Source organism: Pontibacter beigongshangensis (assembly GCF_014332515.1).
In the GTDB taxonomy this organism is placed as follows: Bacteria; Bacteroidota; Bacteroidia; order Cytophagales; family Hymenobacteraceae; genus Pontibacter; species Pontibacter beigongshangensis.
This window is the reverse complement of record NZ_VFSD01000003.1, coordinates 57,672-115,342: the sequence shown is the minus strand read 5'-3', so window position 1 is coordinate 115,342 and position 57,671 is coordinate 57,672. Positions and strand designations below refer to the sequence as shown.

The window sequence follows — 57,671 nt, the reverse complement described above, 5'->3', positions numbered from 1 at the left end:
ATTTGCTCCTCGGCAGTCAATTGTTTTTCAGCCATCGCTGTATCTTTTAAGTTTTTGCTTATTTTAAATAAACTCGGGAGGCGCTCGACCTCCGGAATCTTTACCTACTCAGGAAATTTTAAACCAGGTTCTGGTCGTTGGTGAATACCACTTCCGGGATCAGGAAGCCCACACCTCTCCACCAGTCAGAGAACATCTTCACCAGGCGGTCAACGCTCTCGATCTGCACCGTGTTGGCGTTCTGCGTCTTCTTGCCCAGGTGGATGGCGTTGCCTTTCGGCGTGCACCAGATCTTGTTCTCACCGGCCATGGAAGGCAGGCCGATGATGGAGATGTTGGAGAAGTCCACGTTTCCGTTCGAGCCTTTGTAGTCGGTGTCCTTACCGTACACAGCGCGGTAGCCTTTCTGGAAGCGGCGCTCCAGGGCAGGTGACATGGCCAGCTGCATCGGGATGTGCTGGTAGCGGTCGTTGATCCTGTCCACAAAAGACTCCACCTGGTCCACCCAAATTTTGTTGTCGGCATCAGGAGCTCCAGTAACGATCGGCGTGATGCGGCCAGCGGCCACCTGGTCGTTGATGGCTTTTTTCAGGCCGTTCATGGTCGTGCCGGCAGCGCCTGGCGTGCCGTTGGTCGGAGCCACGAAAATGCCTTTATAAACTTCATTCAGCTCATAATCCTCCTTGGCCTGCGGGATCAGCTGCGTCTCCACGTACCATTTGATGAATGGCCACTGCTTACGGTCGATGCCGTCGCCAGCCAAAAAGCCGAGCCAAGAAGCCTCCAGGTCATCTGGGTGCTGCTGGTCGTCGATCTTCATTTTGAACTGCTGGATGGCGATCGGAATGAGCGACAACGGATCAATAGGCGTCCAGGTCTTCTGGAAGGGCTGCAGCACGCGGCCCATGCGCACCTGGGAGGCCTGGTAAATGGTGTCATCCGTGATGATCGGCGTCAACACCGAGTCAGTCGTCGAAGGGGCGTTCAGCATCTTGACGATGCGGGACAGGTTCTGGCCACTGTTGAGGTAGTAGGCACCGAACTCGGCAATGATGTCTGCGATTAGCATATAAAGTAGAAAATAAATTAGTTGAACAGTGGGTTTCCGGCCAGCGCCTTGTTGTGCGGCAGCTCGTCGATGGCCTTCTGATTGGCATCCGGCTCAGCGTCTTTGTGGTCAGCGCCTTCCTTCTTCACAGAGGTAGGTTTCTCACCTGCCTGATTTCCGAAAGCCTCTGCCTCAGCACGAGCAGCATCACGCTCCTGCGTCAGGGTGGCGTTGGCATCCGTTAAAGTGGTCAATTGCGCCGTCAGCGTTTGCGCTGCAGCAGCTGATGCCTCATAGGCATCGTACTGGGCCTCTGTGATCAGCGCAACACCTGTAATCCCAGCAGCCTCCAACTCATCGTTGGCAGCTGTCAGCATCTCGGAGGTGATCTCATCGGCTTTCTTTCCGGCCAGGGCAGCCACGGCCTTGTATTTGTTTTTTCCGAACATTTGGTTTTGTGTATAAGAGTTGTCTGTTTCTTCATTTTCCTCCTGGGCACTGGCCAGCTCCAGGGCACGCCTCACGGCATAATCAAAGTCGCCCATCTCGTCGGCCAGGCCGTAGTCGATGTTCTTCTGGCCAAAGTAGACCTTGCCGGTAAGCACGTCCTCCTTCTTCAGGTCCAGCTTGTCGCCACGGAATTCCTGCACACTCTCCAGGAAGGCTTCATTCAGTGGATCCAGTTGCTCCGTCTGAAGCGGCTTGTAATTGCCCTTCAGCGCCTGGTAATGCGCCTCATTTTTGTCCTTGGATCTAGTGGCGCGAATGATGTGCTCTTTGATCCCATGCTTGGAGTAGTATTCAGAAAAGTCAGGCAGGGTGGCCATGGTGCCGATCGAGCCGATACTGGCTGTCTTACCGGAGGCCACAATCAGGTTGGCACCGCATGCGGCCCATACACCAGCGGAGCACATCATGTCGGCGTGCGCCACCAGTGGCTTGGAGGTGTTTTTGATGATGTTGTGGAAGGCCTCCGTTCCGGAGACAGTGCCACCCGGTGTGTTCATGCGGAGCACGATCGCCGAGATGTTCTCATGCGCATCGGCCGCCTTGATGCGGTTGCCCAAGGTTCTGGTACCAGGCGTACCGCAGTAGTCGCCGGTCATCATCGGGCCGTCCACGGTGATCACCGCCACAGAGCCTTCCGGAGCCTCGTCGTAGGAGCTGAAAGAGGAAAAAGCCGAAGCCCCTGCCACAGCGCCCATGGCGAAGGGAAGGGTTTCGGCTTTTTCTTTTGGCTCCTCTGCCGTCAGTTCAGTTGTCTCTCTCGAGAGGAGGGAGACAACGATGGGCATATAGGATTCGGCTGCGGCCGGATCGATCATCCAGGGCTCGCGGAGTATGGCGGAAAGTAGGTGGTTTACGTGCATCGATAGTCAAGACTTCGATGCAAAACTGAGAAATGGGGTGCTTGAAAAAAAAGACAGAAAATTTCAGCCCTTGGCAGTCGAGAACTCCTTTTCGAACTCCAGCTCCGGAGCAAACAGCAAGTCACAGGGCATGACCAGGTGCGGTTTCTCCTTGCCCAGGGCCAGGCCCACGTACTCCGAGCAGATCAGCCCGCTCCAGAGCCTGGTGCCGGACACGCCGTTCCAGGAGTTGCCCCGGAGCAGCCACTTCTTCCGGATGATGTGCAGCAGGATCTGCACCAGGTCCAGGAAGCCGTAGCCGCAGGCCACCACCGGCAGTTGCACCGGCACCTTAGGCTTCATTACCACCACCTCACGGCGGGTATGGGTAAGCCACTTTTCGTAAGGTGTCACCGCAAGTCCTTTGCCCACCATCTCGTAAACCTGCCCTTCATGCAGGATGGCGGCATGGTTAACGTGGGAGCAGGTGAAGACCCGGATCAGGAAGCTCAGCCAGGTGATCGGGTTCCAGGTCAGGTGGTTACTCACCAGCAGGACTCTCGTCTGCTGGCTCAGTTGGATGGATAACGGCTCCATTGTTGTCTCTTTGGAAGTGATAAGTATGGGTTGGGAAAGCGGCCGTGTCATATGCGCTGTCCGGTATCCTTTCCCCTGTCACGGAATTGTACAGCGGCTGCTCATCAAAGCCCAGGATGGCCCTGATCTCGCCGTTGCTCATGCTCTTGGCGATGCCTCCCCCGTAGATGGCCACAAAGCCGCGGGTGTCGTACTGGTTGGTGGTCATATCCAGACGGCTCGGCGGTATAGGAGTGTGCCTGCCGCTTTTCGTTATCCAAACCTCCTGCCATTGCGTTACGATAACTTTTAACTTGCCTTGGATCCATTGAATGCTCATGCTCGCTGGCTCATGCTGGCGGTAAAGGCCATCTTCATTAGGGTTTACCTCGCGGTGAAATAGCCAAAAATCCCCGGCCTCGTCTGTTCCCCGGTGTTCAATCCAATCTACGCCGCCCCGGCGGTATGGTGTTTGCTCAATCATTTGAATATGCTTATTTGAGGTTAACTGTTTTTACAAAAAGCTAATAACGTTATGGGCTGATGCTGAACTGTCGGCACTTACTTCTATGTAATTTCCTGGTGCTATCGTAAAAGAAACGTCAGCCCTTCCGGTAGAATCAAGTACAAGCAAGCCCGAAGTTATGGCGTTGTTTGACTGGTCGCGTACCGTGTAAGTAAAAGTTCTGCTGCCTAGAATGGCAATAGCGCGGGTAATCGTATAGCCGAATTCCACCAAGCGCCCTGCCACTGTCTTATAGGCTGGCAATAGTACGCTTGTTGCACCCCTGAACCAGACGCTAGACGTTGCCGGGTCTAGGTCGGCGGCGGTGTAGTTTATCATTGTAAGCGGTACGCCTAAGCTAGATTCATCTGTAACGCTGCCGGAAAAAAGGTAAATAGGCTGCATATCGTCGGGTATAATATCGTATTCCAGCCCTGTAATTTCGTCAGGCTCCAAAAAACGCCCCTTTACAATTCCGTACCTGGCTATCAGGCCGGGGTATACCTGGCCGTTTCTGTAACAAACATGCGTCGGAAGGGTCGAATCGAAATTAGCAGAAGGGAAATCGCCGTTAGTCGGATTCAGCGCCGCTTGTGTGCCGTCTACAAACAGGCGGTAATTACTTGCTAACCTGTTTCCAGCCTCGCCGCCGCCCTTCCTGCCGAAAACCATCGTATGCATTTCGCCGCTTGGCGCTCCTACTGGGCTATGCAGGCCGTACGTAACGCCGCCGAGCCTCACGTTAAAACTATGCGAAACGTTTCCGCTTGCTAAATCCCAAATGGTAGTACTTGTGTTACTGGTGAACCTGGCATTAACGAAAGCCGGATTCGTGCTGGCCGGGTTTATAATGGAAACACCCCGAAAAAATATTGTAAAATCATCGCTGCCAAAGTTCATAATCGGATTAGTCCCGAAATTTAAATAGCGTAAGCCCCCCGTAAATCGTAGCATATCCGGCAAAGTTGCTGAGCCTTGCGGCGTAGCATAAAGGAATTCATCCTTAAAATAGCTCATATTGTCTTATATTTTACAAGTAGCTCGCCTGTTCCCTGGCCTGCTGAAAGCGCAATTACAATATCTAAAGTATAATTGCTTTTGTCTGCTGCGCTAAGGTTTCGTATGTCGTGGTTTATGGTTCCTACAGCCGGATTATCAGCAGCACCCAAAACCGCCCTTTGCGTGTATAGCGTACTGCCTACTATTAGCTGATATTGAACAGAGGCTATATTATGAAGGGCTACGGCTGTAATGGCTATCGCCTCATCACAAATGATTTTGCGGCTTTTGGCTGTGTTGGTAAAGGCAATACGCCACCTGTGCGACCTCGCTAAATCACTTACAGCCTTTTGGCTCATAACGTCGGCGGTGCTTTCGCCCAAAGCCTGTTTTACTGCTGTTTTATCGAGCTTATTTTCTTCATTGGCTTTTACTTTGCCTGTCAGGAAGTCAAGCCACCCTTTAGTAGTTATAGTAGTGGCTGCTGTAGCCAGGCCCAAGTACTCCCATAAATTTGCAGTTAAAACAGCAGAGCCCGCCGCCTTTATTTTGGCCGTCAGGTTGTTGAGCCAACCGACGATGTACATGCCATTGTCTTTGCTAGGCAGGCCAAGGAAGGCGAAGTCGGTCGGGTAAACATAGGCGGGCTGCTTGTTGTACTCGAGCGATTTTATTCTCCCTTCTATCGAGCTTAAATCCACCACCGCTCCTTTGTTGGTCAGCAGGAATTCAGCCGCCCAGAGCTCAGTACTTAGCAGCGTGGGCCGGTCTGGGTTCTGGCCAGCGCTGCCAAACTTCATGACAAAGGTGCCGTCCTGCCTGGCGGCCACGATCAGGAACTGCTGATCTGTGCCGGAGGGCAGGTTTACCGTATAGCTCAAACCGCCTGCGTACTTAACCTCTGTGGTGTTCCAGATGGCGGTAGCGGTGGTGTTATTGTAGACCTCGGCCGTCGTCATGCCCTCCTGGTGCAATAGCAGGATATTGGGCTTAGCGCCGTCTTTCCAGTCCACTCCGGCCGGGCTCTCCGGCACGACCACTGACGTAGTGTTGCCAAACGAAACCTTCAGCCAGCTATCGGCGCTGGAAAGGTTCGCCCGGTCATTTAGAAAGTAAAAACCTTTTTTATCCGGATCCGGGTCATCGCATAGAACAAACCAAACACCAGGTAATTTATCATCCTCCGTAAAAGAGGTTAAAAGCTTGTCGTACGTGGAAACGTAGTGGCGAACGTCAAAAGTAGATGCTACTTTTGGGTTAGCATTGGTGCTTAACTGAATGTCGCCTAGTAACTCTGCCATTAGAATTTAAGTCTTATTTTCTGTTCACCTCTTGCCACACCATTATAGGTGAAGCGCTTCAGCCCGAATTCCACACTATTGAGTGTGCGGGTATTGTTGCTGACAGTGAAGTCCGATTTCTTGCCGGTGATGTCATATTGGTTCGTGAAGGCGTTGAAGTACTCCACGTCCACCAGTGGTCTGGCATCAAGCCAGGCATCCGGGATCTCGAAGAACTGCTTGTTGCCGCCGCTCTCTGCCACCAGCGTGATGAGCACATTATTGCCAGAAAGCATCGACACAAGCGCCTGCTTGGTTCCGACCGTAATACTGGAGGTGCTGGCGTAGATCGGGAAAACGCCCTCATACCGAACTGTTGCAGCCTCGATGGTGCCTGCCGGAAGGGGCAGATCGAAGTCAGCCCTAGTGGAGTCCACTGGTTGAATACCCGCCAGGTGCTCCACGTAGCCGGTGAAATTATTGTAGCCTTGCACCACGATGCGGTTGCTGAAGGTGTAGGCATAGCTGGCTATATCCAGCGCAGGGCTGCTGCTGCCGGTCCCGTTGTAAAACACATCCCGGATAAAGAACTTGGAGGCTCTTCCGGCCCTGGCACCCTGGCTGATACCTGTGTTCCAGACATCTGACCACATCGATCCCATGATACTACCCTTGCTGAAGCCCAGCGTGACAGTCGTGTTCACGCTGGCCCCGATCTCCTGCAGCGCCCCGTTGTTCTGGGTGATGGATACGGAGGGGGCATTGAGGGTCGGGTAAAGCACGCGGTTGAGCATGTTCTTTACCACCGTGGCAATTTTATGGGTGGCGAGAATTTGGTTTCCAGGCACATAGGTGCCCTGGCTCTCAGTGACCGGGAAGTCAACGCCCATCGTAATGACTGTGTCGGCCAGATCCTCGGCGAACTCGCGGAAGTCATCCTCCCCGATCTCGAACGCATCGTTGTCGGCGAAGCGGCCGGTGAGGGAGACCCACTTGTCTTTCCAAGCCTGAAGTGATAATAAGCCCATAACTAAATAATTTGATAGGTGAGTTTAAATCCGGAGCGGATCACCAGTGTCTTGCCTGAGGGGATCAGTGCGATCAGGTTGCCGTGCGTGTCCTTCAGCTGCACCGGCTCCCCGTTGCCTCCCGGCTGTGGCTGGTTACTGGTGCCTTCCTCGCTCACCTCGAAGGTGCCGGTGTAGAAGAGAGCCGGGTTGCGGCTCTTGCCATTGAAGGAGAACCTGTAGCCTTTCCTGTCGCCCGGCGTGGTGCCGGAGCTGTAGCGGTAATCGAACACCAGGTAGTGTTCCCGGTCACCGGCCAGCTTATGGTAGCCGTCGAAGTCGAGGTAGAGCAGCACGAGCTTGCGGCCCTTGAGCGCCAGAAGCGCCGTGGCCAGTTCCGGCGTGTCTCCCGCCACAAAGCCCGAGAGCTCATGGGTATAGGAGGTGCCATGCTTATCGTCGTCGTCGGGCTGGTTGAACTCGGGAGTGAAGCGGGTGGCCTCGAAAAAATAGAACAGAGCCGTTAACTCATCGGTGACGGAGACGCCGTCTGACTGGAGCAGCCGGGGGAGGTTTTCGGCCGCCGTGAAATAGAACCGGCGGATGCCCGCCGTGCCGCCCGCCACGCTGGATATATTTCTCATTTAAGCGGCTGCGGCGGAGGCAGAATTAAGAGTGACAACTACGGCGGAAATTTTTGGGCTTTTCCCCTTTTTTTTCTGTTTGTACCACTTGTTGCCGTTTTTCTTCCGCTCCGAGCGGTAATAGTGCTGCTTGAGGGTTTGCGGGTTGATATCGCCGTCGTCAAAATAATACTTGCCCATGAAGCCGTCGATCATCTTGTCGAGCGTTAGCTTCACCTCACATAACTGCAGGGTCCTCACGTACAGCAGGAACTCCTCCTTGATGTTGGCGTCCACGAAGTCGTTGAAATCGAAGATGGTGCGGGAGGTGATGTGGCAGCAGCCCCTTTCTTTGAAGAGGTCCAGGCTCATCTTTACCTCCAGGGACTGCGTGCATTTCTTATGAAAATCGTCAAAGCTCTTATCCTCCAGCTGGTTACGCAGCATGTGGATGAGCATCTTGCCTTCGTTGTGTTTTCTACTAAGCTTGAATTCTCCGTCGTGCTTGCAGTTGATGAACTTGAGCACGCGCGGCAACACAGGGATTTGTACAGTTATGATCATGCAGGTTGGTGTCCCATTTTGGAACTGTACTAATTTACAATAATTGCACAGCCAAAAAAATGACAACTACGGCGGAATAAGTCTATTTTTCACCCAATAAGTTCCCTGCAAAAATTGTGTCAGACTGGGATAATAAATCCCTCGTCGATCAGGTCCTGGATAAATTCCTCCGCCGAGCTGGTCCTGATCACGGATCCGCGCTGCACCATGCAGCGTATAGCGGTCTCATCCATAAACTCTTGCAGGCTGTCGGTCTCCTCGAAGCTCTCCTCACGCATAGTTTCCGCCAGCTCCTGGAAGGAGGCGGCCTTTGCCTGGCCACCCCCTAAAAATTTATATGTCTTCATGTGTTATGCAGCCAGGGCTGCTATTCTGTTTCTGTAAAAGTTTACGATCTCCGGCTGGTTGAAGGCTGCCGCAGACTCCAGCGTTTTCTGCGAAGAAACGTTATTTTTTGAGTACTCCACCAGGTTGCTCAGGAAAGTTATCCAGCTAGTCACTTTGTCGGCCTCGATGGTGCCGCTGTGCTGGCGGAACTCCACCGTGCCGTGGCGGAAGAAGCTCTCGGCGTTGAGCTTGTAGTAGCGGTCGCGCCTGGTTACTTTCTGCGCTATCTGCTCCACCGTGCTGCAGCTGTCGATGGCGGCGTAGGCTTCGCTCTCGGTGCTGAACCTGTTGGTCATGCTCCTGCAGTAGATATTATGGTTATTCCTGCGGCTTACCGGCATGAAGCTGTCGATCAGCCCCTCGTAGTTGATGTAGTTTTTATAGAGGTTCTTCCATTGGGTAAGGCTGAAGTTTCTGGCCCCGAAATGCACGTGCATGCCGCAGCTTTTGTTGATCAGGGCGTTGCAGCGCTTGAGGGCCGCGCAGGCTTTCTTTACCTGCTCCAGGCCCGCCTCGCCCTCCAGTACCGGGCTTACCAGCTCAAAGCCGTTAGCTCCTGTTATGGAGGCATCGGTTACGATTTTCCAGTGGCCCCTGGTGATGTGGTTATATCCTTCGATGGCAACCTCGATGCCCTGGCGCTCCAGCTCTGCCTTCAGGCGGTGCATGTCTACGCCGTAGGCCTCGAACTCTACACCGAAGGTTCTGGTGAAAAGACCTGGCGTGAATACCGAGGCTTGGGTGGCCAGGCCCCGGCGTTGCATGGCGGCGTATACGTTCTGAACAAAGCCGTATCCTACCCCCATCATCTCGGCTACCTGCTTCCTGGTGAAGCCCAGCTGCAGGAGCTGCTGCATTTTGTAAGTCTTGGTCGTGCCGTTCAGGTTTAGTATCTCTTGTGCTGTCATGGTCGTTTAGCGTTGTATTGTTACATCTAAGGACGACCATTAAACACTCACTATCAAGCTGTTAAAGCACTCTTTTTCAAGTGTTTTGAAAGTTCTTCAATTGCACCAATGGCTTCTCGGGAGGGTCAAGTTTTTACTGAATTTAGAAAAAGAACACGATGGCCAATCCCTCCAGAAATGAATCTGCAGGGCGAGTTAGAGCCTATCGGTAGGAAATTAGAAAAGGCTAACTTCTTCCGCTCCAGACTTTATAAGCTCCAGAGCGTGACGGTTAGTGGTTACCACAAATTTGCCTCCCTGCTTTACGATTGCCAGGCTGCTCGGCTTATGGGCGTTATAGATAAAGTTTCTGGCTGATTCGATGTTGCTGTAGCGGAAGGTTGTCATAGTCGTTTTAGCTTTGTTTTGTTAAGTCTAAGAACGACCAATTACCTATCACTATCAAGTTACAAATAGGCTCTTTCCTACATACTTGAAAACTTCTTCAGTACCACCAATGGCTTCTCAAAAGAGTCAAGTTTCCGGCAGAAGGGAAGGGAAATAAAACGGTGGTTTATTGGACTATTAACGGCTTTAGCTAAGGCACGCCCTGGTGTGGCTTAAGTCTTGATATGTGAAGCTTTTTTTGTTATTCCTTTACTTGTTTGAGTGCCAGATTAAGACATTATATAAAAGTACCAATCGAAGTTGGGAAAGAATATCTCTAAAACACCGATTGCTATTAGAATCATTGTAAATAGAATCATGAAGCCAATTGTTGCGTTGAGATTTTTATCTTCTTTTAAAACTTGTTCAAAGCGTCTTGATTTGTCACTCACAGCATATCTAATAAAAGCTCCTGGATAGCTGAAGAATTTAACAAAGAACACTATCAGCAGTAACTTGATAACAATCCACATTTTTAAGACTTCTTAGATACTTTGATAATTTAATGAACAGATAAGCGGAACTGGATTACCAAATTAAAAATATCGTCAATAAAACGAACGTTTTCTTGACCTTCAGGTAACGGTTTTGCTAAAGCACGCCTTGGTGTGATTTAGCTTGGGTTAGCAGCAGATTTTCTTTCCTTAATTTTATTGAGCGTGAACTCTATGCTGCTTCTCAAACCGTGGTCTCTTGTAATTTTGTATTCACGTTCGAGAATAGGTACTGATTCATATGTTCCCACGGATTTAAGTGGAGTACAAATCATTTTTTTTGTATGGCTATCTTTTGTCTCTCTGAAAAGCTCAAGCAGTAAAGGCTCAACTTCGGGATTATGTGTTTCTTGAAGAGCAAGGATTGCTTGGGTCTTTATTTTATAACTTCTTGACTTGGTAAGTAATTGAATGGGTTTGATGTTTAGTACGGCATCCTTTTTCATTTCCTTTACTCCCATTAGAATCAACAGCTTACTTTCCTTATCCTTTTCCGACTGTAGCTTTTCCATCAAAAAGCTAAAAAGCTCGTTGTCTTCTCTGTTCTTAGCTAAATGAGCAAGTGCAAAGTAGACATGACTTCTTATGGGTGAATCGGCATATGTTTCGAGGAGAGCAAGTAGTTCTGCCTTATCCGCATCACTCTCTAACTTTTCAGCTCTGCGGTAAGCATACCATGAAACATCATCAGTACCGCTAATCACTTCCCTTCTTTGTTTTTCAAGTAGCGGAGAGTATATGTCTTCAGAAGCCATAGACTCAATTAAGAACTCCATGCCGTTAGAACTTAATTCCTGCTCTAACTTTAGACGAGCTTCTTGCAGCTTCTTTTCTTTACTCTTGAAGAAATCAATCATACTTATAATTTCCTGCTAACTACTTGCTAAACGGAGTATTCGGTTTATCTGTCCTATGTACTAACCAAAACATACGCTTTATTGTCGATTTTGACAGATAACCGTAACTGGATTAACGAATACACTATATATCGTTTTGCCAATGCATAAAACCCTCGTTTTCTGGGCGTGAAAAAGCCACTCGAAAATGTACTGCCTCAGCAGTATTTATATGGCTAATAAGCCGTCAATAAATTAAGGTAAAATTTGTATCTTTAGCTAACGAGTTTATAGACTTTTTACTGATGCTGATAGGATACTCCAGAGTCTCGACCGCTGATCAGAATTCGGACCTTCAAAATGACGCCCTGAAAGCCGCAGGTTGTGAACGGATCTTCTCCGATAAAATAAGTGGTACCAAAGCTGATCGCCCTGGTCTGGCCAAAGCAAAAGATATGCTTCGTAAGGGAGACACCTTGGTGATCTGGAGGCTTGACCGCCTGGGCCGCTCTCTCAAGGACCTGATCGACTGGATGAATTACCTGGAGCAAGAGGGAATAGCCCTAAAGAGTTTGCAGGAAAGTATTGATACAACGACCTCAACTGGAAAGTTGGTGTTTCATATCTTCGGAGCCATGGCGGAGTTTGAGCGTAACCTTAACCAGGAACGCACGCACGCTGGACTTACTGCAGCAAGAGCCAGAGGCCGAGTTGGAGGAAGACCTGAAAAGCTTGATAAGAAAAAGCAGGAGACAGCTATCAAGCTTTATCATGGTAAGCAGCATTCTTTAAAAGAAATTTGCGAGCTGCTGGGTATTTCAAAACAGACACTCTATAATTATGTGAGAGAAAAAGAAAAAGCGGTGTAGACCTATACCGCTTTTTCTGCTCCCAGTATCCCTTCAATTTCTTCATTGCTCCATGAGCCTAATGAGTCCCAGGCGTCTAATTTTATATTAATCTTAAGCTTATAAGAATAAAAGGGCTATGGAATACCAAGACCTCTACACAGGCTTTTTTCTACATATCTACCCCTCGTATCAGGAGATGAAGGCGGACCTGCCGAACCGGCACACGGTGGTGTTTTGCAAGACACCTGGTAGCCTCATGGAAATTCAGGCTCGGGCCTGGGCTAAAATGGACCGGAATAAAAAGTTTATTGACTACCGCTTTTCTATTGAAGAATATGAACTGGACATGAAGAATCCGTTTCGTAACCCGAGGCAGGGAACATTGAATGCAACTAAAAGTCTGGCCTCAGCGGCAGCTGTACTGATCAAAGCAACAGGCAAGGAGTGTAAATTCCTTGTGATTTGTAAAGGTTAATGATACCCTTAACTACCGCAACTAACACAGCCTTCTTCCATGGTACATACAGGAGCCTCGGCTTCTGCTTTTATTTTACTTGTTGCTGGCTCAGTGGCCAGTGTTTCATTACAGGTCAAGCATTCCAGTTCAACCTCTTTACCGAACTGGTTAACTGCCAGGCGGTGCCCTATGTGTTTGTTTAGATTCATGGTCTTAATTATTCATTGGTATTAATATTAAAATCATATATTAGGTCGAACAACCAATTCTCAATATTGATGGATAATTCATTCCACATCTACACTCAAATTAACTCGGAAATTCCTAACCTGTATCACTATAGTTCTCAAGCAGGTCTATTAGGGATTACAAATCATAAAAAACTTTGGTTTACAAACATTCACTACATGAATGATACAACTGAATATATCCATGCTCTAAAGGTGATTAAAGAAACCATATTTAAGCTTTATGATTTTGAATTAAAACCAAATTTGTTAGACGTTTTTCCTAGCGATAAATTAGTAGAACCAATATTTTCATTCTCTCTATCTGAGAACAAAGACTTATTAAGTCAGTGGCGAGGTTACTGCCCAGATGGGGGGTATTCTATTTCTTTTTTTGATGAAGAGAGTCTTGGACAAATTAATAGAATGATGGAAATGCATAACCTTTACATTGGGAAATGTATATATTATGACAACCTGACTGATTCTAAAGAAATAGAGAATTTTATAAAAAAGATGATAATTGAAATTTCTCCCGAGGAATACAAAATGAAGAAGGCATCATTAGATGGTAATCATGAAGAATATACCCGAGGCATCTATTATAAAGCTATAAACAATACTTTTAAATATGCTCCTTTAATAAAACATTCGGCTTTCAGCGAAGAATGTGAATGGAGAATTATTGCAGGTTATGCTGAGTCAAGAGTGATACTTAAAGCACCCACAAACTTAAAAATTACTCCAACTGGGGATGGTTTCACTGCTACTTGGAATCTTGCTGATGAATATATACCATTTGAACAGCAAGATTTAAAATTCAGACAGGGCAAAAGCTTTTTAATACCATACATAGAAATTCCTCTGTCGGAAGACGATGAACAGGTTAACTTAACCGAAATAGTAGTTGGCCCAACACCGCATATGGAGCTTGCTATAAAATCTTGTGAGTTACTTTTATCAAAGAACAATAATGTGAAGATATCAGCATCGATCTTACCATATCGAAATTGGTAAATTATAAATCATTAGTTTTTTTACTTTTCTTCGAAATAGGCCTCCTTTATTTGGTGATCAGTGTAGTCGGGGTTCTTGTCTAGCAGATAAGTTACTTTGCGCATGTTTATGCCTAGGCCTTTTAACAAATCGGAGTTGAGCCATTTGCCATTCTCAGAATATTTGATGTTGTCTAACTTTTTCTGTGCGGCGCTTATTTTGCTGTTGTTTTCCTCTATCTGTTTTCTCAAGATGCGTAGCAGCACCAGTTCATCTTCCCTGCCAGTTGCCTTTATGAGTTGGACGTGCAATTGATCCAAGTTGTAGTTGGCATGCACACGGCGCTTGCCGTAGATGCAATAGGCAATATATATGACTGCCTGAAAGGTTTTGTGATTCATATTCTTTAAGTTTTATCTATAAACTTCCCTATGCTTCGGGTGCCTGAACGGCACTTTTAGCCAGTCAAAAAACTCTCTTTCAGATTCCCAGGCTGGAGGCAACTCCTGGCCAGTCTCTCGGTTGTTCCACTTCCAGCCGTTGCCATCGTGGGTGCAGTACTCCTCCCGCCGTAGGCCATGCTCGGTGCCGCACCAGCCCAGCTTGCGCCAGCCCAAGGCTATGATCTGTGCCGAGTAGGTAGCTGATCCGGTACGTATGGCATATTGGCGGTAATAGTCATGTGCCTGGGGGATGAACAAGTCAAGTTTGATTCCTGAGGGCAGCATGATCTGCATATAGCGACCATCTGCCGGATTCCCTTTCAGAACTTCGCCCAGGTTTTTAGCTTCATGCACAAACCTGGAGCAGCGCTGGGTTGTGGTATCGAACAAGGTGGGTACTATTTCACGGTTTGGCGTGCAGCACAGCTCTATGTCTTTTACATACTCTTGCTCGCGACGCACAGATCCTACAATGCCTATTTTGCTACAGAATGGCGAGAGATGCTCCATAAGTTTGAGAGCCTGTGCTCGGGCAACGGAAAGGAGTATCTGCGCCTCCTGCACGGCTGGAGGGTAACTTAAATGCCAATTTTTCATGTTTGGGGGGTAAGGTTAGATTTCTACTTTCTGGTCGTAGTTGCGGACCTTGCGGTCGATGGTGCTCAGGATATTGTATAGCTCCACAGGGAATTCATTGATCAGCTGGTGAATGCTCAGGAGCTCCTGAGCCGTGAGGGTAAGCTTGATCTTCTTGCCTGACTTCGCCCTCATAGCTCGCCTGGCAAGCTTTAGGCCAGCCTGCCGCAAGCAGGGGAAGGCAATGGCCTCGAACAGCTCCAGTTTATTTCTGGCATCTACCGGCCTGGATACAACCAGCCAAATTGCTCTGGCCAAGTCTTTTGCCTCGGGTGCCGAAATCTCGATCTGTTGGCTTTCGAGCAGGTGGCTCATGTCCAGGAACCGTCTTTGTAGCGCGTCACCTCCTGATCGGTGGTGTTGTCGTAGATGATGGCGGTCTGCACATTGTCGTGCCAACCTTCCACCATCTTCTTTAACCGGCTCATCCCCAGCGTTCTGTTCGGGATGTTCTGTTTCCTGGTTTTATCCCTGGAGAAGAATTTCCGGGAGTTGCCATCGATGAAATAGACAACGGCTTTGCTTAGTGCCTGGGCTGCGAAATTCTCGCCAGCAGCGGTTCTGTTGGTCATACTCGTGTTACTCATGGGGTCTAAGAATTAGGTATTTGTGTTGAAAATTGAGCATAGAACTTGTCCAGGGCCGCTTTGCCGAAGCGCTTGAGCCTGGTCTCCTGGTAGCGGAACATCTCCAGAGGCGTTTTTCGCTGGAGCTCGTCCCGCAGCTTGCCTTGCTTGTGCAGCCTGATCTCCTTCTCGGCCCTGCGTAGGGCATCGTTCACCTTTTGCTGGCGCTTCCAGACCTGTTGCCTGGTATACCAGTCGTGAGTGCCTTCAAAACCTCGGGTGTTTTGGTGGTCAAAGTAGCCGGTGCCTGGCTTAAACTCCGCGTATGGCAGGGGCGGGTGCTTGTCGGGGTGGTTCTCGTAATAATTGGCCGCAAGCTTCAGCCTTTCAATGGCTTGGAGGTGGTATTGCTCCCATTCTGCAGCAGACAATTGTGCTTTAAAGCCTCGGTAAACGCCGAAGTAAATCGCGTTTTTGGCCATGCGCTGGCAGTACTCATTGAATTCGGCAGTAGGGTAAAGCAGTTTCCAGGCGATCGTCCAGAAGTTCTCGACATAAGTCAGAAAAACGGCCTTTTGAGCGTCTTTCTCGGCCCGCGCCGCGCTCCCAGCCTCCGTAGCCTGTTTTTTTGCTGCCAGGGGCCTGACAGCAGCTTCTACAGGGATTTCAGCAGGTTGTTGCGGCCCTGTGTCGCTGGTAATAGTGTGGCCCGTTTTGCCATCGCCGGCAGGCATGGCACCCTGTTGCTCTGCAACTCCGCATTTATCCACATGCGTTATTTCTTTTTCTTTAGTCTCTGGTGTTTCTAGTTGTTTAATATGCGGAAGATTCTTGTTTTGGAGGCGCGCAGGGGCGGCGCAGGGGGCATTTTTTGAAATTTCGGTTTGCCCTGCCCAGAGTATTTCCGGGTTTATCCACAGCTCATAATTGGCACGTGACCCCCTGAAATTGTACTGCGAAATAAAGCCGATGCCTGGCTTGCGGAGCACGTTCAGGTGTGCTCTTACGGTGCGATCTGAGGTCTGGAACAAGCGGCTCAACTCTACGCTGTTGGTCGACAAGCTAGGAGCCTCGTTCTTTACCAGGTTCAGCTTACGCGCCTGGTTAAAAGCCTCTATGTAACGCAGGATCAGCTTCTCACCGGTCTCTATCACGCTCTTGGAGATGAGTCCCCTCCGGATGTATACAGTCTTTAAGGTTCCGTTTGGTAGTTTTCTAACAACCGGTTGCGGAGGTAAGCTTCTGTTGTACTTGTCAGCTAATTTCCACCACGCAGACAAGGCGGTGGCCTGATTTATATTTTTACCGTAATCAATCATAAAACAATGGTTTTAGGTTGCGGAGGCGGCAGGTTGTAGCCAGGCCGCCTCCTTGGTTGCAGACCCTGTATCTTTAGTTAGTAATAATATACCCTGTGTTAAGTTGCCTGGAGAACTCACGCAACTCTTTCTCCAGGTAGGTATTGTCCGTCTGCACGGTTTTGATTTCTTTGTCATAAGAAACCCATCCGTTGCTCCAGATGGCCTCGTCCATCTTTTTGCCCTCCAGCTCCTCCAGGCGCTGCTGCAGGTTGTCGAGCTGCTCGTTCTTTTTTGTCAGAAAGTCCAGGTGCTTGTTCATACCCCTCCTCCCCTATCAATGTCCCGAAGCCCCAGGATACAAAAGTTCTCCTCCAGGCCCGGCCAGTTCTCCAGCACATAGGTCACCTTTTTCATGAAGCGGCGGTCTGTGTAGCATTTCATTTTGGGACAATATTCCTCAAACTGGACCACATCGCCTGGCTTATAGTTTCGGTCGTTAAGTCGCAGATCAAAGGGCTTTACTCCAGACTTGACCGGCTCATAGAACTCAGGCCATATTTTAAGGAAAAGGTATCTGGTGAGCTTGCTTGAAATGGTAAGGTTCATGCCGCTTCAGTTTTAAGGTAAGACGGCTTTAATTCAGTAAGCTTTGTTATTTCGGAACAGAGGTGCTGCTTGTCATTTTCTATGGCAGCAACGGCATCGTCATAGACAAACTGGTCTATGTCACGATGTTTTAGCTGAACCTCTAACCGGCGTAGCTCCAGATCAAGGATGTACAACGTGTCCTTGAAAATGCGGAGTTTGCTTTCGAATAGTTTAACTGTGGTGGGGTATGGTAAATTAGGCATAAATAGTAAGGTTTACTGTTATACAATTTACTCTTGGCCTACTTTGCCAAATGCGAGGAGCTTGTTAAGCGGAATGCGGTACTGCCCTGGAGCGAACTCAAAGTAATCCAGGTACACGACTCTGCCCAAGTGGTTCTTTTTGCCTTCTTTAATCCAGGTTGTAATTGTCTTTCGGCTGTATCCTATTATTTCGGTTGCTTCATCTATGGTGAGAAGACGATCTGAAGCCTGCACCGCAATGTTTTTCAGGCTCTTGATCTCGGCAAGCAACTGGTTGGTAACAGCAGACAAGTGCTCCACCGTAACTATTTCATTTGCAGTCATTCCCATAACTATGGCTCCTTTCTTAATTGGCTTTTAAATTTTTCCTAAATGGTTTGTACTATATATAAATTCCGGCATGTTTTTAGCCTATATTATTGCATAGAAGGTGTACCCCCATGCTCATCGGCATTTCTAGTTGCCAGTAGCTGCTTTCTGCTTTCAATAAGCTTTTCTGCAGCCACCAATACTATCCTGCCCTTCGGCGTGTCAGCATTGCGATACCCCTGAAAATATTTGTCGATGGTGTTTTTCTTGACCCCGGTCATTTCCTGCAGAAGACCGTAGTCTCCCAGTCGCAAATCTTTTTTAAGTTCTTCTACTTTTTTCATATTTTGTGCCTGAGCTATAGTACAATTATACGATATGCGTCACAAATGTTCAAACATATTCGCATATATGTTTTACATAAATGCGAATATGTACCATAACCAACTGACAATCAGTGAGAAAAAATTTTATGATTTTAGGTGATAAGATACGTGAAGCGATAGAGAAGTCTCCTTTTTCGCCTGAACAAATTGCTGGACAAGCAGATATGAGTGTTGCCAATCTTTACAGAATTTATAAAAAGGATTCAACTGAAAGTAAATATTTAGTGCACATCTGCAATATGCTTGGTGTGGATATGAACTACTTCTTCAAAGATCAACTCACGGCTAGTTATGCTAACACAGGCCAGAGCAATTTCGCCAATCAGGTGGGAAATAATAAACAGCAGATTAGAGTAGGCGGGGTAGATGACTGCCTGCAGAAGCTTGAGGCTTTACAAAAACAGTATGCGTTGCTGGAGAAGACTGTAGCGGATAAGGATATGATAATTGAGTTGCTTCGGGGGCAAAAGTAGAGTGGATGAAAAGTTATTAGCCGCAATACTTGGTGGTGCCATTGCCATTGCTGGCGGTTCCTTGATCGAGCTTCTAAAATCTTACGGTAATAGAAAGCATGTAAAGTTTGCTGCTTTTTATTCTGAACAGGCTAAGGTATTAATTTATTTATACTCAAGATTAAGTAAAGCAAACAGGGAGCTTGAATTACTTCATAAGCTTTGGTTAAATGTCAACTTTTTAGAAAATGGTAAATTAGGTGACTTTGTTCAGGCTGCAAATATTCTACAACTCAAAGGTAAATTTCAGAACAATGCAAGCGAAAAAATCTCTGATATTATCAGACTTCAAACTGAGATAAAAAGCTATTTTGAGGATAATGCTATCTACTTTGATGAGAGTTTTTCCAAATCTGTATACTCTGTTGTTGATGTATTAGAAGAAGTACGAATAACTTATCGTGGATTTGTAAATACAGGTTCAACTTACAAAGAAGAATCTGTTCTTCACCTTGATGTTGCTATTAGTAATGCATCCAAGTTAATGAGCCGAACACTTAAAACCATAAGAAAGAAAATGCGTGAGGTTTTGAGTAATTAAGATTCGCTATTTTAAAGTTTGATAGTGGCGAATCAGACTATAAACATTGAGCTGCTGAGGGGGCAGAAATAGGCAGGTGCTGGAAGGACAAAATCATTAGAATAATTCATATCTATGATAGGTATAAGGGGTTTTATTTAACCTTTACATCCCTATACCATGAAGTATGAGAACATCAACATTCACCTACATGCAAGCCAGGTGGAGGAAAACGTGCAGACAGTCACTATTAATTGCAGCCAGTGTAAGAGCCAGCTCCTGGAACTCACGCACAAGCTAGACCGCCTAAGCTTAATCCAACAAGAGACCAAACATACGCTGGAGGTTATTGAAAAGAAGTTAACTCAAAGCCCACAAAATTCTTGGATATGGAAGTAAACCGCTACCTACGAAAAGACAGGCTTACAAAGAATGGCTATGCTCCTATCCGCCTAAAAGTTACTTTTGGGAAGCAACTTTACATTTCTACCGGCGAGCGCTGCCATCCTGATCACTGGGATGAAGAAGCTCAGAAGATGAAAGGCAAAGCCCCCTACTCTCACCGCATAAATTCTAAGCTGAATAGGTGGGAACAAATTCTGCATGATATATTCCAGGAATTTGAAAGGCGCGAAGAACTTTTAACTCCGGCAAAATTGAAAGCTGAATTTGAGAACCGAACCAAGGTTGAGCCGGAGCCAGAAGAGGTGAATAATGCCCCTGATCAGGAACCTGAAGAAAAAAACAGGAGCCATTTCTTTAAATTATTTTATGCCTGGAATGATCATCTGAAAGATAAGATTCAGGATCTATCAGGAAAGAAAACCTCTCCTGGCACCATAAAAGGTAACTTCTCCACCATTACCCGTTTCGAGAAGTTTGAGGAGCACCTCGGAAAGCCTATTACATTCGAAAGTATAGATAAAGCCTTTTACCAGTCATTCCAGAAGTATATGCTGGAGAAGCTAAAGCAAAAGCCAAATAACTTCGGGAAGCATGTAAAGAAACTCAAGAGCTTTCTGAAGTGGTGTGAAGAGGAACTGGAGGAGGATCTTAATATTAACAGAAAGTACCGTAGCTATAAAGTCACCTCCGTTTATGTCGGTGTAGATTCCCTATCAACCAGGGAAGTGCAGGCCATTTATAAAATAGACTTTGGTTCGGAGCAGGTTCGGGATTATATTTTCAAAAACTTCCCGAAAGCGCACCAACTCGATTCGCCAAAGGTAGCAGCCTATGCCCGAGAGTTAGAGATAGTGCGCGATATCTTCCTGATGATGTGCTACACAGGCCTCCGAGTATCAGACATGATGAAGCTAAAGCCTGGAGACATTAAAGGGGACTTAATTGTGATAGAAGCTACCAAAACGCTTAACAAATGCTACATCCCCCTTTATGACGACTCTGTATTCAGACCTAACGAGATTTTAGAGCGTTACCTGGGACTTCAGGAAACCTGCCTGCCTCAGGTGCCGGACCCGGTGATAAACCGCCATTTGAAGCACATACAAAAGTTGGCCAGCATCAGCCGGATGAATCTTACCACCAAAATAGGTCGGAAAACTTTTGTAACTTTAAAAATATACCAAGGAGTGGAGACTAGGCTGATTATGCAAGCCACCGGCCATAAAACGGAGTCTGCATTTAATGCTTATGTAGGAACTGATACAGACGAACTGGTGCTGGCTTTCAGGAGGCAATCGGCCAAGATTGGGCACAAGACAGGGCTTTAAATGGGCACCAAACTGGGCACCATTTTACTTACTACAGGCTCCAGTAGGTACACTCTGAAAAATTAAAAAAGTACCTTTAAAGGCTTTAAAGGCACTTTTGTTGTGTACCAGTTACCATACATTAGCAATTAAATAATCCAAACGGGATCACTTGAAAATGAAGCACTTATAAGGTAAAACTTGTAAGTGCTTTTTTTATGTGCATCCAAATGGCATACAGTCTCTCCGATCAGCCCATGAATTCAGGCAAGCTCCATTACCCCTTCATTTTTTTAAATGAGATATATCCATTCAATCCTCTGCGCTCCACGTATGCTTAAGGAGCATCCTTGAATAAAAATGCTCTTTGCGCAAATTATAGGGCTCCTCTGCTGCTCCATGAATGCTTTGCCAGAGCCTTATATAAAAAAATTTGCCGGTAACAGCGTTATGTAGATGCGATTATAGTCGTCTACAGGCCTGCAGTAATTTATGCCAGCGCACAGAGTTGCTTTAACCCGATAAAAGAGAAAACAGGAACCGCAACTAAAAATAATATAGCGCAGCCGGAGCGACAGATAAAACCGGCATTGATTAACCACATTAATAAATACTGCAGCAGAATACAGCTATGAGAATGGAGGTTTGGGCGGAAGTCCGGACCTTTTTTGTTTGTCCTTACTATAAGCGCCAAAAAGCTGCTTATGATGAGTAAGCTATCGCACTGCTTGCATCAAAGTAAAATCAAAGTCACCTCATTTTATCATTAAACCCATTTCCTTTACTTATATGAGACTTACCATTGAGAGAAAAAATGTTAAAGTATACCCGGACCCCAAACGGGTCATCGCCCGCTATTTCTTTAACAGCGAAGAACGGGCCCGGCAAGTCATCCAGCGTGTGATGGAAATGAATGACGGAGAAGTTTTCGATACCATATCCCCTATTCTGCAGGAGTATTCTAAACGCCACCGGAACATCACGAAAGTACTATACCGGCATTGCAGCCGCTTAAAGAGTATATTCTCTGACCTGAGTATGGACTATGAGCAGCTGCCGGCCTTCCGCAGGTTACTGATAGGGTCCTTTTTCACGCACGAGTATTCAATTGAATCAGCCGCTTTTTTCAATCCCTCTATCGTAGAGGACCCAGACCAGCGCGAGCTGGAAGAAGGACAGAAAAAGGTGATCATCAGCTTCAGGGCAGTAGGCGAAGGCCATATTTCATCAATTGTCTTTCGCAGAGCCCTGCTGGACAAGGATTGCAATATTACCGTGGATCCGGTAGGCAACCATGTGGACGAAGCAGAGATCATACACAGTGCTGCTTATGAAAAAAGCATATTTTTCGCAAACGGCTTTAGTGGGCAGATACGGCCAAAGGTATTAGCTAACGTTGCAGACAGGTTAGAAGAGCATTTCGATTTTAACCGGCTCAAAACGCTTATTACTAATTTAAAGCAGGAAGAGCCGGATGAGGAGTCTAAACCGGAATATGACAAAGTATTGTGGCTGGCCGATTCCTATTATAAAATTTCTTTTTCTCTGGATACGGACATCTCTGACCGTGTGATCTTCCCCATCTCCGAGTTTGAGCGCAAAGGCATTGAAGATGCCCGCTTTGTGCGCTTCACCGAGGATGACGGCAGCATCTCCTATTTCGCCACCTATACCGCTTACGATGGGGAAGTAATTGTTCCTAAAATGATGAAGACAAAAGATTTTTATGATTTCAAGATCATGCCGCTCTATGGAATGGGTGTTCAGAACAAGAATTTTGCGCTCTTCCCCCGGAAAATCAACGGCAAATTTGCCATGGCTTCCCGCAACGACGGCTGGAACAACTACATTATGTATTCAGACAATATTAACAGGTGGGAAAACCCGGTTAGGATTCAGAGCCCGAAGTACTCCTGGGAATTTGTGCAGACCGGCAATTGCGGCTCGCCTATAGAAACAGAGCACGGCTGGCTGCTGCTTACACACGGTGTTGGTCCCATGCGCCGCTATTGCATAGGAGCCAGCCTGTTGCAGCTGGATGATCCTACTATCGAAATAAGCCACCTGGCCGAGCCACTGCTTATTCCGAACAAGGATGAAAGAGAAGGCTATGTGCCAAACGTGCTTTACTCCTGCGGGCAGATTGTCCACAACGGCAAGCTTGTTATTCCTTATGGGCTCTCAGACTATTGCTCTTCCTTTGCCACAGTAGATCTAAATGCATTGCTTGATAAACTGCGCAGCCCGGCCTCAGCTGTGTAGAATTTGCTGGTAAAGGTGCAGGTAATCAGCGGCCATTTTTTGCTGCGAGAACTGTGAAAAACTCCAGGTGTGGCATTGCTGGCGGCTGATGTAGCTTATTTGCTGCACGGCCGCCACTGCTTCGCTTATATCGTGTACTAAAAACCCCGTTGCCTCATGCCGTATCAGTTCGGGCATAGATCCCCTGTTGAAGGCAATAACCGGTGTGCCGCAGAGCATAGCCTCCGCCACACTTAACCCAAATGGCTCGTCGAACAGGATGGGGTGCAGCAGCGCTATAGCCTTGCCCAGGAGTTGGTTCCTGCTTTCAGGCCCGGCGGCACCCAGGAACTCCACCTGATCGCTCAGGTATGGCTTTACCTTTTCGTCAAAGTACCCCTGATCCTGTATAATGCCGGCAATGAGCAGCCGCTTCTTGCTTTGCAGGGCAATCTGAATAGCTTCGGAAGTGCCTTTATGTGGATGAATGCGGCCAAAGAACAGGAGGTAATCCGCTGGCTCCTCTGTAAACGCAAAGTCTGCTTCCCGTATGCCGTTATAAACTGTGGCTATATAAGCCAGTGCCGGGCTGCGGTCGGAGTTGCTGATGGAGACGTAGTGGGAGGTGGCGTTGTACTTCTGGTAAACCGGTAAAATTTTAGCAGATGAAAACCCATGGATCGTCGTCAGCATCGGTGTCTGAACAAGCCGGGAGTAGGTAAGCGGCAAAAAATCGAAATGGTTGTGGATGATATCAAAATCAGAAGCCTTTTCCATCAGGTTGCTGATGTGCAGGCATTCGACTACTTTGGCATCCTGCGTGCGGTCTTCTTCATAGCCTTGGGCTACCACAGCATCCAGCTTTCCTTCCGTAACAGCATCCGCTGTGGCAAACAGGGTGACGTTGGCTCCCAAACGGACCAGCCCCTCTGCCACATTAGAGGCCATTTGTTCCCAGGGGCCATAGTGGCGCGGCGGAGTACACCACGCCACAGGTGCTAATACAGCTACCTTCATGCTTAAAGGGCTGGCTCCAGTACCTGCCCGGCAAGGTCGTACTCGTATTCGAGTTCCAAAGCCTTCAGTACAGCCAGATGGGAGATCAGATAAGCCAGGGTACTTTCCGCTCCCTGGTTCCGGTTAAGCCCGGTTTCCTGCAGGCCGTCGCAACAACCTTTCGTTTCATGGTCATACAAAGGAACGCGCAGAATATTTTCACCTAAAAACCACTGGTAGCTGATAAACATCTTTTCTACATAGAGGGACTCATGGGTACTTTGGTAGGCCTGCAGGTACAGCAGCACCATGGCCATCGTTTCGATGGCCTGCTGGTCAAAAACAGGCACCTCCCCGCCACGCTGATGCCACCCCTGGTTGCCGATCGGGCTGAGAAACCCTTTTTCCATTGTTAAGCTATCGAGGAAAGCCATGGATTCCATGGCCACCTTCTTCACGCTCTCATCACCCGTTATCTCGCAGGAGTGGAGCAATGCCAGCGGCAGAATGGCATTATCGTAGGTCAGCTTTTCTTCAAACCAATGCCAGTCGTTGCCGCGCTGCCGTGCATAAGCTTCCATTAAAGGAGTGGTCAGGCCCGCAAGCTCCTGTAGCAGCTGGTCATTATCAGGATGTGCTTTCAGGTAGTAACTCACCCCGATGATGGTGTTGGCTATGCCCCTTAAATGATGCAGCTGCCTGAAATGCGGAACAGAACGGAAAAACAATTCGCCGGCGAACTCTCTGTAGGAATTATTGGGGGCAGCGCTGATCAGGTAGCCCAGCGACCACACCGTGCGGCCAAAAGAATCATCTGAGCCCACTTCATCCAGGTATTCGCGCCTGAAACTCAGGAAATTACGGAAGTTACCGTCATCGCACTGCATATAATGAATAAAGCTAAGGTAGATGGGCAGCAACTCCAGTGCTTCCTGGCTTTTATTGCGCTGGTAGGCCATGAGCGCCATGATCAAAGCCCTGGCGTTGTCGTCCAGGCAATAGCCTTCCTTCAGGTTTGGGATGCCGTACTTGGCATGTTGCACAATACCGGTATCATCTGTCAGGCGGCAGGCATGGGTAAGGCTAAACTCCGGAATCCTTTCCGGGTCCACAATCTGAAGCAGCTCTTTCTCTACAAATACTTCCTCATCCAGCACTTTTCTTATCGTCTGAATATAATCAGCCCCAATTTTCGGCCAGCGTAAGTGCAGGCCGTATGCATAGGCATTACGCTTCAGGCTTTCTGTCGCTTTCGGATTATCGAGCAGATCAATCACCGTATCGGCCAGCATGGAGGCGTCCTTAAAATTAAACAGCCGTCCGCGGTTATTTTCCAGCAGTTCCAGGGCGTGCCAGTAAGGAGTAGAAACCACTGCTGCCCCGGCACCTACGGCATAGGATAGCGTGCCGCTGGTAATCTGGGCTTCGTTGAGATAAGGCGTCACGTAGATATGGGCTGCTGACAGATAGTTCATCAGCTCTTCTTCTGACACGAACTGATTGATGAACGTTAAATGCTTCTCCACATTCAGCCGCACGGCCAAGCGTTTCAGGTAATCGCGGTATTCTTCCCCGGAATTGCGCAGGATGCCCGGATGTGTTTTGCCCAGGATAACGTACATCACATCGGGGTGACGTTCCACAATCTTGGGCAAGGCCTGAATCACCGTCTCTAGTCCTTTGTTCCGGCTTAGAAGCCCGAAGGTCAGCAGCACCCGGTGGTTCCGGAAGGCAGACACCTTTTTCAGCGGGTTCACCGCAGGTGCTTCCAGGTCCGGCACGCCATGTTCTATATACTGAATTCTTTCCGGAGAAATGCCGTAGATAGTAGTCAGGAACTCGATGCCCCGGCGGCTCATCACGATTACTTTGGCCGATCGTGCTGCAATTTCCTGGATTATAAGTTTCTGGGTGTGAGATGGCTCCTGCAGCACTGTGTGCAGCACAGTGAACAAAGGCTTTTCCAGCCGGTGTAGCAAGGGCAATATATAAATGCCGCTCTCCCCTCCATATATGCCGAACTCATGCTCCAGCACCACCGCCTGCACATCGCTGGTATTGAGGAGCGTGGCGGCTTCGATATAATCTTTCTGGCGGTTCTGCCGGATAACGAACTTTATGTGTTTGGGGTAATCGTAAGTATGCAGCTCGTCGGAGTCGTTGATGGCAATTCCGAACCCTTTTTCCAGAGATGTCTGGTTGGGAAAATTGGCCTGAATGGCCCGTTCCACATTGTCGTTAAAAGTTGCAATGCCGCATTCCCGCGGTAAATAGGTGGAGATAGAAGCAATACGCATAATACAGGAAGGGAAAAGGAGGAAATACTGCCTTATCTGAAAAGTCTGTATACAAACAGAAATAAGCACAGTACAAAACTATAACGTGTGCTCTCCCGAAATAGGTTCACTTATCGGGGCCATACCTAAACTATGTCACTTATTCACTTGCGGCTTTCTTAAAGCTACAGCTTCCTGCCGGAATTAAGCCCATAGCCTTTAGCGCCGTTACGCCTGACCCCAACAAGCTACATCACCTTTTTACCACGCTCCTCTCCTATCTCCTCTTCACCATAATTCTCATTTGCGAAGATCTTCCACTGGATCTCCTCCCCCTGCCTGGTATACCAGCTGACCGGTTTCCCGGCCGGCTTTTCCTGCTTATCATAAAAGATCAACCAGACCCACACGCCTACCATCACAAGGAAGGTAATTACACACCCGGATATTATTATAACTTGTATCATACCCAAATGTAACAAGGCTGTATTACCTGACTATTAAGGACCTTTTACCATTCCTTTACTCTTTTTGTTAACCGCCAAGCCTTATTCGTGTAGCCTCATTGGCTTTGCACCCCATACTGAATTTAAAATTCTGAGTTTGCTCTGCCTCAACTTATATGCGGTAAGGATTGAGCCGGTCCCCCCCCTGTTGTACCTCAAAAACAGACCTTATGGGCAGCAAACGAGCAACAAGCATTCGTAAGGAGACAATTTTATCCTGAATATTTCGCTTTGCTTTTCAAAATTTTTGTTTTACTTTATAGGATGCGAATGCTGTAAAAACAGGCTTCGATTCCGTAAACTGCTTCTTTGTCCGCCCAAAAACTACTACATGGGAAATGCCCTCAACGCAATTAACGACATTGTCTGGAGTAATGCCCTTATTGTGCTCTGCCTGGGAGCAGGCATCTACTTTTCTGTTAAAACCCGCTTCCTGCAGGTTCGCTTCCTGCCGGAAATGCTACGTCTTCTTTTTAACGGCTGGTCGTCCGACAAAGGCGTGAGTCCTTTTCAGGCTTTCTCGATAGCCATAGCCGGTGTGGCAACCGCCATTGCCATGGGTGGGCCGGGCGCCGTGTTCTGGATGTGGGTGATCGCTTTTCTGGGGAGCGCCTCCGCTTTTATAGAGGCTACCCTGGGCCAGATGTACAAACAGGTAAAGGACGGGCAATACCGGGGCGGCCCTGCTTATTACATAGAAAAGGGCCTGGGTGTAAAATGGTATGCCGTGGTTTTTGCCGTTGCCACCATTATCAGCATGGCTTGCTTTTTGCCGGGCGTGCAGAGCAACAGCATAGCCACCAGCATGCACGCTGCCTTTAACATACCAGTGGCCGCAACAGGTGGCGCAGTAACCTTGCTGCTGGCGCTGATTATCTTCGGTGGCGTACGCCGCATTGGGAGAGTAGCAGAGTTAGCCGTACCCTTTATGGCTGGCGCTTATCTCCTGATGACAATAGTTATCATTGCCCTTAACATAACAGAAGTGCCTGCTGTGATCAGCCTGATCGTTCGGTCTGCTTTTAACCTGGAGCCTGCTTTTGCCGGTGTGTTTGGTATGGCGATTTCCTGGGGGGTGAAAAGGGGGATTTACTCTAACGAGGCAGGCCAGGGAACAGCACCGCATGCCGCAGCCGCAGCTGAAGTTAGCCACCCGGTCAAGCAAGGGCTGGTGCAGGCATTCTCGGTGTATGTTGATACCCTGCTTGTTTGCACGGCTACAGCCTTCATGATCCTGTTTACGGGGCAATACAATGTATCGAGTCCGGAAGGAGGCTATATCGTAGAAAATCTTCCGGGCGTAGAAATTGGCCCGGCTTTTACGCAGCAGGCGGTTAACACGTACTTTCCGTCGCTTGGCGGAGGATTTGTGGCCGTTTCGCTGCTGCTGTTTGCCTTTACCACCCTTATGGCCTACTACTACATTGCCGAAACCAACCTGAGTTACCTGAGCGCCAAAACAAATAAGAGTATGCTTTGGTTGCTCAGAGCCGTTATACTGGTGGCCACCTTTTACGGCTCCATTAAAACGGCCGCCACTGCCTGGCTGCTGGGCGATATAGGTGTGGGCATTATGGCCTGGTTAAATATGGTGGCCATCCTGCTGCTCCACAAACCGGTAATGCGGGCGCTCCAAGATTACTCTGCCCAATTAAAAGCCGGCCACGACCCGGCTTTCGATCCTGAGAAACTGCAAATCAAGGATATAGAGGGCTGGCATGTACCCAAAGAAAAGGAGCAAAAAGCTTTTGCCGGCTAGCGCCGACGCAGCCCGTGCTCCCATCTCCTGAAGGTCCTGCTAGCGGCAGCAGCAGCAGAGCCTCCGCAGGGGCATTTTCATTAGAATAATTCCTGTCTGGGGCTTTTGCCAAAATTGTAAATTCAGAGTTGGCAGCAGTAGTCAGATTTCCGGTTTGATAAGGACGGGGACCTCCTTCAAAAAAATCCTCTCCGATAAGGGAAATTTTAAACACTAGCTGTATCTTTAGCTTACAACCTAAACACTGAAACCATGACATTACAATTAGGAGATGTAGCCCCTGACTTCACGGCGGAGACTACGATGGGTACCATTGACTTCCATGAGTGGCTGGGCGGCTCCTGGGGCATTATATTTTCCCACCCTGCCGATTTCACACCGGTTTGTACCACCGAGCTGGGTGCAACGGCTAAGCTGAAAAGCGAATTCGAGAAACGCGATGTAAAGGTGGTGGCCCTGAGCGTAGACCCGCTCGACTCTCATCATGAATGGATAAAGGACATAAACGAAACACAGAACACCGAAGTAAATTTCCCCATTATTGCAGATCCTGACCAGCAGGTGGCGCAGCTCTACGGCATGATCCACCCAAATGCCAACGATAAGCTGACGGTGCGTTCGGTGTATGTGATCGGGCCTGACAAAAAGATAAAACTCACCATTACATACCCCGCCTCCACGGGCCGCAACTTTAACGAGCTGCTCCGGGTTATCGACTCGCTCCAGCTTACGGCCAACTACAGCGTTGCCACCCCGGCCAACTGGCAGCACGGCGAAGATGTTGTGATTGCACCAGCCATCCGAAACGAAGATATTCCGGCAAAATTCCCGAAGGGGCACAAAGAAGTAAAACCTTACCTGCGCACCACTCCGCAACCAAACCTGTAAGGCCAGGCCTGAAGTCATTATTATAAGGTCATTATGCCAGCTGCTTTTTTCTGGCATAATGACCTTGTTCAGTTTGCATTAAAAGAAAAGTACACCTCCCTATTATTCGTCGCCTGCCAGGCATAGCAGAAGTGAGCTCCAGAGGGCATTTTTGATTGGAATAATTTGGTTGTTGATCGTTAAATGGCTTAGTTGTTATATAGTTAAAGGGTTGGAAAATGGTCTATTTTTTATTATCCTGTGAAGGATCTCGTGGGCGGTAAGCTCTTATCTAAAGCTGTGATGAAATCCTGCTCATCCTTTCATCCTGCAAATTTCTGGATAGGTGCCCTATAGTGAGATTTAAATAAAAAATCCAGCAACTAACATTAGCTCCTATAATCTAGAAAAGATTCCGGATGCCGCCTTACTTCTGAATCGGGAGCCCCCTGTAGCAATTCAGGCAAACCACATCAGCCAACTTTCTTTGCAAATCGACATATTTTGCCCGACCTTCGGGTAATGAGAAGAACCGTTTCCCATCTACTCCTGGTGCTGCCTGTGCTGCTGGTGGCCTTTTCTGTACATTTTCCGGCTTTTGCGCAACCCCCAGTCATCCTGCCACTTCCCCTCCCGCCACAGGACACCTTGTTGTCGCCCCCACCCGCTGACCCGGATGCTCCCCGTTTCGTGCCGATCGACACGATAAGCTACCGGTTTATAGGCGACGGCAATTTTAGCTGGGGCAACGTGGACCGAAGCCTGATGGTGCTGCGAACCGAAGCTGTTTTTGGAGGACCAGCTGTCTTCATCGCCACCAACCCGCGCTTTGCCTATGGCAGGCAAAACAAAATGCTGGCAGAGCGTGAGTTGTATACCGACCTGAACGTGGAAGTGCTTAAACAAAACAAAGTGTACGGGTTTGCCATGGCCACCCTGGAGCAGAGCAACCTGCGCCGCATCGACCTGCGGCAGCTGGCGGGGGCCGGCGTCGGCTTCCGGCTCCTGAAGAACGACCGTCACGACCTTACCTTCACCAACGCCCTCATCCACGAATCCACTAACTTCAGGGAGCGGCCCACCATCGTAACGCAGCGGAATTCTGCCAGGCTCCGGGGCAGGCACTCCTTCCAGAACAAAAGAGTGCGGCTATCGCACACCACCTTCTTTCTGCCCTCGCTCGGCGACTTTTCGAATTTGCGCTGGAACACCATCATTTCGGTGGAGCTGCCCCTGAACAGGTGGGTAACGATCCGGAGCAACTTCGAGAACACCTACGAGAGCATTGTGGAACCCGGCCGCAAAAAGAACGACACCCGCGTTACTTTTGGCTTTTCGGTAGGGAACAAACGCTAAAGGATTCGCCCCCTTCTCCTACACCAGGCGGGTCGACAGCAGCGGAAAAATCAAAGGAGGGCCATTTTCATTCAAATAATTTGAACGAAAATGGCCTTCCTGATTTTATTATTGCACCTGATCCCAAAAAATCTGACCATGCCCTTCAGGCACTTTTTTTAAGCATTCAGGCGGTTTTATGAGTTACTTTCTCAACAATCCATCTACTGTAACAGCCACATAATACAGGCCGCCTATGGTTGGTCCTGCCGCATACTGGATGTAGCGCTGGTTAAAAATGTTGGTGCCACCTGCTTTTATGGTTGTTTTTAGTACTGGCAGCCTATAGGTAACCTGAGCATCTATGGTGTGGTAGGCGGGCACTACGCCATTAGCAAGCGGACTCTCCCACAAAAAGGCATCCTGCCATCTCCACACAATATTAAAACCAAGGTTTTCTACCACCTCGCGGTTCCCAACTGAAAGGTTCGTAAACCAGTTGGGGGTATTAAAGGCTGTCACGAAAACGTCACGCTCCTTGTTCGTGCGAATGTTGTTATAATTAACGTTTCCGGAAATGGTGAATTTTTGGTAAAAGTTGTAGGTAATACCCATTGAGGAACCATAGTTATTGTATTTATTCCGGGCATTGGTGTATACCCTGTAGCGGGTTTGCTGAGAATTTCGGTTGGCGGCCAGCATGGCCGATACCGCCTCATCAGTACCAACCTGAACCTGGTTGTTTTGCGGCACCGACACCTCTACCTGCCCCAGAAAGCCATCGTACTCGTTCGTATACGCATCGATATCAATTATCAGGCTGTTGTCGAAAAGGACGCTTTTGTATCCAATCTCAAACGAGTTGATCCGTTCCGGACGCGTGGCCGAAAGGTGGGTAACCTCGAGCAGTGCACGGTTTTTCAGGGCAGCTTCACTGGAACTCAGTCCAGCCGAGACATCCTGGTTAACGGCCGCATTAAAGGTGTTTACCGATGCGAGCGTATAGGAATTGTTGAGGTAGCCCAGGCCTTCATTAATAAACCCGAGCCCCCCTACCCGGCGCACATTCCCATTGTTTACATAAGAGAGCGCCTCGAACAACGACGGGAACCGGAAGCCGTTCTGGAAGGAAACCCTGAAGTTATGGTGTTCGGCCAGGGTGTACACAGCCGCTATTCTGGGGTTCAGCTTCGGATCAAACTCCGGGTTATAGTCGAGGCGCAGTGAGCCGGTAAGTTTAAGCTTGTCGTGTAGCAGCAACCTGGTTAATTGTGCGAAACCTCCTACTTTAGCATAATACACATTGTCGCCACCGGGCTGTGTCCGCTCCGCTATCGGCCTCGAAAAGTCCACAAAGTTGTTTCCATCCGGGATCACCTCATATACGCGCAGGTCTGCTCCAACCAGCAGGTCAGCAAACTTAAGCCTGTCTGAAAAATCGTATTGGCCTTCGGTATGGTAAATGCGGCTGCGCTGCGAAAGGAATGCACCGCCGGTAGCGGGTGCACCTGGAATAATTTTGCCGTGGTCCCAGTTGTTGATACCACGGATGGTGCGCTTCAATTCTTCAAATGCAGGCGTACCCGGCACTACACGACCTGCATCAGCAGCCTCACGTGCCTGTTGCATGGCACTGGGCAGGGCAGCACCGGCATTTAACTGTTCCTGCAGGGCCGTTTTAAACCTGGCACTCCACGCTGCATTGGTTCCGCCACTGGTAATCTCCAGATTGTCTACCATCGGTTTCACATTGTAAGAATCACCTGTATTTTCGAGGGCCAGGTAGGAGCGCAGGGTGTAGTTTGGTCCTTTCAGTTCCAGCCGATGATTCTGCATCACTACATTGTCGAGCTGTATTTTGTTGCCGCGCTGGAACACGCCATCCATCTTACCAACCCGATAGCCGTAAGAAAGCTCGGCATTTTCCGTAAGCCGGTAATGCAAAGCAGCGTCAAACTTGGCGTTGTCTACGGTAGGGCTTACAATATCACGTTCCCAGTAGCCGGTCCTTCTCACCAGGAACGATTGGTTCTCGGCGCCATTGTAGTTGATGCCACTAATTGTAACAGCATTGTTGTTTTCATCGCCATACTTGTTCCAGGCATCATAAGCGGGGTTGTTCTCTCCTGAAAGCTCAGAGTAGCGCGGGTTGGCGGTGTTCAGGCTATTGGGATTCTGATCGGTGGTGGTGTTGGCACGCCAGTCGGTTCCGCGCATGTAGCTGGCATTCACTTTAAAGGCCCACTTATTATTATAGGCACGGGCAAACCTGATGGCAGTTTCTGTTAAAACACTCGGTTTGTGGTCCAGGCCATCTACGTGGTTTACCCCGGTACGCTGGTAAAGGCTCAGCCCCTGGTGCAGAAAAGGGCTTTTAGTAATCATGTTTGCCATGCCGTTAATGGCGTTCATGCCGTAAAGCGCTGAAGCAGCGCCGGGCATAACCTCTACGCTCTCCACATCCAGCTCGTTCGGCCCTATCGTGTTGCCTAACGGCACCCCCAGCGTTCCGGCCTGCATATCCACGCCATCTACCAACTGCATGAACCGGAAGTTATTCGGAATATTGAAGCCGCGTGTGTTAGGTACTTTAAAGGTAATGCTTGAGGTCGTCATCTGCACGCCCTTCACATTCTCAAGCGCGTCGAAAAAAGACGGAGCCGGCGACTCCTTAATGGCTCTGATATCGAGTTTTTCGATAGCCACCGGCGATTTCAGAATACTCTCCTGCACTCGCGAGGCTGTTACAACCACTTCGCTTCCCAGCACTGTTTGCGTACTCATGCTGATGTTCAGCTTCACCCCGGGCTTGGCCACCTCATACTCCTGAGGCTGAAAGCCGACCGAGCTAAAAACAATGGTAAATGGAAATTTAAGCCTGGACCGTAGTTCGAAAGCCCCGTTTCTGTCGGTAACTGTTCCTGTAATGGTGCCTTTTATGGTAACGTTTACCCCCGGAAGAGGCAGCCTGTTATCTTTTTCTGTGACGATGCCAGCTACTTCCACAAGATTGGTTTCCTGGGCTACAGCTGTGTTAAACAGTAAGAATAGTGATATGAATAGTAGTATATAATTGAGTTTCATGTTTTATGTGCTTAAATGTTGTTTTGAAAAATGAAAAAGCAGCATGCTGTGTAGGACTGCTACAACAACCATTTTTGACAGAACCATATACCTTCATCTTGTAATCAGAAATTGGTGTGACCTTAGTTTTCATAATTTCGGGTTTAACTATATAATGTCTACAGAAATAATAGACAAATAGAAATGTTTTATTTTAATGCTCCAAATTTTTTGCGCCATTTATTTTTTGAATTTTAATCGTCAGTAGTCACGCAGAACAGAGGTTGCGCCTTTAAAAATTAGAAATATTACATTTTTGTTCTAACACACTTTAAAAGAAATAATACCACCGATTCACTTTTGGTATAGTACCAATTTATATCGACGGCATTTCGGAACCGTAACTCATAGTATGCACTCCGTTCTGAGATTAGTTTAAATAAAAGAACTTTGATATGTATAAGGCTTTGTACTTAGAATCAAAAACTGGCAGATCGTGTGATTACTCTACTTTTAAAGAAGTTTTGAAAACCTGCCTACTTGTGCTCGATGGGCAGTAACTCCTGCTCCTCCCAACTATCAAAGAACCATGGCTGTATCCATGAATTGCAGCGGTACAGATGTTAAAACTATACATTTTCAGAATCCCCCTGATTTATGTAACTTTGCATTTAACAAAAAAAAAACAGCCCTTCATGCTTTCAAAAAAAGCAAAATATGCGCTCAAAGCATTACTTTACCTTACCAGGCAACAAAACGCGGGCTTAGTGATTATCTCTGATATTGCCGAAAAGGAACGGATTCCGCGCAAATTCCTGGAAGCGATTTTAGTTGACCTGAAAACCAATGGCATCCTGCACAGCGTAAGGGGTAAAAAGGGCGGCTACTCCCTGGCAAAAGACCCGGCCGAGATTTCAGTGGGCAACATTATCCGGATGATCGATGGCCCCCTGGCTCCCATCCCCTGCGTAAGCCACCAGTACTACCGAAAATGCGACGAATGCATGGATGAAGCGACATGTGAAATCCGGATTGTCATGAAGAAAGTGCGCGATGCCACTGCCGCCATATTAGACACTACTTTTCTGAGCGACCTTGAAGCGTTGAAGGCCATCCTGCAGGAAGAGTCTGATCAGCCGATAGATTTCCAGATATGAGGCCGGAAGCGTTCCTGCTTCTTTGCAATGATTGGTTTACCGAAACTGCTTTCCACTATCCTTACTTTATGCATTCACCCTACAATACCTGCAGTCCACCCCTGCTCTGGTAGTAGGTGGCATTTTAATCGCTTCACCAATCTTAAAAACGGCTGATTGTGCTGTATATTCCTGTTCTTTTTTGGCGCTAAACATCTAATTTTCACCCTGATTATGAGGCACTTTAGCCTGAACAAAGTCATGTGCGAAAAAAAAATTCGTTTATATGTCTACTAAATTACTAGATTTAATATAGATTGCGTAGAATTTGCAGACTCAGCCAGATGCGGTACATCCTTTTTTTAATCCTCATGCCCATGCTGGCCCAGGCGCAGACACCTAAAAATGTGCTGCAACAGGATCTGCTCTGGTTTCGCTACCAGAACCAGCTCATGATCAGCCCGAAATGGCTGCTGCAGTCGGAGATCGACAATCGGATTTTTTTCGGCCCCCTGAAAGAGCATCACCTGGTGATGCGGACACAGGGGCGCTACAACATACATGAGCAGCTGCAGGCGGGAGCTGGCGTTACCTATGCCTTACAGCATCCGCAAGACCCGAAGTCGGAAAGCAAGCTGGCCATACCTGAGCTGCGGACACAGCAGGATATCACGCTGAAGCAGTCGGTGTGGAAGGTAAGCCTGTACCACCGGTACATGGTCGAAGAACGCTTTATCCGGAAGGTGAAGGAACAGGAGCTACAGCCCGGCTACAACTTCAGCTTCCGGTTCCGGTACAGGCTGCAGGCCGATATACCGCTTGTTAAAAATGAAGTTCAGAACCTGGGGCTTGTGCTCTACGACGAAGTAATGGTTCAATTTGGCAGAACCACCGGGAAGCATGTTTTCGACCAGAACAGAATGTATGCCGGCTTGAAGTGGGGGGTATCGCCAGCGTGGGCGCTGGAGGCTGGCTACCTGCACTGGTTTCAGCAACGGGCAACAGGCACCGATTTTTTCAGCAGAGACATAGCACGCGTAAGTATTTACCATAAAGTAACCTTAAAAAAGGATGACAAATAAGTTTACTCTCAGACACATCGGCCAGTTAATCATCGGGCTGAAAATAGCCCTGGTGCTCTTTTTAGCCATAAAAGTACTTGTCTACAGCGATGGCGATTTCAGTATGCCCTTCGACAACAGCTTTTTCCTGTTTGTGGCCGCCGGCTTCCTGGCACAGATTATAGACGGTGCCCTCGGGATGGCCTATGGCGTGAGCTGCTCCTCCCTCCTGCTTTATTTTGGGGTTTCGCCTGCCGTTGCCTCCGCCAGCGTGCACACGGCAGAAGTCTTTACCACAGGGGTTTCTGGCCTCTCGCACCTTTTTATGAAGAATGTAAATAAGAAGCTCTTCCTTAAAATCGTTATTCCGGGTGTGATCGGAGCTGTTCTTGGGGCCTGGCTCATCTCCGACATTTTAGACGGAGGCGCTGTGAAACCCTACATATCCGGCTACCTGCTGCTGATGGGCGTGCTGCTGCTGATCAAAAGCTATAAAACGCTGAAGCCGAAAGAGGAGGTAAAGCAGGTGTCGCTGTTAGGCCTGACCGGTGGTTTCTGCGATGCCATTGGGGGCGGTGGCTGGGGTCCTATTGTTACCTCAAACCTTATTTTTCAGGGCCGCACCCCCAACGAAACAGTGGGGACTGTAAACACGGCTGAGTTCTTTGTCGCATTTTTTAGCACGGGCGTGTTTCTGTTCTTCGTTGGGATAGACAGCTGGCAAATTATTCTGGGGCTGATTACAGGCGGTGTGGTGGCCGCCCCCCTGGGTGCCATGATGGCCAAAAAGGTGAAGCCAAAAGCCCTGATGCGGATGGTCGGCATCCTGGTGATAGCCATATCAGGCTTCACGATTTATAAAAGCCTGTTTTAAGCAAGCCCAGGCATCATCAGGTTCGCCTAACTAAGGCTGCCCGGTTAAAAGCAGTAGCAGCGGAGCCTCTGGAGGGGCCTTTTCATTGGAATAATTTGGCTGGTTCATGTGCTGATGTGCTAATGGTTTAATGTGCTAATTGCTCAGATACCTATCACGTCCTGGGGATGAATATGCTGACACATGTTGGTTCCAACTGTCTTAGCTGCTGCTTTTTTCGTTGCCTTCATGCTGTCTTGTGTTATTAGCAGTAGGCTTAGCGCTCACGGCTGGGAAAGGTGCCTCATGCCAAGGCCGGGATCTGTGAGATGCCAGCTCAGGTCATTCATCTCCAAATCTTCTCATCTTCAAATATCCAAATTGAATAATTCCCCAATTAAAAAATTAGCACAGCAGCACATTAAACCATCAGCACATGAACCAATTATTCCAATGAAAAGGCCCCTCCAGAGGTTCTGCTGCTTCCCCATTAACCCAGGAACCTGACCCTTACAACTCTCCTGGCAGTTACCCGCCCGTCAGGCGATGCCGCCATCAGCAGTTAAAAAGAAGGCTGGTGCAGCAGGAGGCACTTTCTGGCTTTGAAAGACTTCACCCTCAGCCACAACGGCCACCTTCCGGCAGCACACGCGGCACAGGCTCCAGCCTCAGATGATCATTTTGGAAAGGAGTTGCCAGGTAGGCATGTCGCCTCCTGTTACCACACCCATTCCGGCCATTGCCGCTAAGCGCAGGCGCTTGTCTGCCCCTCCTCCCAACCTGAAAAACAGGCACTATTGGTGGTGCAATTATGCTATATTTCAGCGACTCAGCTATTCGGAATTTGTTTCACCTTTTATACAACCAGTATAATATCGGTATCGTGATACGAGTATCGTTTTTCTCAAGGTGATGCCATGTATGGTTCCGGAAAGTCAAGTCGCCGGCTATACACAGGCTGGGCTGTTCCTAAATAAAATCCTGCCTGAAGTACTTGCATAAAACAGCGGTTATAAGCCGAAAGAGTATAGTTAAAACGAAATAAAAGTGGTAATTTTACCTATTAATGTATCTTTTTACACACATGAGTGAAGTGGAAGAAAAACAACTAGCAAATAATTATTCAGCAGATAGTATTCAGGTGCTGGAAGGACTCGAAGCAGTCCGGAAGCGACCTGCCATGTACATTGGCGATATAGGCATTAAAGGCCTGCACCACCTGGTGTGGGAGGTAGTTGACAACTCGATCGACGAAGCCATGGCCGGCCACTGCGACGAGATTTCGGTCACCATCAATCCGGATAACTCCGTAACCGTTTCTGACAATGGCCGCGGCATCCCGACCGATTTCCACCAGAAAGAAGGCCGCTCGGCCCTGGAGGTGGTAATGACAGTGCTGCACGCCGGTGGCAAATTCGATAAAGACACCTATAAAGTTTCCGGCGGCCTGCACGGCGTGGGGGTTTCCTGCGTAAATGCGCTCTCTACCGACCTGCACGTAACGGTTCACCGCAACGGGAAGATTTTTGAGCAGCACTTCAACATTGGGGCGCCGCAGTACCCGGTGCGCGAAATCGGCACAACAGACAGGACCGGCACCACAGTGCAGTTTAAGCCCGACGACTCGATCTTCACCACCACCGAATTTAAATACGACACGATCCAGAGCCGCATGCGCGAGCTCTCGTTCCTGAACAAGGGCATCCGGATAAACCTGCAGGACCTGCGCGAACTCGACGAAAACGGCCAGCCCCTGTATTCCGACTCTTTCCTGTCGCAGGGCGGGCTGAAGGAATTTGTGGCCTACCTCGACGAGACCCGCGAGAACCTGATTCCGGAGCCGATACACGTAGAGAGCGAGAAAAACGGTGTGCCCGTGGAAATTTCGCTGCAGTATAACACCTCCTACACCGAGAACATCTTCTCGTACGTGAACAACATCAACACCATAGAGGGCGGCACGCACGTAGCCGGTTTCAGAAGGGGGCTTACACGAACCCTGAAAAGCTATGCCGAGAAATCGGGCATGCTCGACAAGGTAAAGATCGACATTGCCGGCGATGACTTCCGCGAAGGATTAACTGCAGTTATCTCGGTAAAAGTACAGGAGCCACAGTTTGAAGGGCAGACCAAGACCAAACTGGGCAACTCCGAAGTGTCTGGCGCCGTGGATACTGCCGTAGGCGAAATGCTGAACGAGTACCTGGAGGAGCACCCGAAAGAGGCCCGCATTATCGTGCAGAAAGTTATTCTAGCAGCACAGGCCCGTTTTGCCGCCCGCAAGGCCCGCGAAATGGTGCAGCGCAAAAACGTGCTCTCCGGCACCAGCCTGCCCGGCAAGCTTGCCGACTGCTCCGACAACAACCCCGAGAACTGCGAGCTCTACCTGGTGGAAGGCGACTCGGCGGGCGGATCTGCCAAGCAGGGCCGCAACCGCAAGTTCCAGGCCATCCTGCCGCTGCGGGGTAAGATCCTGAACGTGGAAAAGGCCCAGGAGCATCGCATTTACGAAAACGAAGAGATCAAGAACATGATCACGGCCCTTGGCGTGAGCTTCGGCACGCCGGAAGGCGACAAGGCCCTGAACATGCAGAAGCTGCGCTACCACAAGATCATCATCATGACGGATGCGGACGTGGACGGCTCTCACATCCGGACCCTGATCCTGACCTTCTTCTTCCGCTACATGAAAGAGCTGATCGAGAACGGTTATATCTACATCGCCCTGCCGCCGCTGTACCTGGTTAAAAAAGGCAAGGAAGAGCGCTACTGCTGGAGCGAGCAGGACCGGATCGACGCCATCAGAGAAGTAGGAAAAGGACGGGAAGACACCGTGAACGTGCAGCGCTACAAAGGTCTTGGCGAGATGAACCCGGAACAGCTCTGGAACACCACCATGGACCCCGACACCCGCAGCCTGAAGCGGGTATCTATCGACTCAGCCGCAGAGGCAGACCACCTGTTCTCCATGCTGATGGGCGACGAGGTAGGTCCACGCCGCGACTTTATTGAGCGCAACGCCAAATACGCCCGCATAGACGTTTAATTTTTCAGATTATCATTTTGCAGAAGAGCCAGCCCACCAGCTGGCTCTTTTTGTTTTACAGATCCTCGTGCAGCTTTGTAACCCATTTCAAGAACGACGGATTAAACCTCCGGAGGGCCATTTTCATTAGAATAATCTGGCTGGTTAATATGCTGATGATTTAATGTGCTGATGTGCTAATTTTTGATTTGAAGATGAACAGAAAAGCACCAGTTACCGCATAAGCTTTAGCTTAAAATAAAGGCTACTATCTAACATCTTGTATCTAGCATCTTTAAACGCCTCCGGAGGGTCATTTTCATTCAAATAATTTTGCCCAAGCCCCACGATTGGTTAGCCACATCTTCTGGTGTTCTTCACTTACAAACAAATTAACAAAAGGACTTTTCCACCGTCAAGCTCCACTATTTTAGTATATTAGCTAATTATCCACTTTAGCAAGTGGCAAAACTAATTTTTATTGTTGATTCTACGAATTACCTTCGCATAATAAACCCGCATACCATGATGCAAAACGGACAAAAAACAGACATCCGCAACAACTGGAGTCTGGAAGAGATAAAGGCCATTTATTACAGGCCCGTACTGGAGCTGATCGTTGAAGCTGCCACTGTGCACAAACAATACCAGGCCACTGGCGAGGTACAAGTCTGCACGCTGTTATCGGTAAAAACCGGTGGTTGTCCGGAAGACTGCTCTTATTGTCCGCAGGCTGCCCGCTACCATACCGATGTGGAAGTGCACAAGCTGCTCAGCAAAGAGCAGGTGCTAACCTCAGCGCAACGTGCCAAAGAAGGCGGCTCCACCCGCTTCTGCATGGGCGCAGCCTGGCGCGAGGTCCGCGACAACCGCGACTTCGACAACGTACTGGAGATGGTGAAAGGCGTGAACGAGCTGGGCCTGGAAGTGTGCTGCACCCTGGGCATGCTCACCGAATACCAGGCACAGCGCCTGAAAGAGGCCGGCCTCTACGCCTATAACCACAACCTCGACACTTCGGAAGAGCATTACGACAAGATCATCACCACCCGCACTTACAACGACCGGCTCGACACGCTGGAACATGTGCGCGAAGCCGGCATCTCGGTTTGCAGCGGCGGCATAATTGGCCTAGGCGAGACAGACGAGGACCGCATTGGTATGCTGCACACGCTGGCTACGCTGCCCCAGCACCCGGAGTCGGTGCCGGTAAATGCACTGGTCCCTGTAAAAGGCACACCCTTGGCAGAGCAGCCACGCGTATCGGTGTGGGAAATGGTGCGCATGATCGCCACAGCCCGCATCCTGATGCCGCAGGCCATGGTACGCCTTTCGGCCGGCCGCGAGCAGATGAGCGTGACGGAGCAGGCCCTTTGCTTTCTGGCAGGCGCCAACTCCATCTTCAGCGGCGAGAAACTGCTCACCACCCCAAACCCCGATTTCGACACCGACAAAGCCATGTTCGAGCTCCTGGGCCTGCAGCCCCGCCAATCTTTTAAGGAAGAAGCTGTAGCTAAGTGCTAGAGGTTAGATTTTAGATTGTAGATGCTAGATTTTAGATAAAGATTACCTGATATCTGATTTAAAGCGACGGGTTCAACCTCAATTCAAAAAGTCTATAATCTAATGTCTAATGTCTAGTGTCTTAAATAATGTCTTACAAAAACTGGAGCAAAAGCTGGCGGAGCGGGAGGCGCAGGGGAACCTGCGGCAGCTCAAATCCACCACCGGCCTCACCGACTTCTGCTCTAACGATTACCTGGGCCTGGCAAGGTCGGAGCAACTGAAGGAGCTGATCCGGCAGGAAGCAGAGAAACACCGGCACCTGCCCATTGGCGCCACAGGCTCCAGGCTTTTGTCGGGTAATCACCCTTTTATGGAGGAACTGGAGGCGCACATTGCCCGCTTCCATAAGGCTGAGGCAGCCTTGCTTTTCAATTCAGGGTATGCCGCCAACATGGGGCTACTATCGGCGGTGCCACAGCGTGGCGACACCATTTTTTACGACGAGGCCAGCCATGCCTCCCTGAAAGATGGCATCCGCCTGAGCTTTGCCAAAGCTTACCCATTTCGCCACAACAACGTGGACGACCTGCGCCAGAAACTCAGGCTCGCCACCGGGCAGGTATTTGTGGTGGCAGAGTCGGTGTACTCGATGGATGGCGACAAGGCACCCCTGCAGGAGTTGGCGCAGCTTTGTCAGGAGCACCGGGCCGCCCTGATAGTAGACGAAGCGCACGCCATAGGCTTATACGGATCTAAGGGAGAGGGACTTACCGTAGAACTGGGGCTCGAGCAGCAGGTATTTGCACGGGTGCTCACCTTCGGAAAAGCCATGGGTTGCCACGGAGCAGCGGTAGCAGGGCCAGCCGTGTTGCGCGACTTTCTGATCAATTTCAGTCGCGCGTTTATTTATACCACGGCTTTGCCTGCCCATAACCTGCTGGCGCTGAAGTGTGCCTACCAGTTGCTGCCGGACCTGCGTCGGGAACGGGAGCGCGTTAACCAACTGGCAACATATTTATATACTGAACTAAACAAACTAAACAACATCCGCTGCACTCCGCAAAACAGTGTTATTCTATCTGTTTTTTTGCCCGAGGCACAGCAGCTGAAGCCACTGGCTTTGGCTTTACAAAACGAAGGATTCGACATTCGCCCGGTCATGAGCCCCACTGTTCCCAAAGGAAGTGAACGGCTTCGGCTCATTGTCCATACATTTAACACGCAACAGGAAATTGATGGGCTCCTGAGCGCCATCAAACGACACACATGAAACGCTACTTTGTAACAGGCATCGGAACGGACGTAGGCAAAACAGTTGCCGCAGCCATTCTTACCGAAGCCCTCCAGGCAGATTACTGGAAACCTGTGCAGGCCGGAGGCCTGGATTTTACGGACACTGACACGGTGAAGAGCCTGGTAACCCATGAGCAGGCCGTCTTCTTCCCAGAGGCCTATCGCCTGAAAATGGCCGCCTCGCCACATAAGGCCGCAACGGCCGAAGGCATTGAGATAGACGTGCAGAATATAAAGCTTCCGCACACCGACCATAACCTGGTCGTGGAGGGGGCCGGCGGCCTGATGGTGCCCCTGAACAAGCGTTACCTGGTGCTGGACCTGGTGCAGCAGCTGGGCCTGCAGGTCGTGCTTGTATCGCGCAACTACCTGGGCAGCATCAACCATACCCTGCTCACCGCCGAGGTGCTCCGCTACCGCAAAATACCGGTGGCCGGCATAATCTTCAATGGCGAGGAAAATGCCTCTTCCGAGGATTTTATCGTGAAGTACACCGGCCTGCGCCGCCTCCCTTCCATCCGGCAGGAAGCAGATTTCTGTAAAGAGACCGTGGCCGAGTATGCCAACCAGTTCAAGGGCCACCTGTAGCCGCCTGCAACTTTATTTCAAGCACCTGAAAAATCCATTATTTGATATAACCACTACTTTAAACTACCAGGCAATTCGCAGCAAAATCAACCTGCTGATCGGGGAAGGGTAGCAGCACAGCAAGAAGCCTCCTGAGGGCCTTTTTCATTAGAATAATTGCTCCAGCTATTTAACCCATTAGAATGAAACTTGTTTTATGCCGCTCCAACTTAAGCTAACAGACTGATATGAGCCTTTCCGCCCGCGACCAAGAGGTAATCTGGCACCCATACACACAAATGAAAACGGCTGCTCCGCCCATTCCCATTGTGCGTGGTGAAGGCGCTTTGCTTTTTACTGAGACTGGCGAGGCGTATATCGATGCCGTTTCGTCGTGGTGGGTGAACCTGCACGGGCACGCGCACCCCTACATTGCACAGAAGGTGGCAGAGCAGTTGCGGACGCTGGAGCACGTCATCTTCGCCGGCTTTACGCACCCGGCAGCCGTGGAACTGGCGGAGCGGCTGCTGCAGGTGCTGCCGAAGGGCCAGACCAAAATATTTTATTCCGACAATGGCTCCACCGCCGTAGAGGTAGCCCTGAAAATGGCCATACAGTTCTGGCATAACCATGGCATCCCTAAAACCAGGATCATCGCCTTCCGCAACAGCTACCACGGCGACACGTTCGGGGCCATGTCTATCAGCGGGCGCAGCACCTTTACGGCTCCTTTCCAGGCTTACCTGTTTGAGGTCGATTTTATTGATGTGCCAGTGCCGGGCCATGAGCAGGAAACCCTGGCGCAACTGGAGGCCCTGTTGCAGCAAAACGACAAAGCCGCCTTTATCTACGAGCCGCTGGTGCTGGGCACGGCCGGCATGGTGATGTACAGCCCCGAGATACTGGATAAGTTAGTAGCGCTCTGCCGCCAGCACCAGGTCCTGACCATTGCCGACGAGGTGATGACGGGCTTTGGCCGCACCGGCAAAATTTTTGCGAGCCACTACCTCTCCCACACGCCCGATATGGTGTGCCTCTCCAAAGGCCTGACAGGCGGAACCATGGCCCTTGGCGTAACCAGTTGCAGCGACCAATTATACAAGGCTTTTCTGCACGACGACAAATCCAAAACTTTCTTTCATGGCCACAGCTACACGGCCAACCCGGTAGCCTGTGCCGCCGGCCTGGCCAGCCTCGACTTGTTGTTGCAGGAGCAAACCCAACAGCGCATGGCCCGTATTGGTGACATGCACCGCCTGTTTGCAAAACAGATTCAAAACTTGCCGCATGTGAAAGAGGTGCGCCAGCAAGGCACGATACTGGCCCTTGAGTTTGAGGCAGAAACCACCTCCTACTTTAACAATCTGCGCGACCTCCTGTACAATTATGCGCTCCGGCAGGGGCTTATCCTGCGGCCACTGGGCAATATCATCTACTGCATTCCCCCTTATTGCATTACCGATGAGCAGCTGGAGCAGGTATATAAAACCATGGAGGGTATGCGATTACTGGTTGGTTCCAGTCAACGCGGCTAAGGGCCACAAAGAATCCATTAGTCGCTGCCAGAAAACAGCTACTATCCATTCAGCAGCGGAAGCAGCGCCTCCGGAGGGGCTTTTTGATTAGAATAATTTATTTAATGTGCTAATTCTTTAACGTGCTGATGTGCTAATTTTTCAATTGCAGGTTGATGCGTGCTAAATGGTTGATTTTTAATTTGAGGATTGGGGGATTCTGACTATAGACAGTGACAGAACGTATCGGAACTCAACATATGATTTGTTCTGAATATGAAAAAATCTTGTGTCTTTTGTCTTGTGTCCTGTTGCAGATCGTAGTACCAATTCGATTTCCGGGATTTAAGTCGCCGTTCATTAATTGCAAGGGCAGACTGGTATCACTATCAATTGGTTTCTGCATTTTAAATTCCACGCATAGCCCCCCGGACAGCGCACATTGGGTGAGTCCGCAATTAGTCTGGTTCATACCAAAAAGGGTCTGTGTCAGGGGACAGACCGAGGGATTAAGGCCAACCAGTGAATCATTAGTAGCTTAAGTTAAGCTGGCGCAAAAAGCCAGTGCAGCATGATCAGCAGCAGCTGTTCTGGTTAACATAATTTTTCAACCAAATCACGATTCCATAATCTGAAATAAGCCCTGCTTATCCATGCACAGAGGTTATTTGGAAATAATATAAAATTTCTGACACGGCCATTACTGCCTGCCATGTTTATAGTTGTCCTGCTCTTCAGGCACCTCCTGTTAGAATTGATTTTTGAAGAGTTTGAAGGCCGGCAAAAGTAATCAGAAAGCATATCAGCCATATTTTCCAAATCTTTAATTTACTGAAGCACCACATTCAGAGAGTTCCTTCTCTGATTTTAAGGCATTTCCTGCTTATCTAATTTTTTGAACAGAGCAGTTATGAACTCACCCACTCCGTTAGGATTTTCTCTCCTGTTCAGACTTCCGTTCCAAAAAATAGAATTCACATTCCAAATTTGAGACTAATTAAATAAATTTGTGGGTTAATTTAATAGTGTATCAGATATTTTAATCTTAAATTAATTCAAATTATTCTTACGTATTGGTTTAGTAATCTAGTATAAATTATATTAATTTATGCTTCTATACCAATAGTTTCCATTTTCGGCACTATTCTGTAAAGGCGAGTCCAGAGTTACCTGATTTTAGGTAATGCTTATTTAAACTCTCTGTTCACATCATAAATCTGGATTCGCCAATAATATGCACCCTTCGCTGAAATCAAGCCTCGCAAAGCGCTTAATTCCCTTTACAGCCATTTTGCTCCTTTCATTTATTGCCCAAAGCACAGTTTCTGCTCAAAACTGTTCAAACCCAGGCCGTGATGGGGTTTTAAGCGGAGGCACCACCATTATAAACACCTATTATCCTGCTACACAGTCGGTAACTGCCGGTGCAAACAAGAGCATCCTCCTTGGCAAGCCTACAGGCAGCACCACACCCATCGCCACAGGCGACCTGGTACTAATCATTCAAATGCAGGGAGTTGACATTACATCGCCTAACGATGCAACCTATGGCACGGAGTCTAATAATATTGCTGGTATTTATGAATATGCCGTGGCCACCTCTGATGTGCCGAAAGAAGGAGGTTCGCTTACAGTTGCCTACCTGCATAACTCCTACACCAATTCAGATTTCAGCCCGCAGGGCCAGAAAAGGTACCAGGTTATCAGAGTGCCGCAATATATGTCGGCAACATTAGGTGCCACGTTAACTACTCCAGCCTGGAATGGCACAACGGGTGGCGTGGTAGTGCTTGATGTAGCCGGTAACCTGAATTTTAACGGCAATGGCATCAATGTAACCGGTTTAGGCTTCAGAGGCGGAGCAGGCCGACAAATGACTGGGGCAACAGGTTTAACTAATGCTGATTATAGATCATCAGCAACATTGAACGCACACGCGCAGAAGGGAGAAGGTATTGCCGGCACTCCAAGACATGTATTAGCAAATGGAGCAACAGCATCTACTGATACCGGCTTTGAAGGCTACCCTAATGGAAGTATGGCCCGTGGTGCGGCTGGTAATGCCGGAGGTGGTGGTACAGATGGCAATCCCGGATCGAACAATGAAAACTCCGGTGGCGGCGGCGGCGCCAATGGCGGCATTGGTGGCCAAGGAGGTAATGCCTGGAACTCCGGACGTATTGTAGGAGGATTTGGAGGCAGGACTTTTTCATCAGTAGCAACTACCCGTTTGGTAATGGGCGGCGGCGGCGGTGCCGGTACTACAAATGATGGCAGCGGATCACCTGCTGGCGGCCTGGCAAGCAGTGGAGCAGCAGGTGGTGGCATTATCTTAGTAAGATCCGGAAGTGTTTCCGGAACAGGCTTTCTCACCGCAAATGGCGCAAATGCAAACAGCACCGTTGCTAACGATGGATCTGGCGGCGGCGGCGCCGGTGGCAGCGTTATAGTAACATCGTTAACCGGTGTGCTAAACTCAGTTACAGTAAATGCCAACGGCGGCACTGGCGGTTCAAATACGGGTGGTGGATCAGCTCACGGACCTGGCGGCGGCGGTGGCGGTGGTGTGATTTACGCAAATGGCGCATTGGTAGCCGCAAGGGCTAATGCAGGCACAGCTGGCACTACGGCGGTTTCGGCTAACTACGGAGCAACTACTGGCGGAGCAGGCATTGTGAACCCAAGCATAGCCAGGCCAGTGCTTATTGCCTCTTCAGGTCCAAATTGCGCTCCTGTAGCCCTTGATATAACAACAGGTCCTGTTACAGCGGCAGCTACTCCTATTCTGCCGCTACTTGGCTACGACACAGATGGCACTATTGCTGGTTATAAATTTACCACGCTGCCTACTGCTGCCCAAGGTCTGCTCTATAGCAACGGAACTACAGTTAACACGACCAGTGTGTACACGCAGCAACAGGTAGCTCAACTAAGTTTTGCGCCAACCGGTACCTTTACAGGAAATGTTACCTTTACCTATACCGCTATCGACAATGCAGGTGCCGAAGACTCAACGCCGGCAACCTACACCATACCCCTTAACACAAACACTCCACCGGTTGTTTATAACGTAACCACGGCCCCTATTGCAAACACAGCAGCTGCTACTTCCATTAGTGCCTTAGCAGCCACCGACCCAGATGGCTCCATCGCATCCTTTACCATTCAGACCTTGCCAACAACAGCCCAGGGTGTACTGCATGTAAATAGTGTGGCCGCAATTACAGGACAAACTATTACACCTGAACAGGCAACACAACTCAGATTTGACCCTGCTGCCACATTTACAGGCAATGCCACATTTTCTTACACAGCAACAGACAATCAGGGAGCTGTAGCCGACCCTTCTGCTACGTATACTATTCCTGTAGTAGCCTCTACTAATATTGCCCCCATTGCTTATGATGTGAGGTCAAATCAGATAACTAGCACAAACAAGGATAACCCTGGTCATAGAATCATTTTAACACCACCATTTAATGCCATTGATCCTGACGGAGGTATTTCTTTCTTTACTATACTAAGTTTACCATCAACAGGAATATTGTATAATAACGGAACTGCAGTAGTAATCGGTAACTCAAACGCCATAGTACAAGCTAATCAACTAGGCAATTTAACCTATCATGCTCCAACAGCAGGCCCATATACATTTTCTTATAGAGCTACTGATAACCTGGAAATCGTTTCAAATACAGCTACTTACACCCTTCATGTTAATGAGAATCCGCTTGGCAACAATGCTCCTACAGCTAATCCCATTATAAACCCGGCAATTTCAAACAAAGGAGGCAATGCTACTATTCTTCCCTTAGCTGGCACAGATCCGGATGCAGGAAACACCATACGTAGCTATACAATCGCTTCACTTCCTACAGCAGCACAAGGAGTTTTGTATGTAAATGGTGTCGCTGCTACTACTGGCCAGATTTTAAATACCACGCAGGCGGCGCAGCTAAGCTTTACTCCTTCTTCCACCTTCACTGGAAATGCCTCCTTCACCTACAGAGCAACCGACAATTTTGGATCATCATCAACAGCGGCAGCAATTTATACCATCCCGGTTACTACGCCTCCGGTGGCTAACAACGTAACCACTTCGGCTGTTTCTAATAAGGCCGCAAATGCCCCTATAAGCCCGTTAAGCGCCACAGACCTGGATGGAAGCATAGCAACCTATACCATAGTTACGTTGCCAACTGCTGGTCAGGGTGTGTTATATGCAAATGGAGAGGCCGCGAGAGCTGGTCAAATCCTAAACACAACCCAGGCGGCACAACTGACCTTTGCACCTGTTTCTACTTTCTCAGGTAATGCTACTTTCACCTTTAGAGCAACAGATAATCAGGGGATAAGGTCAAACACCGCCCTTTACACCATTCCGATACTGGCTCCTCCAACCGCATATAATTTAACAAGCTCTATCAACACAGCAACAACCGAGAAAAATCTAAATCCATTAAGTGCAACGTGCCCAGATACACGCTCCATCTCTTACTATACCATCATCGCACTGCCACCAACCACTGAAGGCATACTGCTTGTTAATGGTGTTGAGGTAAAGGCAGGAGATCACATCACTCCTTCTCAAGCGGAACAGCTGACATTTGAGCCAGCAGAATATTTTTTGGGTACTTCCACCTTCAGTTACACAGCCACAGACGAGGTGGGCATAACCTCTGCTGAACCTGCGAGCTACGCTATTGTTGTCATCAACTCCACCCTCCCCGTATCGCTCATGAAGTTTACGGCGCAGGCCCAACAAAAGGGAGTTAAACTGGACTGGGCCACGGCTACCGAGGAGAACAACGACTATTTTGAGATAGAGAGAAGCCAGGACGGCAAAACATTCGGGGCGATCGGAAAAGTAAAAGGAGCAGGCAACAGCAGCATGAGACTCGATTATACCTTTCTGGATGCACAGGCCCCTGCAGGCATCTCCTACTACCGCCTGAAACAGGTCGATTTTGACGGCACGTATACATTCAGCAAGGTAGTAACGGCAACTTCTAAAGGCATGGTTACCGGCACACACCAAACGCAAACATACCCGAACCCTTTCAGCGATGCACTTACAGTGGAACTGACTACCCTACTTGCAGGCCAGGCGCAACTCCAATTAATCGATTTGCAGGGAAAAATTGTTTACGCCAAGCAGATAGAAGTGAGCAAGGAAACAAACAGATACGAACTGCCAACTTACTCGCTTACACCCGGCATGTATATATTAACCATTACCGGAAACGGAATACAAGAGAAAGTAAAGGTCGTGAAAGCACATTAGGTTAAAACAGCAGCTCCTCTTCTATTGTGGAAGAGGAGCTTGCAAAGAAGTTCATAACATTATATTATCCGGCAGTTCAGGAGCATTGCTGCCTATCTCAAAAGCCGCCTCAACAGCTGAAGACTAACTGCAGAAGTTGCTGCCTATAAACGCACGGACAACGAAACACACTTTAAATTAAGCTCTCTAATTGGATACAAGACTTAAATTCCTAAAAATAGAATCCTTCCCATTACAAGAACAACTATTCCATTTATTGGAAAAACTCCCGCTAAAAAAGCTTAATTCATAAGATGACATAGATCATCTTATTTGCTTTAATCCCATTAATAGTCTCAAAGAACAACTTACAGCAATTTCTCACTACATATAATCCAAATTCAATTTTCACCCAACTAGTTACTGGCACCATCTTTCTATAAGGGATATCAGAACATACCTGAAAGCAGGTATGAAAACGAAGAAAGACTTCATCTGATATAGATTTTTACCCTGAATTGCCTAAGATTATGCTCCAGTTATCAACTACCAACCGCCCCGCAAACTTAGTTTCCCGTTTCGTATTAGTTACTATTTTCCTCCTGATCCAGGGTGCCACCTTAGCGCAGGCCAACAAAGCGCCGGTAGCTCAAAACATCACGACTGCGGTTGTTCCGAACAACAATGCTGTGGCTAAAACAATCACTCCGCTTAGTGCTACCGATGCCGATGGTTCTATAGCAAGCTTCAAGATCTTAACTCTTCCTGAAAATTGGCTGGGTTCCTTATTAATAAATAACGTACCTGCAAAAGAAGGACAGGTTATTACCCCAGCTCAGGCTGCACAACTCAGCTTTAGGTCATCAATTAACTATGAAGCCACAGCCACCTTCACATATACTGCCACTGATAACAAAGGTGCTGTTTCTGCGCCGGCCACCTATGCCGTTCCGATTGTGCATGACATCGACCTGACCATCACCCATGAGATCCTGGCAAGCCTTCCGTTTAAGAGAGGACAGGAAGTAACCGTTCGCTTTACCATTACGAACCTGGGAACTTCTCCGGTTTGGGATGGCGTTCACATCACGAATTTCCTGCCTTCCGAACTTACCTTTATCCGGTCAACTTCGGAAGGTAATGACTGGAGATATAACCAAAAAGGCATAAATAATACCTGGAATGTGCAGGCCCTGGCTGGCAAAGAATCTAAGACAGTTGAAATCATTGCCAGAGTTAACACAATCGAAAGCTTCAGCCACACCTCAATAGTGAGTCTTCTTTCTGATAAACAGCGCGACCATAACCTGGGTAACAACGGCAGTAACCATGCCCTTATCCAGGAAGGCGACGCGCCAGCAGTAGAGAACGTATCGGTAACCATGGCCGTATCAACTGCCGAGGGTAGTGTAAAAGCAATCAGTCCGTTGAGAGCTAATGTAAGAGCAGGTCGCTCTATCCAACACTTTACGCTTACGTCTGTACCTACCCCGGTTAATGGCACTCTTTATGTAAACGACCAGATGGCCAGAAAAGGCCAGCAGATCTCTCCAACCGAAGCCACGGCACTCAGCTTTGAGCCATCACCGGCATTCGAAGGCGAAGCAGTGTTTACGTACACGGCTACCGACAACCTTGGCGCCACCAGCATGCAGCCGGCTATTTACAACATTACCATCATGAGCATGACCTTACCTGTTTCCCTGATGGACTTCTCGGCAAAATCGCAAGGCAATGGTGCTGCACTGGCCTGGGTAACAGCATCGGAGCAGGATAACGACTTTTTCTCTGTAGAAAGAAGCCAGGATGGGCAGACTTTTAAGGCGGTAGGTAAAGTGAAAGGCGCCGGCAACAGCAGCCGCCAGCTTAACTACAGCTACCTCGACGCGCAGGCACCTGCCGGCCTGGTGTATTACCGCCTGAAGCAAGTAGATACCGACGGCACGCACGATTACAGCAAAGTGATTACGGTTACTGTTAGAGGCACCATAGCTGGCGCACAGGTACAGGCCTACCCTAACCCATTTTCTCACCAGGTTAATATGAACCTGCCAGCCGCTTCTGCAGGCCACGCACAGCTGCAACTGCTCGACCTGCAAGGCAGAGCGGTTATGACAAAAGCCTTGTTCCTGGAGCAGGGCGAAAACAAGCTCGAAATTGCAACCGACTCTATCCCAGCCGGTGCCTACATCCTGGTAGTGACAGGCAATGGCATCGACAGCAAAATGAGGGTTATCAAGTCGTAAGGCTCATTGTAGAACGTGACTGTTCTACAATAAGTAAAATCTATGGCTAAAAAAACCGGAAAATACTTAGCTCAATAAATACCCATTTTTGGGTACAGGTATAGCGTAGAAAAAGGGCTTTCCTAGTCAAGGAAAGCCTTTTTTACTTTTTCCAGGAAAATGATATTATCATAAAAATACAATTTACTTTTAATTTCCTGCCTAAGTATTTATTACGATACGGTTAAATGTTTGAACAAGTCAAAACCTTTACACTTATTTGTGGTTTATATCCACACCATGAACATTTTATACGCATAAAAGCATCAGGTACAAACACTTAAAGAAAACAACCATCAAACTTATCTGTATGAAAACAAATATACTGCGAGCCTTCATATTGAATACTTTTTTATTGCTATTAAGCACCTCTACGCCAACCGATCTATTTGCACAGACCCCAGGCCTGATCTATACACGTGCAACTAGCGGGGGCAACCTGATCTTAGACCCTAACGGGGATGGCTATGTATCGCCGACGGCAGCAGGCTGGACGGCGGGCGCAAGAGATGAGGGTGCAGGGTTCAGCGAAATTCCTTACAGGGCATTCCCGGCACTTCTGACGGAACCCCTGAACGACCTTACCACAGGAAGCGGCGGCGGCCATACAGATCTGGCTCCACCAAATACGAACGGCTCTACGACAGGCTCCCCATTGGCCGCCTACTTTAACGGTAGGCATCTTTTGTTCAGGTTCCGAGTTGGGTCGGCCTCTACGGCATCTAAAGGCTACAGTGTGCTGATAGACACCGACGGAAATTTCAAAACACAGTCTACCGATCTTAACCCAGGCTTTGAGTTTGAGGTGGTGCTTGCCAACAACTTCGACGTAAGCATCTACGACCATAGAGAAAAGGTTTCAGGCGGATCTAAGATCTGGTCGGGCTCTGTGGCGCAATTCTCCCAAAAAGCCGTTGCCGCCTCGCAGGGCAGCGGCAACCCCGATTACTTCTATGACTTTTATGTGCCCCTGTCAGCTTTTCCTACTGGTACTATCACTGCTACCACTCCCCTCCGAATGTCGGGCATAACGGTTACGAGTGCGCAGAGCGGCATTACAGGCACCGTGTCGGATATTGGAGGTATTAACTATGCGGCCTACAACTTTAACAGGCAAAGGGCCTGGGGCGATATTATCAGCTCGTTTCCGGCAACCAGCCCAAGCGAATTGCAGAGCGGTGAGTTCGAACAGCTACAGGCGGTAGCTCCTGTGGTAGGTGGTCCTATTAACGCTAACAGCACAACCATTTCCGGCACATCGGTAGAGGCTGCTGGTTCTGTAATTACTGTTTTTAGAAATGGTACGGCCATTTGCGGTGGCGCAGGACAACCTGGTTGCCCTACCGTCAGCTCGACAGGCATTTGGACGCTTAGCGGGATTTCAAGTACGTTACTTGCCTCCGGGAATACTATAACAGCTACTGTAACGCCAGCAAATAAGACGGTTTCGCCTATTTCTAACGCAGTTACTGTAAGCACAGGTTTATGTACTGCTACTCCTGCACCTACCCTTAGTGGTATTACTGGAACTACTGGTCTCAGATCACTCGTAATAACTCCAAGTTTTAGTGGCAACCAAATTATTACAGTACATAATTTAACTTCAGGGCAAACTGCAGTGACAGGAGTGTTAAACTTAACAGCTGGTACTCAGTTTCCAGCTTCTTCAACAGGAGCACCTACTGCTTTAAATGTCAGCCAAAATAGCAACTATCGAATTACCGTTACACCAACTACTCCTCAAGGAGTAGCTACAGGATGTACATCTCTTTTATCAAATCAAATTTGTTACACTACAGGTGGAAACTTTAACAATAACCTGCAAACAGTATCAATTTCCAGTGTAGCCTATAACAATGTTTCAAATACAGCTAATGCTACCGGAGTAACACCAGTACCTACAAATCTTGCATCCGTAACTGTAAATATAAGGTTTGCAACTTCTGCTCCGCCTTCTGGAAACGTAATTCTCAACAGAAACGGTGTTGCTATCGCTACTGCTCCATACACAGGTGGTACAACTACACAAACTATTACCATCCCCATTCCGTCCCTCTCTACCCCACTAGCTGTGGGCGATTTACTGAACGTTAGAACAGTTCAAACCGCAACTTGCGCAGGCGAGTCTACTCCTTCAAACTTCTTAATTGTATCGGAAACTACCACAGCCCCCACTATAAACCCACTCGACTGTGGATTAGTAACAACCCTAACTGGCACCTCTACCGAACAAGCCGGAACAGTGCTCCAATTCTACACAGGTGGAACAGCAGGCCAACGTAATGGAACCTTAGTTATACAGAGCGGTACTTCAAATCCTATCACAGCAATTGTTACAACCCAAGGCAATTGGTCAGTAAGTTTCACAGCCGCTTCCGGTGGTGGTATTGCAGCAGGCACCCTTATTACAGCAAGAGCACAGGCTACCGGAAAGGTTCGGAGCATAAACTCAAACGTAGTAAGCTCTACTCCTGCTCCAACTGCACCTACCATAACACAGCCAATAGCAGAAGGATCCACTACAATAGATGGTACAGGCGCAGCTCCAGGATCTCAGGTAACGCTTATTATTGATGGCACGCCCTTCACACCTGTTACAGCCACACAAACTGGCGCTTTTACAGTTACAGGTTTGTCTGCTTTCGAAGTTTTCGCGGGGGCATCAGTCTCTGCCACCTATACCTCCGACCCTTCCTCTACCTGCGTAAGCGATAGGGCAGCACCTGTAATTGTTACCTGTGTCACTCCGTCCACAGCACCAACTATTACACCAACTACCTTTACCACCTGTAGCGGTGGGGTTGTTTCAGCTACTATCAATAACACAGAACCTGGTATCTCTTATGCCTTAACCACCCGCACCGGTACATCTCCTGAATTTATCTATACGGCTACAGGTAGTTCTGTTTTAGGCACAGGTGGCTCCATTACCCTCACGTCTGGCGCATTAACCAGTAATACAACATTGTATGTTAGGGCTAGAAGATTTACAGGAACGAATTGTGATGCTATTTTGCCTACTACAATTGCTGTTACCGTTAACGCAGCACCAGTTATTTCCGGACTTTCATTTTCTCCGACCAGCATGACATTGTCGTGCCCTGGCGCGGCTACCGTTCAGGTGGCTGGCACCCTGGCAGCAAACAACTACCAGTTGGTAAACACATCTGGCCAACTGGTTGGAACTGCTGTTGAGGGCACAGGAACCTCCACCCCTATAGGGCTTTCTACAGGAGTTGTCAGCACAAATAATTCAGCCTTTACTTTACGAGTAACTAATATAGCTACTGGTTGTACGGCAACACCCGCAGTTGCTGCAACCACCTTTACCGTGAACCTGACTGGTAGCCCTACCCTTACCAACACAGTCACAACAGCCCCTACTATATGTGCCAACACAGCACCAAACATAACTGTTGATAGTCCCCAGGCAGGCTTTACGTATCAATTGTTCGACGCAACCACTAACGCATCTGTTGGCACCGGAGTGCCAGTCACCTCCCCAGCCCCTACCTCTCAAAATTTAACAACCACCAATCCACTACCTGCCGGAACTTACGCCTACTATGTAGGCGTAAAGCCAACAACAGGCGAGTGTGCTAATAGCTATAGATTAAATACCCCTGTGAACATAAGTGTAATTGCAGGACCTACGGCAACTGCTGCCTCTTCCTGGTCAGCAGCGCAGTGCGGAAACAACTTGTCAGTAGCATTAACTGGAAATTCGCCGGCAACCGGCGGTAGCGGAGTATGGAGTGTGAGCAGCACAACGGGTAATCCTGCCCCTACTATTACCTCACCTACCAGCCCTACCACCACTGCCACAGGCCTGAATTCAGGCAGCTACACCTTTACCTGGACAGTTACTTCTGGTTGTGGCGGGGGCACCGCTGCTAACAATGTTACGGTTATTGTCAATTGCCCGGCAGAATATCTACTTGCCGCTCCACGGTACCAGAGCCAGTACAATACAGGCACCGTACTGGCATCTGCTTTTGATCCGGATGGAGGAATACAATCTGCCAGCCTGGTTCTTGGTAATTCACTACCACCTGGCACCAGCCTTTCTCCTACCACTGGCAATATCACCGTATCAGATCCTGCTTCGTTAATTCCGGGCACCTACACCTTTAGAGTGATCACCACAGACCAGAATGGGATTACCACCACATCACCGTTAACACTGACCTTCTACGGCGAAGCACCTACTACTACCTCTCTCCCTGTAGAGCTTGTATATTTCACCGCAACTAAAACCAATAACCAGGTGCTGTTGCAGTGGCTCACTGCTTCCGAAACAGACAACGACCGCTTTGAAATAGAGCGCAGTACGGATGCGAAAACTTATGAAAAAATAGGTACCGTAGCCGGAAAAGGCAACACAAGCCAGAAATCAAAATACAATTTTACGGATGCTGCGCCACTGGCTGGCACAGCCTATTATCGCTTAAAGCAGGTCGATTTCGATGGTGCATTTGCTTACAGCAGTGTAATTGCAGTTGATGCCAACGTGATGGTGAACAATATGCAGTTGCAGGCGCACCCGAACCCTTTTAGCAATCAGGTAACTGTTACAGTTACAGCACCTCAACCCGAAAGCGCCACGGTACGGCTTATAGACATGCAGGGCCGGGTACTGCTGGTGAAACAGGTAGAGTTGAGTAAGGGCCTGAACGAGTTGGAGCTAAACCTGAACAAACTGGCCTTTGGCATGTACCTCCTGAAGGTATCCGGTAACGGTATTGAGGCTTCCACCAGGATCATGAAATCGAATTAGTATTCGTCCAATTTGAGTTTTAGAAAGGTGTAAAGCTGCGAAAAAGCCTTGCTGCCATCATTTTGTATTTTTACTTTGCCCATCAGGTGGTCTATTGGTTGAGTTTCAAATTATGCTAATGAAAATGCCCCTCGAGAGGTCACCCGTACTGCTGCTGCAGCTGCTAACACACAGATGCAGGCTACCAGCTGCAGGAGCAACAGCAGCAAAAATGCCTCCGGAGGGGCATTTTCATTAGCATAATCGGTACCTGCAAACTTATTAGAGTGCCGGTATCCGAACAGGCAGCAGCAAAGGCGGCACAACTGAACTGCAAGAACCAACTACTGTCACCATGACCCCGCCAAATTTTAAGAGCCAGCTCCACCGCTGGCTCTTTTTTGTGAATATTGATTGTTAAAATGATTATTTCTTACGCTTCATGTTTATAATTTCATACTTTTGCAGACGATTTTTAACAAACTCATTTTCATATCTGTATCATGAAAATCTTAAAATTTGGAGGTACCTCCGTTGGCTCTGCCGAGAGAATGAAGTCTGTCATGGGCCTGATCAACGATGGTGAGCCTAAGATTGTGG

At 48.6% G+C, this 57,671-nt stretch carries 51 protein-coding genes (2 of these 51 cut by a window edge); 22 read left to right on the top strand and 29 right to left on the bottom strand.

Annotated features, from left to right (window positions below):
- The 14 genes from FJM74_RS04140 to FJM74_RS04075 form a co-directional block, all read right to left on the bottom strand.
- Window positions 1–35, bottom strand: partial view of a hypothetical protein gene (locus FJM74_RS04140; RefSeq protein WP_187261307.1) — the start only. 295 nt of this gene lie to the left of the window's left edge; the window shows 35 of its 330 coding nt (coding positions 1–35); its start codon is at window positions 33–35; its stop codon lies beyond the left edge, outside the window.
- A gap of 83 nt (window positions 36–118) precedes the next feature.
- A complete protein-coding gene (locus tag FJM74_RS04135) occupies window positions 119–1,069 on the bottom strand; it encodes a hypothetical protein (RefSeq protein WP_187261306.1) in 951 nt (316 codons plus the stop codon).
- A 17-nt stretch (window positions 1,070–1,086) separates the two neighbouring features.
- Entirely contained in the window at window positions 1,087–2,418 is a 1,332-nt protein-coding gene (locus FJM74_RS04130) for a S49 family peptidase (protein ID WP_187261305.1), read from the bottom strand.
- A gap of 63 nt (window positions 2,419–2,481) precedes the next feature.
- Entirely contained in the window at window positions 2,482–2,994 is a 513-nt protein-coding gene (locus tag FJM74_RS04125; protein WP_187261304.1) for a hypothetical protein, read from the bottom strand.
- Window positions 2,939–3,457: a hypothetical protein gene (locus FJM74_RS04120; RefSeq protein WP_187261303.1), complete on the bottom strand. Its 519-nt coding sequence runs from the start codon at window positions 3,455–3,457 to the stop codon at window positions 2,939–2,941. Before FJM74_RS04120 ends, FJM74_RS04125 begins: the two co-directional genes overlap by 56 nt.
- Before the next feature lie 30 nt (window positions 3,458–3,487).
- Window positions 3,488–4,495 (bottom strand): hypothetical protein, encoded by a 1,008-nt coding sequence (locus FJM74_RS04115; RefSeq protein WP_187261302.1) that lies wholly within the window; start codon window positions 4,493–4,495, stop codon window positions 3,488–3,490.
- Window positions 4,492–5,778, bottom strand: a complete 1,287-nt coding sequence (locus tag FJM74_RS04110) for a hypothetical protein (RefSeq protein WP_187261301.1) — start codon at window positions 5,776–5,778, stop codon at window positions 4,492–4,494. The genes FJM74_RS04115 and FJM74_RS04110 overlap by 4 nt, the downstream gene beginning before the upstream one ends.
- Window positions 5,778–6,785, bottom strand: a complete 1,008-nt coding sequence (locus FJM74_RS04105; protein ID WP_187261300.1) for a hypothetical protein — start codon at window positions 6,783–6,785, stop codon at window positions 5,778–5,780. Before FJM74_RS04105 ends, FJM74_RS04110 begins: the two co-directional genes overlap by 1 nt.
- Window positions 6,786–6,787: 2 nt before the next feature.
- Complete coding sequence (locus FJM74_RS04100) at window positions 6,788–7,408, bottom strand: hypothetical protein (protein WP_187261299.1); 621 nt, start codon at window positions 7,406–7,408, stop codon at window positions 6,788–6,790.
- The gene (locus tag FJM74_RS04095; RefSeq protein ID WP_187261298.1) at window positions 7,409–7,951 is read right to left on the bottom strand and encodes a hypothetical protein; all 543 of its coding nucleotides are present in this window, start codon (window positions 7,949–7,951) and stop codon (window positions 7,409–7,411) included.
- 119 nt (window positions 7,952–8,070) lie between these two features.
- Window positions 8,071–8,298, bottom strand: a complete 228-nt coding sequence (locus FJM74_RS04090) for a hypothetical protein (RefSeq protein ID WP_187261297.1) — start codon at window positions 8,296–8,298, stop codon at window positions 8,071–8,073.
- A gap of 3 nt (window positions 8,299–8,301) precedes the next feature.
- Window positions 8,302–9,246: an amidoligase family protein gene (locus FJM74_RS04085; protein WP_187261296.1), complete on the bottom strand. Its 945-nt coding sequence runs from the start codon at window positions 9,244–9,246 to the stop codon at window positions 8,302–8,304.
- A gap of 216 nt (window positions 9,247–9,462) precedes the next feature.
- On the bottom strand, window positions 9,463–9,633 hold the full coding sequence (locus tag FJM74_RS04080; RefSeq protein ID WP_187261295.1) for a hypothetical protein: 171 nt from the start codon (window positions 9,631–9,633) through the stop codon (window positions 9,463–9,465).
- A 652-nt stretch (window positions 9,634–10,285) separates the two neighbouring features.
- Window positions 10,286–11,023 (bottom strand): HEAT repeat domain-containing protein, encoded by a 738-nt coding sequence (locus tag FJM74_RS04075; protein WP_187261294.1) that lies wholly within the window; start codon window positions 11,021–11,023, stop codon window positions 10,286–10,288.
- 284 nt (window positions 11,024–11,307) lie between these two features.
- Here FJM74_RS04075 and FJM74_RS04070 point away from each other — a divergent pair, with 284 nt between their 5' ends.
- Both FJM74_RS04070 and FJM74_RS04065 read left to right on the top strand, forming a co-directional pair.
- On the top strand, window positions 11,308–11,871 hold the full coding sequence (locus FJM74_RS04070) for a recombinase family protein (RefSeq protein ID WP_187261293.1): 564 nt from the start codon (window positions 11,308–11,310) through the stop codon (window positions 11,869–11,871).
- Window positions 11,872–11,989: 118 nt separating this feature from the next.
- Window positions 11,990–12,328, top strand: a complete 339-nt coding sequence (locus tag FJM74_RS04065) for a hypothetical protein (RefSeq protein ID WP_187261292.1) — start codon at window positions 11,990–11,992, stop codon at window positions 12,326–12,328.
- 8 nt (window positions 12,329–12,336) lie between these two features.
- Here the strand turns inward: FJM74_RS04065 and FJM74_RS04060 are convergent, their stop codons facing one another.
- Entirely contained in the window at window positions 12,337–12,519 is a 183-nt protein-coding gene (locus FJM74_RS04060) for a hypothetical protein (RefSeq protein WP_187261291.1), read from the bottom strand.
- A gap of 198 nt (window positions 12,520–12,717) precedes the next feature.
- Between FJM74_RS04060 and FJM74_RS04055 the strand changes: the two genes are divergently transcribed.
- Window positions 12,718–13,554 (top strand): DUF2971 domain-containing protein, encoded by an 837-nt coding sequence (locus FJM74_RS04055; RefSeq protein WP_187261290.1) that lies wholly within the window; start codon window positions 12,718–12,720, stop codon window positions 13,552–13,554.
- Window positions 13,555–13,574: 20 nt separating this feature from the next.
- Here the strand turns inward: FJM74_RS04055 and FJM74_RS04050 are convergent, their stop codons facing one another.
- The 10 genes from FJM74_RS04050 to FJM74_RS04005 all read right to left on the bottom strand — a co-directional run bounded on the left by FJM74_RS04050 (window position 13,575) and on the right by FJM74_RS04005 (window position 17,983).
- A complete protein-coding gene (locus tag FJM74_RS04050; protein WP_187261289.1) occupies window positions 13,575–13,934 on the bottom strand; it encodes a hypothetical protein in 360 nt (119 codons plus the stop codon).
- A gap of 12 nt (window positions 13,935–13,946) precedes the next feature.
- The gene (locus FJM74_RS04045; RefSeq protein WP_187261288.1) at window positions 13,947–14,573 is read right to left on the bottom strand and encodes a nucleotidyltransferase family protein; all 627 of its coding nucleotides are present in this window, start codon (window positions 14,571–14,573) and stop codon (window positions 13,947–13,949) included.
- Between the two features lie 15 nt (window positions 14,574–14,588).
- Window positions 14,589–14,927: a hypothetical protein gene (locus FJM74_RS04040; RefSeq protein ID WP_187261287.1), complete on the bottom strand. Its 339-nt coding sequence runs from the start codon at window positions 14,925–14,927 to the stop codon at window positions 14,589–14,591.
- Window positions 14,924–15,199, bottom strand: a complete 276-nt coding sequence (locus tag FJM74_RS04035; RefSeq protein WP_187261286.1) for a hypothetical protein — start codon at window positions 15,197–15,199, stop codon at window positions 14,924–14,926. The genes FJM74_RS04040 and FJM74_RS04035 overlap by 4 nt, the downstream gene beginning before the upstream one ends.
- 5 nt (window positions 15,200–15,204) lie before the next feature.
- A complete protein-coding gene (locus tag FJM74_RS04030; RefSeq protein WP_187261285.1) occupies window positions 15,205–16,497 on the bottom strand; it encodes a hypothetical protein in 1,293 nt (430 codons plus the stop codon).
- A 73-nt stretch (window positions 16,498–16,570) separates the two neighbouring features.
- The gene (locus FJM74_RS04025) at window positions 16,571–16,798 is read right to left on the bottom strand and encodes a hypothetical protein (protein ID WP_187261284.1); all 228 of its coding nucleotides are present in this window, start codon (window positions 16,796–16,798) and stop codon (window positions 16,571–16,573) included.
- Window positions 16,795–17,085, bottom strand: a complete 291-nt coding sequence (locus tag FJM74_RS04020; RefSeq protein WP_187261283.1) for a DUF3850 domain-containing protein — start codon at window positions 17,083–17,085, stop codon at window positions 16,795–16,797. Before FJM74_RS04020 ends, FJM74_RS04025 begins: the two co-directional genes overlap by 4 nt.
- Window positions 17,082–17,330 (bottom strand): hypothetical protein, encoded by a 249-nt coding sequence (locus tag FJM74_RS04015; RefSeq protein WP_187261282.1) that lies wholly within the window; start codon window positions 17,328–17,330, stop codon window positions 17,082–17,084. The genes FJM74_RS04020 and FJM74_RS04015 overlap by 4 nt, the downstream gene beginning before the upstream one ends.
- Window positions 17,331–17,357: 27 nt before the next feature.
- Entirely contained in the window at window positions 17,358–17,660 is a 303-nt protein-coding gene (locus tag FJM74_RS04010) for a MerR family transcriptional regulator (protein WP_187261281.1), read from the bottom strand.
- A gap of 86 nt (window positions 17,661–17,746) precedes the next feature.
- Entirely contained in the window at window positions 17,747–17,983 is a 237-nt protein-coding gene (locus FJM74_RS04005; protein WP_187261280.1) for a hypothetical protein, read from the bottom strand.
- Window positions 17,984–18,096: 113 nt separating this feature from the next.
- On the opposite strand from FJM74_RS04005, the gene FJM74_RS04000 reads away from it, so the two are divergent.
- From FJM74_RS04000 to FJM74_RS03985, 4 genes are all read left to right on the top strand, one after another.
- On the top strand, window positions 18,097–18,498 hold the full coding sequence (locus FJM74_RS04000; protein WP_187261279.1) for a helix-turn-helix domain-containing protein: 402 nt from the start codon (window positions 18,097–18,099) through the stop codon (window positions 18,496–18,498).
- 1 nt (window position 18,499) lies between these two features.
- Window positions 18,500–19,078 carry a hypothetical protein gene (locus FJM74_RS03995; RefSeq protein ID WP_187261278.1) on the top strand — a complete coding sequence of 193 codons (579 nt, stop codon included), beginning with the start codon at window positions 18,500–18,502 and terminating at the stop codon, window positions 19,076–19,078.
- A gap of 368 nt (window positions 19,079–19,446) precedes the next feature.
- The gene (locus tag FJM74_RS03990) at window positions 19,447–20,790 is read left to right on the top strand and encodes a tyrosine-type recombinase/integrase (protein ID WP_187261277.1); all 1,344 of its coding nucleotides are present in this window, start codon (window positions 19,447–19,449) and stop codon (window positions 20,788–20,790) included.
- 768 nt (window positions 20,791–21,558) lie between these two features.
- Window positions 21,559–23,031, top strand: coding sequence for a glycoside hydrolase family 130 protein (locus FJM74_RS03985; protein ID WP_187261276.1), 1,473 nt, complete (start codon window positions 21,559–21,561; stop codon window positions 23,029–23,031).
- Here the strand turns inward: FJM74_RS03985 and FJM74_RS03980 are convergent.
- The 3 genes from FJM74_RS03980 to FJM74_RS03970 form a co-directional block, all read right to left on the bottom strand.
- Window positions 23,020–24,027: a glycosyltransferase family 4 protein gene (locus tag FJM74_RS03980; protein ID WP_187261275.1), complete on the bottom strand. Its 1,008-nt coding sequence runs from the start codon at window positions 24,025–24,027 to the stop codon at window positions 23,020–23,022. The genes FJM74_RS03985 and FJM74_RS03980 overlap by 12 nt on opposite strands.
- A 2-nt stretch (window positions 24,028–24,029) precedes the next feature.
- Window positions 24,030–26,303 carry a glycosyltransferase family 4 protein gene (locus FJM74_RS03975; protein WP_187261274.1) on the bottom strand — a complete coding sequence of 758 codons (2,274 nt, stop codon included), beginning with the start codon at window positions 26,301–26,303 and terminating at the stop codon, window positions 24,030–24,032.
- A 227-nt stretch (window positions 26,304–26,530) separates the two neighbouring features.
- The gene (locus FJM74_RS03970) at window positions 26,531–26,749 is read right to left on the bottom strand and encodes a hypothetical protein (RefSeq protein ID WP_187261273.1); all 219 of its coding nucleotides are present in this window, start codon (window positions 26,747–26,749) and stop codon (window positions 26,531–26,533) included.
- A gap of 370 nt (window positions 26,750–27,119) precedes the next feature.
- On the opposite strand from FJM74_RS03970, the gene FJM74_RS03965 reads away from it, so the two are divergent.
- The 3 genes from FJM74_RS03965 (at window position 27,120) to FJM74_RS03955 (ending at window position 30,770) form a co-directional block, all read left to right on the top strand.
- The gene (locus tag FJM74_RS03965; RefSeq protein WP_187261272.1) at window positions 27,120–28,547 is read left to right on the top strand and encodes an alanine/glycine:cation symporter family protein; all 1,428 of its coding nucleotides are present in this window, start codon (window positions 27,120–27,122) and stop codon (window positions 28,545–28,547) included.
- 252 nt (window positions 28,548–28,799) lie between these two features.
- Complete coding sequence (locus FJM74_RS03960) at window positions 28,800–29,435, top strand: peroxiredoxin (protein WP_187261271.1); 636 nt, start codon at window positions 28,800–28,802, stop codon at window positions 29,433–29,435.
- A gap of 501 nt (window positions 29,436–29,936) precedes the next feature.
- Complete coding sequence (locus tag FJM74_RS03955; RefSeq protein WP_187261270.1) at window positions 29,937–30,770, top strand: DUF481 domain-containing protein; 834 nt, start codon at window positions 29,937–29,939, stop codon at window positions 30,768–30,770.
- A gap of 183 nt (window positions 30,771–30,953) precedes the next feature.
- Here FJM74_RS03955 and FJM74_RS03950 read toward each other — a convergent pair whose 3' ends face one another.
- A complete protein-coding gene (locus tag FJM74_RS03950) occupies window positions 30,954–33,833 on the bottom strand; it encodes a TonB-dependent receptor (RefSeq protein WP_187261269.1) in 2,880 nt (959 codons plus the stop codon).
- Window positions 33,834–34,507: 674 nt separating this feature from the next.
- On the opposite strand from FJM74_RS03950, the gene FJM74_RS03945 reads away from it, so the two are divergent.
- The 12 genes from FJM74_RS03945 to FJM74_RS03890 all read left to right on the top strand — a co-directional run.
- A complete protein-coding gene (locus FJM74_RS03945; protein ID WP_187261268.1) occupies window positions 34,508–34,969 on the top strand; it encodes an RrF2 family transcriptional regulator in 462 nt (153 codons plus the stop codon).
- Window positions 34,970–35,292: 323 nt separating this feature from the next.
- On the top strand, window positions 35,293–36,030 hold the full coding sequence (locus FJM74_RS03940) for a DUF2490 domain-containing protein (protein ID WP_187261267.1): 738 nt from the start codon (window positions 35,293–35,295) through the stop codon (window positions 36,028–36,030).
- Window positions 36,020–36,883, top strand: a complete 864-nt coding sequence (locus FJM74_RS03935; RefSeq protein WP_187261266.1) for a sulfite exporter TauE/SafE family protein — start codon at window positions 36,020–36,022, stop codon at window positions 36,881–36,883. The genes FJM74_RS03940 and FJM74_RS03935 overlap by 11 nt, the downstream gene beginning before the upstream one ends.
- 1,063 nt (window positions 36,884–37,946) lie before the next feature.
- Window positions 37,947–39,908, top strand: a complete 1,962-nt coding sequence (gene gyrB / locus FJM74_RS03930) for a DNA topoisomerase (ATP-hydrolyzing) subunit B (RefSeq protein ID WP_187261265.1) — start codon at window positions 37,947–37,949, stop codon at window positions 39,906–39,908.
- Window positions 39,909–40,412: 504 nt separating this feature from the next.
- A complete protein-coding gene (gene bioB, locus FJM74_RS03925; protein WP_241738945.1) occupies window positions 40,413–41,411 on the top strand; it encodes a biotin synthase BioB in 999 nt (332 codons plus the stop codon).
- Window positions 41,412–41,520: 109 nt separating this feature from the next.
- Window positions 41,521–42,663: an aminotransferase class I/II-fold pyridoxal phosphate-dependent enzyme gene (locus FJM74_RS03920; RefSeq protein WP_187261264.1), complete on the top strand. Its 1,143-nt coding sequence runs from the start codon at window positions 41,521–41,523 to the stop codon at window positions 42,661–42,663.
- Window positions 42,660–43,274 (top strand): dethiobiotin synthase, encoded by a 615-nt coding sequence (gene bioD, locus FJM74_RS03915; protein WP_187261263.1) that lies wholly within the window; start codon window positions 42,660–42,662, stop codon window positions 43,272–43,274. Before FJM74_RS03920 ends, bioD begins: the two co-directional genes overlap by 4 nt.
- A 227-nt stretch (window positions 43,275–43,501) precedes the next feature.
- Window positions 43,502–44,788, top strand: a complete 1,287-nt coding sequence (gene bioA / locus FJM74_RS03910) for an adenosylmethionine--8-amino-7-oxononanoate transaminase (RefSeq protein ID WP_187261262.1) — start codon at window positions 43,502–43,504, stop codon at window positions 44,786–44,788.
- A gap of 1,270 nt (window positions 44,789–46,058) precedes the next feature.
- The gene (locus tag FJM74_RS03905) at window positions 46,059–50,051 is read left to right on the top strand and encodes an Ig-like domain-containing protein (RefSeq protein ID WP_187261261.1); all 3,993 of its coding nucleotides are present in this window, start codon (window positions 46,059–46,061) and stop codon (window positions 50,049–50,051) included.
- Window positions 50,052–50,560: 509 nt separating this feature from the next.
- Window positions 50,561–52,276 (top strand): Ig-like domain-containing protein, encoded by a 1,716-nt coding sequence (locus FJM74_RS03900; protein WP_187261260.1) that lies wholly within the window; start codon window positions 50,561–50,563, stop codon window positions 52,274–52,276.
- A gap of 349 nt (window positions 52,277–52,625) precedes the next feature.
- A complete protein-coding gene (locus FJM74_RS22315; RefSeq protein ID WP_241738944.1) occupies window positions 52,626–57,092 on the top strand; it encodes a T9SS type A sorting domain-containing protein in 4,467 nt (1,488 codons plus the stop codon).
- A gap of 482 nt (window positions 57,093–57,574) precedes the next feature.
- A protein-coding gene (locus FJM74_RS03890; RefSeq protein WP_187261259.1) for an aspartate kinase crosses the window boundary here: on the top strand, window positions 57,575–57,671 show its 5' end (the start). The gene runs 1,235 nt beyond the window's last position; the window shows 97 of its 1,332 coding nt (coding positions 1–97); the start codon lies at window positions 57,575–57,577; its stop codon lies beyond the right edge, outside the window.

What these genes read in the sequence shown, in the direction of transcription:
- FJM74_RS04135 (WP_187261306.1), bottom strand. Translation starts at nt 1,069, where the DNA reads ATGCTAATCGCAGACATCATTGCCGAGTTCGGTGCCTACTACCTCAAC.
- FJM74_RS04130 (WP_187261305.1), bottom strand. Translation starts at nt 2,418, where the DNA reads ATGCACGTAAACCACCTACTTTCCGCCATACTCCGCGAGCCCTGGATG.
- FJM74_RS04125 (WP_187261304.1), bottom strand. Translation starts at nt 2,994, where the DNA reads ATGGAGCCGTTATCCATCCAACTGAGCCAGCAGACGAGAGTCCTGCTG.
- FJM74_RS04120 (WP_187261303.1), bottom strand. Translation starts at nt 3,457, where the DNA reads ATGATTGAGCAAACACCATACCGCCGGGGCGGCGTAGATTGGATTGAA.
- FJM74_RS04115 (WP_187261302.1), bottom strand. Translation starts at nt 4,495, where the DNA reads ATGAGCTATTTTAAGGATGAATTCCTTTATGCTACGCCGCAAGGCTCA.
- FJM74_RS04110 (WP_187261301.1), bottom strand. Translation starts at nt 5,778, where the DNA reads ATGGCAGAGTTACTAGGCGACATTCAGTTAAGCACCAATGCTAACCCA.
- FJM74_RS04105 (WP_187261300.1), bottom strand. Translation starts at nt 6,785, where the DNA reads ATGGGCTTATTATCACTTCAGGCTTGGAAAGACAAGTGGGTCTCCCTC.
- FJM74_RS04100 (WP_187261299.1), bottom strand. Translation starts at nt 7,408, where the DNA reads ATGAGAAATATATCCAGCGTGGCGGGCGGCACGGCGGGCATCCGCCGG.
- FJM74_RS04095 (WP_187261298.1), bottom strand. Translation starts at nt 7,951, where the DNA reads ATGATCATAACTGTACAAATCCCTGTGTTGCCGCGCGTGCTCAAGTTC.
- FJM74_RS04090 (WP_187261297.1), bottom strand. Translation starts at nt 8,298, where the DNA reads ATGAAGACATATAAATTTTTAGGGGGTGGCCAGGCAAAGGCCGCCTCC.
- FJM74_RS04085 (WP_187261296.1), bottom strand. Translation starts at nt 9,246, where the DNA reads ATGACAGCACAAGAGATACTAAACCTGAACGGCACGACCAAGACTTAC.
- FJM74_RS04080 (WP_187261295.1), bottom strand. Translation starts at nt 9,633, where the DNA reads ATGACAACCTTCCGCTACAGCAACATCGAATCAGCCAGAAACTTTATC.
- FJM74_RS04075 (WP_187261294.1), bottom strand. Translation starts at nt 11,023, where the DNA reads ATGATTGATTTCTTCAAGAGTAAAGAAAAGAAGCTGCAAGAAGCTCGT.
- FJM74_RS04070 (WP_187261293.1), top strand. Translation starts at nt 11,308, where the DNA reads ATGCTGATAGGATACTCCAGAGTCTCGACCGCTGATCAGAATTCGGAC.
- FJM74_RS04065 (WP_187261292.1), top strand. Translation starts at nt 11,990, where the DNA reads ATGGAATACCAAGACCTCTACACAGGCTTTTTTCTACATATCTACCCC.
- FJM74_RS04060 (WP_187261291.1), bottom strand. Translation starts at nt 12,519, where the DNA reads ATGAATCTAAACAAACACATAGGGCACCGCCTGGCAGTTAACCAGTTC.
- FJM74_RS04055 (WP_187261290.1), top strand. Translation starts at nt 12,718, where the DNA reads ATGAATGATACAACTGAATATATCCATGCTCTAAAGGTGATTAAAGAA.
- FJM74_RS04050 (WP_187261289.1), bottom strand. Translation starts at nt 13,934, where the DNA reads ATGAATCACAAAACCTTTCAGGCAGTCATATATATTGCCTATTGCATC.
- FJM74_RS04045 (WP_187261288.1), bottom strand. Translation starts at nt 14,573, where the DNA reads ATGAAAAATTGGCATTTAAGTTACCCTCCAGCCGTGCAGGAGGCGCAG.
- FJM74_RS04040 (WP_187261287.1), bottom strand. Translation starts at nt 14,927, where the DNA reads ATGAGCCACCTGCTCGAAAGCCAACAGATCGAGATTTCGGCACCCGAG.
- FJM74_RS04035 (WP_187261286.1), bottom strand. Translation starts at nt 15,199, where the DNA reads ATGAGTAACACGAGTATGACCAACAGAACCGCTGCTGGCGAGAATTTC.
- FJM74_RS04030 (WP_187261285.1), bottom strand. Translation starts at nt 16,497, where the DNA reads ATGATTGATTACGGTAAAAATATAAATCAGGCCACCGCCTTGTCTGCG.
- FJM74_RS04025 (WP_187261284.1), bottom strand. Translation starts at nt 16,798, where the DNA reads ATGAACAAGCACCTGGACTTTCTGACAAAAAAGAACGAGCAGCTCGAC.
- FJM74_RS04020 (WP_187261283.1), bottom strand. Translation starts at nt 17,085, where the DNA reads ATGAACCTTACCATTTCAAGCAAGCTCACCAGATACCTTTTCCTTAAA.
- FJM74_RS04015 (WP_187261282.1), bottom strand. Translation starts at nt 17,330, where the DNA reads ATGCCTAATTTACCATACCCCACCACAGTTAAACTATTCGAAAGCAAA.
- FJM74_RS04010 (WP_187261281.1), bottom strand. Translation starts at nt 17,660, where the DNA reads ATGGGAATGACTGCAAATGAAATAGTTACGGTGGAGCACTTGTCTGCT.
- FJM74_RS04005 (WP_187261280.1), bottom strand. Translation starts at nt 17,983, where the DNA reads ATGAAAAAAGTAGAAGAACTTAAAAAAGATTTGCGACTGGGAGACTAC.
- FJM74_RS03990 (WP_187261277.1), top strand. Translation starts at nt 19,447, where the DNA reads ATGGAAGTAAACCGCTACCTACGAAAAGACAGGCTTACAAAGAATGGC.
- FJM74_RS03985 (WP_187261276.1), top strand. Translation starts at nt 21,559, where the DNA reads ATGAGACTTACCATTGAGAGAAAAAATGTTAAAGTATACCCGGACCCC.
- FJM74_RS03980 (WP_187261275.1), bottom strand. Translation starts at nt 24,027, where the DNA reads ATGAAGGTAGCTGTATTAGCACCTGTGGCGTGGTGTACTCCGCCGCGC.
- FJM74_RS03975 (WP_187261274.1), bottom strand. Translation starts at nt 26,303, where the DNA reads ATGCGTATTGCTTCTATCTCCACCTATTTACCGCGGGAATGCGGCATT.
- FJM74_RS03970 (WP_187261273.1), bottom strand. Translation starts at nt 26,749, where the DNA reads ATGATACAAGTTATAATAATATCCGGGTGTGTAATTACCTTCCTTGTG.
- FJM74_RS03965 (WP_187261272.1), top strand. Translation starts at nt 27,120, where the DNA reads ATGGGAAATGCCCTCAACGCAATTAACGACATTGTCTGGAGTAATGCC.
- FJM74_RS03960 (WP_187261271.1), top strand. Translation starts at nt 28,800, where the DNA reads ATGACATTACAATTAGGAGATGTAGCCCCTGACTTCACGGCGGAGACT.
- FJM74_RS03955 (WP_187261270.1), top strand. Translation starts at nt 29,937, where the DNA reads ATGAGAAGAACCGTTTCCCATCTACTCCTGGTGCTGCCTGTGCTGCTG.
- FJM74_RS03950 (WP_187261269.1), bottom strand. Translation starts at nt 33,833, where the DNA reads ATGAAACTCAATTATATACTACTATTCATATCACTATTCTTACTGTTT.
- FJM74_RS03945 (WP_187261268.1), top strand. Translation starts at nt 34,508, where the DNA reads ATGCTTTCAAAAAAAGCAAAATATGCGCTCAAAGCATTACTTTACCTT.
- FJM74_RS03940 (WP_187261267.1), top strand. Translation starts at nt 35,293, where the DNA reads ATGCGGTACATCCTTTTTTTAATCCTCATGCCCATGCTGGCCCAGGCG.
- FJM74_RS03935 (WP_187261266.1), top strand. Translation starts at nt 36,020, where the DNA reads ATGACAAATAAGTTTACTCTCAGACACATCGGCCAGTTAATCATCGGG.
- gyrB (WP_187261265.1), top strand. Translation starts at nt 37,947, where the DNA reads ATGAGTGAAGTGGAAGAAAAACAACTAGCAAATAATTATTCAGCAGAT.
- bioB (WP_241738945.1), top strand. Translation starts at nt 40,413, where the DNA reads ATGATGCAAAACGGACAAAAAACAGACATCCGCAACAACTGGAGTCTG.
- FJM74_RS03920 (WP_187261264.1), top strand. Translation starts at nt 41,521, where the DNA reads ATGTCTAGTGTCTTAAATAATGTCTTACAAAAACTGGAGCAAAAGCTG.
- bioD (WP_187261263.1), top strand. Translation starts at nt 42,660, where the DNA reads ATGAAACGCTACTTTGTAACAGGCATCGGAACGGACGTAGGCAAAACA.
- bioA (WP_187261262.1), top strand. Translation starts at nt 43,502, where the DNA reads ATGAGCCTTTCCGCCCGCGACCAAGAGGTAATCTGGCACCCATACACA.
- FJM74_RS03900 (WP_187261260.1), top strand. Translation starts at nt 50,561, where the DNA reads ATGCTCCAGTTATCAACTACCAACCGCCCCGCAAACTTAGTTTCCCGT.
- FJM74_RS22315 (WP_241738944.1), top strand. Translation starts at nt 52,626, where the DNA reads ATGAAAACAAATATACTGCGAGCCTTCATATTGAATACTTTTTTATTG.